This is a genomic window from Azoarcus sp. PA01, from assembly GCA_001274695.2.
GTDB lineage: Bacteria > Pseudomonadota > Gammaproteobacteria > Burkholderiales > Rhodocyclaceae > Aromatoleum.
The window spans coordinates 1,136,878-1,192,706 of sequence record LARU01000004.1 but is presented as its reverse complement, the minus strand read 5'-3'; the positions used below and the strand labels follow the sequence as shown (position 1 = coordinate 1,192,706).

Genomic DNA, 55,829 nt, shown 5'->3' with positions numbered 1-55,829 from the left:
GCATACGCTGGAGCCGCTCGCGCGGGCGCGGCAGCTGTCGTTCACGTCGCGCTGCGACTGCGGCGAGCTGACGCTGCTCGGCGATCGCAAGGCGCTCGGCGGGGCGCTGACGAACCTCATCGAGAACGCGATCCACGCGACCGGCGCCGGAGGTGCAGTGTCGCTTTGCGCAGTGCGCGACGGCGAATCCGTGAAGTTGTGCGTCGCCGACAGCGGGCGCGGCATCGAACCCGCGCGCCACGGCCGCGTGTTCGAGCCGTTCTTCACGACGCGCGCCGAAGGCACCGGACTGGGGTTGGCGATCGCGCGCGGCGTCGCGCGGGGCCACGGTGGCGACATCGCGTTCGAATCGACGCCGGGCAAGGGCTCGCTGTTCACGCTCAGCCTGCCGCTGCTGCGCGCGGACGACAGCAGCGCGCCGGCCTTGCAGGCAGCCGTGAAGGAAACGTCATGACCGAGCAGCTCCACATCCTCGTCGTCGAGGACGATGCCGCGCTGCGCGATGCCGTGTGTCTCACGCTCGAAATCGGCGGCCACCGCGTCACCGGCGTCGACGGCGGCGCCGGCGCGCTGCACGAGATTGGCCGGCAGGTGTTCCACCTCGTCGTCAGCGACCTGCGCATGCAGCCGATGGACGGCCTGCAGCTGCTCGCCGAACTGCGCGCCCGCCTGCCGCAGCTGCCGGTGCTGCTGATGACCGCGTACGGCGACGTCGACAAGGCGGTCGCCGCGATGCGCGGCGGCGCGTGCGATTTCCTGATGAAGCCGTTCGAGCCGGACGTGCTGCTGGCGCACGTGCGCCGCTACGCCGCGACGCCGCCGTCGGCCGACGACACGATCGCGGAGGACTGGCGCACCCGCAACCTGCTCGCGCTCGCCGCGCGCGTCGCCGACACCGACGCGACGGTGCTGCTGACCGGCGAATCCGGCACCGGCAAGGAGGTGTTCGCGCGCTACATCCACGCCCGTTCGGCGCGCCGCGACGGTCCGTTCGTCGCGATCAACTGCGCGGCGATTCCCGAGAACCTGCTCGAAGCGACGCTGTTCGGCTACGAAAAAGGCGCTTTCACCGGCGCACAGGCGGCGCAGCCGGGCAAGTTCGAGCAGGCGCAGGACGGCACGATCCTGCTCGACGAAATCTCCGAGATGCCGCTCGCGCTGCAGGCGAAGCTGCTGCGGGTGCTGCAGGAGCGCGAAGTCGAGCGCGTCGGCGGCAGGAAACCCGTCGGGCTCGACATCCGCGTGCTGGCGACGAGCAACCGCGACATCGCGGCGGAAGTCGCGGCGGGGCGCTTCAGGGAAGACCTGTATTACCGCCTCAACGTGTTCCCGCTCGCGATCCCCGGCCTGCGCGAACGGCCCGCCGACATCGTGCCGCTGGCCCGGCACTTCCTCGCGCGCCACGCCGCGCGGCTCGGGCGCAGCGCGCATCTGCTCGCCAACGCCGAATCCCTGCTCGCGCGCCACGCGTGGCCGGGCAACGTGCGAGAACTGGAAAATACGATGCAGCGTGCGCTGATCCTCGCCAGTCGCGACACGATCGGCGCCGACGTCGTGCATCTTTGCCTGCCGCACTGGACGGCCGCACGCAGCGCCGGGGAAAGCGGGCCGGACAGCGCGTCCTGCGTGTCCGCCTTCCTGCCGGCAGGGCTTTCCCCCGTCATCGGCAGCCTTGCGAGCACCGCTGCGCGAGTCCCGCTCGATCCGCCGCGGCCCGCAAACATGAAGGACCTCGAACGCGAGCACATCCTCGCGACGCTGCGCGAGCATGGCGGCTCGCGCAAGCGGGCGGTCGAGAAGCTTGGCATCTCGGAGCGGACCCTGCGCTACAAGCTGCAGCAATACCGCGACGGCGGGCACGAAGTGTGATGCGAGCCGGATTCTGTTTTATGGCATGACGATTGCTCTGCTAGACTGCGAGCAACAATCACTCGCTCTCCGGAATCGGGATCATGGATACGCGCGGAATTGAACAGATGATCGGCGAGCTGCGCTCCACGGCGCAGACCGCGGCCGGCAAACCCGCTGCACAAGGCGCGCAGGCGCCCGGCGGCGTCGACTTCGCCGAAGTGCTGCAAGGCGCGCTGAAGGACGTCAGTGCCGCGCAGCACGAAGCGCGCGGCATGGCGCAGGAATTTTCCACCGGTGACCCGAACGTTAATCTGCAGGACGTGATGGTGAACCTGCAGAAAGCGAGCCTGTCGTTCCAGCAGATGGTGCAGGTGCGCAACCGGCTTGTCACCGCGTATCAGGACATCATGAACATGCCGGTGTGATGGTGTTCGACGTAGCCGCTGGACGTCCAACGCCCGGCAGCAGCTAACTGAAAATGAACGTGTTTTGCGTCAGATTTCGGTGAGGGCGGATCGCAGGCCCAAGTGCTCGACGAACGGCTCGAAGTCCCTGTCGCTGTACAGCAAGTTCATGAGCTCGTCGTCAATCACAATGTTGGTGCGCATGATGTGTATCCTTTGAATTTATATACACATCGTAGTCTTTGGCGCGCCTTCTGTCATTCACATGGCGGTTCGAGCCTGTTCGCCGCTATCCAAAAAAATCCCTAAGGAAGCGCTGATTTATTCCGTTCGCCCTGAGCCCTTCGACTTCGCTCAGGACAGGCTTGTCGAAGGGCATTCCCTGCAACAACAGGGGCTTCGACAGGCTCAGCCCGAACGGTTTTGATTTAATCAGCGCTTCCCTAAGCGCCTTTGATCACTCCGCGTCCTGCGCGTGCCGCTCGCGCTCCAGCTTGAAGAGGTAGCGCTGCAGGCGCGCCATGACGCTGTTCGACAGGCCGACGAACTGACAGCCGGCGCGGCGCGCTCGGGTGCCGTTCGGCTGCTTGATGTCGAAGAGATTGCGCACCGTGAGCCGCACCGGCAGGGGTTCGCCTTCCGGCAGGACCAACGCGCAGTGGTCGAAATCCATGCCGGGTTCGAAATGCAGCGCTTGCGGAGGCACGAGGACCGCGAGCCCGCCGCCGCTGATGTCGAGTATCCGCACCGACACCACATGCGAGCGTCCGTCCGGCTGGACTTGCGTGATCGTGCATACCGGCGGCGCCGATCGCGGCGCGGCGAGGCGGAAAAACTCGCGGCGCTGCAGGCGAAGGAGGCTCGTCGGCAGGTTCGCGCGCAGCGCACCCCGGCCGTCGTGGCGGACCGCTTCGATCGCGGAGAGCGAAAACTGCACGCGGACGTTGTCGAGCCGGGTCATGCAGACGAGCTCCGCGCCGGCGGCGAGACGCTGGTTGATCGCGGCTTCGGGCGCCGCATCGAGGACGACGGCCGCGCTGCCCCCGTCCGATGCGAGCATCACCGTGATGAACGACGTCCGCTCGTCGAGATGGCCGGTGATCAGCGCGTGCTTTTCGGTCAGCGCCCCGAGCAGCTGGACGATTTCGCGCGGGTCGCGCACGGCGAAGCGCGAGAAGGCTTCGGGGTCCAGCGGGCGGGGGCGGGTCGCGCTTTCGGTCGGGTCGCTCATGCAGAATAAGTCGAATCGAAAGCGGTTCTTATAGCACGGCCGGGGGTCGCGCGGCTTCCCCCGGATATGCCGAGATGGTCGCGCGCTGCTCGATCCCGTACAGCCACGCCAGCAACTCGGCGATCGCGACGTAGAGTTCGGGCGGGATGCGCGCGTCGAGGTCGACCTGCATCAGCAGGCCGACGAGCTCGGGCGATTCGTGCACGATCACGCCCGCTTCGCGCGCCCGTTCGATGATCTCGCGCGCTATCAGGCCGCGCCCTTTCGCGACGACGCGCGGCGCGGCGTCACCGGCGCCGTAGGTCAGCGCGACCGCTTCCTGATGTGACGGGTGCGGTGACAAACACGTCGGCGGGTTTGTGGGCAGATCAGGCGGGGCGTGCGGCGAATCTTCAATCGTCATCGCGACGCTCCGCGGCAAAGCCGGTGAGCGGCAGGTTCGCCGCGGCCAGTGCGTCGTCGAGCCGGGCGCGCGCAGCGTCGAGCGCCGCGACCGTTGCGGGGTCGTCGGCGAGCAAGCGCAACGCGACCCCGGCCGGCGACACGACGAGATGCGCTTCAAGCCCGCCGAGCCGCGGCAGCGTCAGGCGCAGCGTCGTGTTCCAGTTTTCCGCCACGTCGCCGCCGTCGCTGTCGCCGCGGCGGTCGCGCTGCGGGTCGTCGATTTCCCATTCGACGTTCTGGCCCGGCCACACCTGGCCGTGCCAGACGTAGTGCTGTGTCGCCAGCGCGTCGAGCTGCTGGTGCACGACCGGCATCAGCCGCTCGGGGATCGCGGCGGCGCGAGCCGGGTTCGGATTCGGCGGGGCCGTCGCGTCGGAGAGCTTCGGCTGTTCCGCGCTCTTGGTGGCGGCACCGGTGGCACCGGTGGCACCAGCGGTAATTTCCGGCGCGTATCGGCCCTGCGGCTCGTGCCGCAGCGCCGCGGTGTCGATCCTGCCGCCGAGCCACTGCTGCTGGTGCGATTCGTAGAACAGGCCGCTTTGCGTCAAGGCCTGGCGCAGCGCGGGAGCGAGCGGAGCGGCGCCGTTCGCCGGCGGCGCATCGAGCAGCGGCTTGCCGCCGGCGAGCGTGGCCGGCGCGGACGCCGGCTGCCCGGTCAGCAGGAAGCCGATCAGCCGCCCGGTCGCGCTGAGCGTCGGGCGGGTTGCCGCGTCCGCGCCGGTTTGGGCGGACGCGGCGTGCACAAGCTGCGCGAACAGCGCTTTCGCGGTGTGTTGCGTCGCGACCAGTTCGAGCGTGTCGCCCGCTTTCGCCGCGTGGTTCAGCGCCAGCGTGTAGTGCTTGCCGGCGACGATCGCCTGGAACGTCCCGTCCGGCAGCGCGCGTTGCAAGGTCGCGGTGAATCGCTGGCCCGGCGCGAGTTCCGGCAGCCGCGCCTGGATTTCGCGCACTCGCGCCGGCCCGCTGACCGGCGGCTCGCTGTCGAAAAAACTCGCTTCGGTGAGCATGCGCAGCCGGGCGGCGAGATCGGACGGAATCATCGTGGTCGATCCTGGAGCGAGAGACCGTCCGGAGAAAGCGCCGCGGCCTTACGGGCCGGAGGCGCCGTAGGCGCTGCGCACCGCGCGGTCGCGCTGCGCGCCGGCGAGCAGCTTGCGCGTGCTGGCGAGCCACGGCTCGACGTGGCGGCGAATCTCCTCGTCATTGCGCAGCATCGCGGTGATCAGCGCCGCCTTGCGCGCCGCGTCCGCTTCGCTCTGCTCGGCAGGCTGGCGACCGTCCGCTTCAATGCGCATCAGCTCGACCCGGATCGCAGCCATCTCGTGCTCCAGCGCCACGAGCCGGTCCCAGTCGTTGGCCTGCGCGGCTTCGACCATGGCGGCCGACAAAATGCTCATCGATTCGAACCGCGCAAGCGTGCTCACGGTGCCGCTCAGGCCGCGACCGTGTTCGACGCCGCGTTCGACGCCGCGTTCGGCGCCATCACGTTCGCCTTCGCCGCCTCCGCACCGGGAGCGATGCCTTCCCACGCTTCGCGCAACGTGTGCAGCAGGCCGCTGACTTCGTCGAGCGCGGCGCGGCTGTTGTTCAGGTTCGCGTGGAGCAGGCGCTCGCCCATGTAGTCGTACAGCGCTGCGAGGCGGTCCGCGAGTTCGCCGCCGGCTTTCGCGTCGAGGCTGGCTTTCAGGCCGTTGAGGATGATGTCGATCGCCTTTGACACGGCCTGCCCTTTGCCGGGGATGTCCTTTTTCTCCATCGCGGCGGCGGCGGCGGCGATCGACAGGATTGCGCCGTCGAACAGCATCATAATCAGCTTGTGCGGATCGGCAGTCAGCACGCCGGTTTCGACGCCGACTCGTGCATAGGCGTTGGCGCCGCTTCTGGGTGACGTAAACATTGGGTTCTCCCTACGTGATTTTTGGCAGGTTGGCGAGTTGTTGGGCGAGGAAAGTGCTGGTCGTGGTCATGCTCGCGACTAGGGAATCGAGTGCTGCGAACTGGTCGCGATAGCGTTGTTCGACGCCGACGAGCCGCGTATTGATCGCGTCGCGGCGGGTGCCGAGGTTCTTGATCGACTCATTAATGTTGCCGGTGCGATTGGCGAGCGTGCCGACCGGGCTGAGGATCTTGCCGGCCACCACGTCGACCTGCCACGCATAGCCTTTGATGCCGCCGCTGCTGGAGAAGAGCTTGCCCAGGTCCTTTGCCGGGTCGGCAAGGGCCTTGCCGAACTTGGCTTCGTCGATCGCGAGCGAGCCGTCCTTCTGGAAGGTGATGCCCACATCCGACAGCATCGTCATGCCGGCAGGGGCGCCCGCCAGCGGCGTCGAAAACAGGCCGCGCAACTGGTCCTGGATCGAGCGCACCGTGCTGTCGCCGGCCAGCACCGCGGCTTTTCCCGCGGTCGCGTCGTACGCGGTGGCGTCCCGGATGGCCTTGTTGGTGTCGTTGTAGGCTTTGACGAAACCTTCGACGGCGGCTTTGACGTTGCTGGTGTCGCGCGTCAGCGTGATTTTCGTCGTCGTGCCTTCGGGCATCGTCTTCGACAGGTTCAGCGTTACGCCCTGGATCGCGTCGGTGATCGTGTTGCTTTGCTTCGTGATCGTGACGTTATCGACCTTGATGACGGCATCCTTGGCGACGACGTTTTCGGCCAGCCGCGTGGCGCCGGCATCGAGGGACGAAGGGTCGTAGTTCAACTGCGCCAGATCGCCGGTCGCGTCGGCGACGCTGATCCGCATCGCGTTGCGCGCGCCACTGTCGGTGGAAGTCAGCGACAGCCGAAAACCGGTCGTCGAGCCATCGTTGATGATCGACGCCGAAACGCCGGCATTCGCGGCATTGATCGCATCGCGTATGCCGGCCAGCGTGTTGTTGCCGGAACCGATGACAATGGTTTTGGTATTGGGCTTGTCGGAGTTCACGGTGAAGCCGGGCGTCGTTGCCGGAGCTTCGGGCGCGGTGTACGTGCCGAAGTCGATCGTGATCGTCCCGGTGCCCACGACCGTGTTCGTCGCCGCGTAGCCTTCGGTGCCGCCTCCCGCCGCCGCGGACATCATCAGCTTCTGCGACTGCGCGAGGCTTTTGACTTCGACTTCGTAACTTCCCGCGACCGCCGTCGCCCCGGCGCTGGCCGACAGCGTCGTCGCATCGGCGACGCTGGCTTTCATCGGCGAAAACTTCTCCGGCGTGCTGAGCGCCTTGGCGGCGGTCTGCAGCGACGCGAGCGAGCTTTTGAGGCTGCCGAACGAAGACAGCTTCGCCTGAAAGCTCGCTTCCTTCTTGTCGAGCAACGTGACCGGCGCGCGCTCGAACGCCATCAGCTGGCTCACCAGCGTCTTGACATCCAGACCCGAACCCACGCCGGGCGATGAGATTGACATGCGCTAACTCCAGGTTTGCTGCGGCAGGACGATGAAGGCGAATCCGTTGCGAGCCGGCTCGACTCCCGATATCAGACCTTGTTCCTGACCAGCAGGCCTTGCAGCTTGTCCAGCGCCTTCGAGATTTCCATCACTTCCTCGGTCGGTATCTGGCGCAGTACGGTCTGGGTTTCGGTATCGATGAGCTTCACGACGGTGATGCCGGTCTCGTCATCGATCGAAAAGCGCAAGTCCTGCGCCGCCGGCGAGACGACGTCTTCGATTTTCCGGACGGCGTCGCGCACGTCGTCGATCGCGGGGACGGGTTCGGCGGGCTGGACCGCCTTGATGCCGGTGAGGAGCGTGGCCTGGGATTCCACGACGGGTGCGGCGGGGGTGACGGGCGCGGCGGGGCGCGCGTTCACCGCTGTCGCGCCGCTCGCCGCGGCGCCGATCGGCTCTACTGCCATGACAGACTCCATGTGTGAAAAAGGCGCGGTGCTGGATCGCACCGCGCCGGAACTTCAGCTTATTTCACCTGGAATTAACCACGCAGCAGCGACAGCACGCCGTTTGGCAAGCCGTTCGCCTGCGCCAGCATCGCGGTGCCGGCCTGTTGCAGGATCTGGCCGCGCGTCAGGTTCGCGGTTTCCGTCGCAAAGTCCGCGTCGCGGATGCGGCTGCGCGAAGCGGTCAGGTTTTCGGAAGTCGTCTGCAGGTTCGACACGACGGCCGAGAAGCGGTTTTGCACCGCACCCATGCTCGAGCGCGCCGAGTTCACCGACTTCAGCGCGTTGTCGATCGACGTCAGCGCCTTGTTCGCGCCGTCGACGGTGGAGATGTCAAGCTTGTCGAGCGAGTCGCCGCTGCGGCCAGCGCCGTAGGTGCCGGCTTTCAGGTTGAGCGCGGTCGTGCCGGCGGTGGTCGTCCCGGTTTCGACCGTGAAGGCCTTGGTCGAGGACAGCGTGACGGTGCTGGTATAGGTGCGCGCATCGAGTTCCGCGGCGGTTGGGGTAGCGGCAGCGGCGGCAGTCATGGTGAAGCCAAGACCGGTATCGGCTGCATTCAAGTCGCCACCGGTAGCCTGCACGGCGGTGATGTTGCGTCCGTCCGCGGCGGTTAGAGTGACCCCTTTGGCATCGTCGTTCGTATCGGTAGCAACGACGCCCGTTTGTCCGCTGATCGCGTTGATCGCATCGACCACGGCTTTACGGTTTGCAGCTTCATCATCCGTCACCGTGATCGCCGAAGTGGTGACGCCATTGATGACCAGCGAACCACTGTGTCCGTCGGTAGAGCCGCCAGCCATTGATGCGCCTTGTACATCGGTCGCGTTAACCGTGGCCGTCACCCCAGTTTGCTCCGACAGCGCATTGATCGCGGCGGCCTTGGCGATGCCGCTGCTGGCTCTCGAGTCGGCGCTTGTGACGGCCGACGTATAGGAATACGACGCCGTGTCCGAGGACGCGGTCGACGCACCGATCAGCGCGCCGTTGATCTTGAAGTCGCCGGCCGCGATCGTTGTCAGGGAACCCGCGGTTGTCGCTGTCGTCGAGGCATATGCGGTTTGCGCGCTGTAGGTACCGACTGCCAAGCCCGCATCTTTGATCCCGCCCGTGCCGGCCGCGCCGGTCATGTTAGAGGTGATCGTGATCGCCTTATCGGAGTTGAGGGTGATGGAGCCGGAGTAGGTGTCTGCAACTCCATTAGCTGTCGAAGCAGTACTAGCCAGACCGGTCGTTGCTCCGGACAGAACACCGCCACCTGCAACTGCGTCATCGGTGAAGGTCAATTCGATGTTGCGGCCATCGGCGGCGACCAATTTGACGCCGCCGTTGTCCGATCCGCTATCGATGGCGGTCACGCCGGTTTGCTGCGACGAGGCGTTGATTGCCGAGATAACCGAGGCGCGAGTGGCGGCGGTATCGGCGGTCGTGCTAACGGCAATATCCACGCCGTTGAGCGTAATCGTGCCGCCGGAAACGGCCCCGGTCATCGCACTGCCGGCCACTTCCGTCGCATTGACGGTCGCCGTGACCCCGGTCTGGGCCGACTTCGCATTCACCGCGGCCGCCTTCGCGATCGAACTGCCCGAGGCGTTTGCGGTCGAGGCCGTGTCGGCCGACGCGAGCGACGGACCGATCATGACGCCGTTCAACGAGAATGCACCTTCCTTCAGCGCGGCCGTGCCCGCGTTCTGCGCAGTGGTGATCGCCGCCGCGTCGCTGCTGCCGAGCTTGCTGGTGCGCGCGCTGCCGACCGAGAAGGAAACCGTCTCGCCGACGTTGGCGCCAATCTGGAACTGCTGGTTGGTCAGCGAGCCGTCGAGCAGGGCACGGCCGTTGAACTTGGTCTGCGTCGCGACGCGGTCGATTTCGGCCAGCAGCTGGTCGGTTTCTTCCTGCATCGACGCACGGTCGATATCGGTGTTGCTGCCGTTGGCCGACTGCACGGCCAACTCGCGGATGCGCTGCAGGCTGTCGGAGATCGAGCTGAGCGCGCCTTCGACCGTCTGCGCCATCGAGATGCCGTCGTTGGAGTTGCGCGTCGCCTGGTTGAGGCCGCTGATCTGCGAACTCATCCGCTCGGAAATCGCCAGCCCCGCCGCGTCGTCCTTGGCGCTGTTGATGCGCAAGCCGGAAGACAGGCGCTGCAGCGACGTGGTCAGCGACGCCTGCGACTTGGTCAGGTTGTTCTGCGAGTTCAACGACGCAAGGTTGGTGTTGATCATCTGGGCCATGATGAGACTCCTAAGAAGAGGGCTTCGGTTATCCCGGCGTCGTGCCCTGATTGCATCTTGGTCGGGGCGATTCGTGTGCCGTTGAAGCCATTAACGGAGGTCTGCGATGGAACTTTAGGGGATTTGGCGACCCGTCCTGAACGGGGGAAGCTGGAAGGCGAAAAGCCGAACAGATCTTAAAGCGTTCGCGCGTCCCGGCTTTCCGCAGCAACTCCGTCCGTCTCATCCGCATCTCTTCGTGAGCCGACGATGTTGCGATTCATGCGCATGTAAGCCAACATTCGTACATCTCTCGTCAAGGAAAGGGCCATGAGAACGATCGCAACGAAGGGAACGGCACGCAAGGCCACCAACGTGACGCTCGGTGAGTCGCTGCTGGCCGAAGCGAAGTCGTTGAACATCAACATTTCGCAAGCGGCGGAAGCCGGAGTGGCCCGGGCCGTCGCAAAACGACGGGCGGAGCTGTGGTTGGCCGAGAATCGGGCGGCGCTGGAGAGTTCCAACGCGTATGTCGACGTGAACGGTCTGCCGCTCGCCCGTTACCGGGACTTCTGATGCCGCGGTTCGCCGTTTTCAGGAATCCGGACGGCCTCGGTTACCTGCTCGATGTCCAGGCCGATCTGCTCGACCACCTGAACACGCGGGTCGTGGTCCCGTTGCTGCCGCTGGACGTCGCACCCGTGGCCGCGAAAACGCTCAATCCGGTGTTCGAGGTGGAAGGGAAGGCCGTCGTGATGGTCACGCAGTTTCTTGCGGCGGTGCCCGCGCAAATGCTCAAGAACGCCGTAGGGAGCCTGGAGAGCCGGCGCGACGACGTCACGAACGCGCTCGATCTGCTGTTTCAGGGCTTTTGACAACAACGTTCGCCGGAAAAATTTGCCGGATGCGTCTTCTACCCGCGGAAATCAGTTCTCCACGAAGACATCGTCGAGCGTGCGCGCATCGAGCACGCGCTCGGCCCACACTTCGAGTTGCCCGGTCGTGGCACGGGCAAGGCGTTCGGTGACGGGTTTGGGCAGCGGCCCGAAGCGGCGCGCGAGCTGGCGACCGAGCAGCGCGCTTCCGCCCTCGGCACGGCCTTCCTCACGGCCTTCCTGGCGCCCCATTTGGCGCCCTTGCTCCAGACCTTCCTGCTTGCCCCGTTCAATGGCGAGGCGTTCGACGCTGGTGACGTATTTCACTTTGCGTTCTCCTTCAAGGGTTTCGATATCGTGCCACAGTTTGGTTTCGAGCTCTTTGGGCAGACGCATCATCCAGTCGAGCACGGCGAAGAATTCGAGGATGCGCTGCTGGTCCCAGTCGCGCTCGTAGAGCAGCCGGACGAGGCCACCCTTGGCCTGTAAGCGGTTTTCCGGGTCGTGGCGCGTGCGGCCCGTGTAGAGGTGGGCGGCGGTGACGAGGGCGAAAGGGTTCGGGTCGGCGAGGAGTGCTTCGGTGCGGGAATCGAAATCCGTGAGCTTGGCGACCGGGAAGTCGAGCGCGTGACGGCAGCCGAAAAGTTCGAAGCCGTAGTGCGCCGGACGCCAGTTCAGGTCGTCGTCAGCGAGCACGGCGAGGCTCGCGACCGGGCGGTCGTAGCGGTCGAAGATGCGGTAGTTGTAGACGAACATGCGCTTTTCGAACCCGCTGTCGCGGCGGCCCTGGATTTCGACCTGGATATAGACCCAGTCCTCGCGGCCGTCGTGACCGTGCACGCGCACGAGCTTGTCGACCTGGCGGCGGCCGAGTTCGGCGTCGCGCACGACCTGGCGCAGTTCCTTGCTCCCTCACCCCAGCGACGTATCCAGCACCATCATCAGCACGAAACCCAGCATGAGCCCGGTGGTGGCGAAAGCCTCGTGGCCTTGGCGGTGCGATTCCGGGATGATCTCGTGGCTGATCACGAACAGCATCGCGCCGGCGGCGGCGGCGAGGCCCCACGGCAGCAACTCGGCCGACACTCCGACGACCGCTGCGCCGAGCACGGCGAAAAGCGGCTCGACGAGGCCGGAGGCGATGCCGAGCATCGCGGAGAAAGCGCGCGTGCAGCCCACTCTGCGCAGCGCAAGCGCGACGACGAGGCCTTCCGGCACGTCCTGGATCGAAATGCCGGTCGCGAGCGCCTGCGCAGCGAGCGCATCGGGCCCGGCAAAGGCGACGCCGATTGCCAGGCCTTCGGGGAGGTTGTGCAATGAAATGGCCAGCACGAACAACCATGCACGCCTGAGGGCATGCACACGCGGCCCTTCGACGCCCTTGAGGAAATGTTCGTGAGGCGTCAGGCGGTCGATGACGAGCAGCAGCAGTCCACCCAGCAAGACGCCCGACGCCACCATCAGGCCGGCATCCAGGGCGCCGGCGCCTTGCGTGCGCGCCGCCTGCAGCGCCGGGATAACGAGCGAAAACGCGCAGGCGGCGAGCATGACGCCCGCCCCGAACCCGAGCATCGCGTCATTGGCCCGCTGGGAAAACTGCTGCGACAGCATGACCGGCAGCGTGCCGAGCGCCGTCGCGCCGGCGGCCATCAGCCCTCCCATCAGGGCGGCCGCAATGCGCGGGTCGTGGGCGGCGAGCTGGGCGTGAATATCGGCGACGAGCAGATACGCGCCGCCCAGAACGATCAGCAGCCCGATGCCGTGCCGCAGCGTCATTCGCAGCGGCACTCCGGCTTTCGCGACGTCCAGCACTGCGGGCTGCGGACCGGGGGTGTTCACGGCTTGGACTTCGATCCACGCCCGGATGAACCCGGCTTCGGAGCAGGGGACGAAGGCCTTGCCGCGTCGCCGCTGCCGCCTGCCGCCGGCTCCATGCCGAGCTCGGCGCCGGTGCACGGGTCGCTCTGCGGGTCGGAACGCGTTCGAACCGCGAGCTGATCGATCGCGGCCTTTTCGCTTTTCATCAACCCGACTTCGGCCATCCCCGAGCCGCCATCCACCGCCGGCTGGGCTTCGCGGTAGTCGAATCCGGGTTCGCTGTTCCACGGACCGCGCTCGTCGGCGTCGCCATCGGACATGTTGTAGTAAACGCTGGCGAACTCCTTCATTCCGGGCAGCTTGCCCGGCGGGAAGCTCGGCTGCATCGAGTACAGCGCTTTCTCGAACGAGCGCTGGTGCGAGATTTCACGCGTCATCAGGAAACCCAGCGCCTCTTTTACGCCCGGGTCGTCGGTGCAATTGATCAGCCGTTCGTAGATGATCTTTGCGCGGGCTTCAGCGGCGATGTTCGAGCGCAGGTCCGCGGCCGGATCCCCGATCGTGTCGATATAGGCGGCGCTCCACGGCACGCCGCCCGAATTGGTCAGCGGCGGGCCGCCGCCGTAGAGCAACTGGGTCACGTGGGAATCGTTTCCGGCGCCGCTGATGTTCTTATAGAGCTCCGCCTCGGCCTCCAGGGCTTCGGAGAGGCGTCCTTTCGCGCCTTTGTTCAGCATCGCGACGATCGTCCCGATGACTTCGAGGTGGCTCAGCTCCTCGGTCGCGATGTCGATCAGCATGTCCTTGCGGCCCGGATCGTCTTCGGCGAGATACTGCGTGAAATAGCGGCACGCTGCGGCGAGTTCGCCTTGCGGGCCACCGAATTGTTCGAGCATGAGGTTCGCGAGTCCCGAGTTGGTCTCCGATACCCGCACCGTGTACTGCAGTCGTTTGTTATGAGTAAACATGCCTGTTCCTTTGGAAATTGGGGGCCGAGGTCCGGCGCCCAGGCTCAGGCAAGGTGCATTCCCTGGCGGGGGCGCCCGAAGCGCGCTACTCGGGAGTTGCTGCAGGAAAGGAGTCGTGTATCGGGACGCGCTCGTTACCGCCCTCATGGCGGGAAAAACAGCGGCAAATTCCTGGCTGCGGCGCGCGAAGGGGCGTGGGCGCATGCGTGCAGACGACGGCTACGTGGGCCGAAACGCGCAGAACTCGGGCAAAGGCCAGCGCAAGGTTCGCCGTGTGCGCCGTCGCTGAATTTCGCGGGGAAACGAAAGACTTACCATCGCACCGAAAGACTTACATGCGACGGCAGTCGGGGCGCGGCGGGCTCCGCTTCCAATTCGGCCTCGCACGGCCGGGGCGGCCAGAGGGTGCGGCTTAGAGAGGGAGCGCTGTATTTGATACATATCAATTGAGAATGATTGACATTTCTGTACAGTGATTGCAACTTTTTGCAACCAACGGTCAGCCAGCAGGACGCCAGCCAGCACCGTTTCCCACCGGGTTCCTCGATGCCGACTTTCCGTCCGGGCGTACTGTACGCCGCGCTCGCCTGCGCTTTTTCTTCCTTTTCTTCCCACGCCGACGAAGCGGCGCGGCTCTCCGACGTGACCGTGACGGCGAAAGGCTACGCTTCAGCGAATGCCGAAACGCCGGCGTCGGTGACGGCAGTCGAGCGCGAGGAGTGGCTCGACCGCGGTGCGGACAATGTCGGCGAAGCCTTGCGCGGCCATCCGGGCCTCGCGGTCGCGAGCGACGGTGCGCAGGGGCAGAATCCGGTGATCCGCGGCCTGAAGAAGGAAAGCGTCGTCCTTCTCGTCGACGGCATGCGGCTCAATTCGGCGCAGCCCGCCGGCGCGATCGCGTCGTTCATGTCGCTCGGGCTGGCGGAGCGCATCGAAGTCGTGCGCGGACCGGCTTCGGTCCTGTACGGCACCGGCGCGCTCGGCGGCGCGATCAACGTCCTTCTGCCGCAGGCGCGCTTCGAGCCCGGCGTGCAGACGCGGCTCGGCGCCGAGTACGAAACCGCGAACGACGGCGTGCGCGGCACGGCGGTGATGAATGCGTCGGGCGGCGATCACGCGCTGATGCTCGGCGCGTCGCTCGCGCGGATCGGCGATTACCGCGCTCCGGACGGTGAGGTCGACGACACCGATTACGACTCGGACAGCTTCATCGCGCAGTACCGCTTTCGCCTCGATGCTTCCCAGCAGTTGCGACTGTCGCTGCAGCAGCACGAGGACAAGGACGTGTCGCACCCGGGTTCGATCAAGCCGCATCCGCATCCGCAGATCCGCAGCTCGATCATCCACTCGCCGTCGCAGACCCGCGAGCTCGCCGAAATCGGGTACAGCCGGCGCGGCTCGGGCGACACGCCGGTGAATGTCGACGTTCGCGTGTATCGGCAGGAGATGGAGCGCAACATCGCGGCGCGTGCGAAAGGGCCGCTCGGGCGCGACTTCTCCGACACCAACGTCACGTTCGTCACTGACGGACTCGATGCCCGCGCCGACTGGCTCGCGCATCCGGAGCATCTGCTGTCTTTCGGCGTCAATGCGTGGCAGATGGAAGCGTCGCCCGAACGTTTCATCAGCAGCCCGCCGACGTTCGCGAGAGGCCGTAACGATCCGTTCGACGACGGGCGCATCGAAGCGGTGGGCGTGTTCGTGCAGGACGACATGCGCTTCGGTCGCCTCAACGTGCTCGCCGGGCTGCGCCGCGACTGGGTCGAAGGCGAGGCCGATTCGGTGAACAACGGCGCGATCACGCGGGGCCTGGAGCGCAGCGACAGCGCGACGTCGGGCAGTCTCGGCGCGATCTACGAAGTGTCGAAGCTGCTGCGGCCGTATGCCAACGTTTCGCGGGCGTTCCGCGCCGGCGAGATGCGCGAGCGCTTCGAGTCGTCGCCGCGCAGCGACGGCTATTACTACGTCGGCAACCCGCAGATCGAGCCGGAGATCGCGACGCAGTTCGAAATCGGCCTGAAAGGCGCCGACGACGACGTCAGCTACGCGCTGTCCGCGTATCGCACGCGCATCACCGACTACATCACCGGGCGCAACGTCTCCGGCGCGCCCGGCACGAACCGCTGCCCGCCGGCCAACGCCAGCGCCTGCAAGGAAACGTTCAATCTCGGCCGCGCGACGCTTGTCGGCGTAGAAGCCGAGGCGCGCTGGCAGGCCGTGCGGGGGCAATGGCTGACGGCGTCGTACTCGCGCGTGCGCGGCGAGAACGAGGACCTCGACGAGCCGCTGTTCCAGATGCCGGCCGATGAAATGTCGCTCGGCTGGGAGGGCAGGGTGGCCGCGGCGTGGACCGCGGACGCGACGCTGCGCTTGGTGCGCAAGCAGGACCGCGTCGCGACCATGTTCGCGGCCGGAACGGAGAACGAGACGTCCGGCTTCGCGACCGCGGACTTCGGCGCGACCTGGCACGGTCAGCGCCAGCGCGTGCGCGTCGCCCTGAAGAACGCGTTCGACAAGCCGTACCACGAGCACCTCACCGAAGGCGTGTCCGGGATGGAGATCGACGCGCCGGGCCGCAGCCTGATGGTGTCGTGGCAGGGGCAGTTCTGATGGGCATCCGGCGCTTCTTCCGCGTCCTCGGCCTGCTCGCGGTGGTGCTGTCGCCGCTTGCCGCACACGCGGAGAAGCTGCCGCGCCTCGTCCTCGGCGGCCCCGGCGCGGTCGTGTCGGCGCCGCTGATCCACATCGTCGAGACCGGCGCGCTCGCCGATCTCGCCGACTCCGTGAGCTTCGTCCAGTGGCGCGACCCGGACCAGTTGCGCGCGATGGCGCTCGACGGCCAGGCCGACGTCCTGGCGATGCCGACCAACGTCGCCGCGAACCTGCACAACCGCGGCGCGCCGGTCACGCTGCTGAACGTGTCGACGTGGGGCGCGCTGTGGATGGTGTCGCGCTCGCCGGACAGGAAGACGCTCGCCGACTTCCGCGGCGAGGAGATCGCGATGCCGTTCCGCGGCGACATGCCGGACATCATGTTCCAGCTCCTCGCCGCGCGTCAGGGCCTCGATGCGCGCAAGGATTTCCGCCTGCGCTACGTCGCGACGCCGGTCGATGCGATGCAGCTGCTCGTGATGCGGCGCGTGGATCACGCGCTGCTGGCCGAGCCGGCGGTGTCGATGGCGTTGCGCAAGACGAAGTCCTTCCCGCTCGGCATCGTCGCGCCGGAACTGCACCGTAGCGTCGATTTCCAGCAGGAATGGGGACGCCTGTATGCGCGCAGCACCCGCATCCCGCAGGCCGGCATCGCCGCGGTCGGTGCGGTTCGCGCGCAGCCCGACGTCCTCGCGCGCATCGAGGCGGCCTACGCCGCGTCGCTTGCGTGGTGCCGGACGAACGCCCTCGAATGCGGCCAGATGGTCGCCAAGCACATCGACATCCTCAGCGCCAAAGCTGTTTCGGATGCGATCGGCGTGAGCCAGCTCGACGCCGTGCCGGCGACGCAGGCGCGCGATGCGCTCGCGTTCTTCTTCGAACAGCTCAAGGCGCGCAACCCCGCACTGATCGGCGGCAAGCTGCCGGGCGACGCGTTCTACGGCGGCAAATGCGCCGATTGCAAGCCGTGAGCGTGCAGTCATGATGCTGCTGCGAGCGTGGTTCGGCGGCTTGCCGGCCTACCTGTGGAGCGGATGGGGCGCGATCGCGAGCCTGCTGCTGTTGCTGGCGGCGTGGGAAGGCGGCAGCGCGATTTACGGGTCGCTGGTCCTGCCCGATCCTCTGACGACGTTCGCCACGCTCGCCGACCTCGTCACGACCGGAGCCGCGTGGCCGGAACTCGCCGTCACGGCGCGACGTGCGCTGATCGGGCTCGCGATCGCGGTCGCGATCGGCACTGCGCTGGGGCTCGCCGCCGGCGTGTCGGTGACCGCGTCGATGATGTCGCGCCCGCTCGTGACGGTCTTGCTCGGGACGCCGCCGATCGCCTGGCTGGTGCTCGCGATGCTGTGGTTCGGCGCGTCGGACGGCACCCCGGTGTTCACCGTCGTCGTCGCGTGTTTTCCGGTGATCTTCGTCGGCGCGCTGCAGGGCACGCGCACGCTCGACCATCATCTGAAAGACATGGCGCATGCGTTCCGGCTGTCGGCGCGGATGAAGTTTTTCGACCTCTATCTGCCGCACGTCGTCTCGTATCTTTTCCCGGCGTGGATCACCGCGCTCGGCACCGCGTGGAAAGTCGTCGTGATGGCCGAGCTGCTGTCGTCGAGCGACGGCGTCGGCGCCGCGCTGGCGGTGACCCGTTCGCACCTCGACACCGCCGGCACGCTGGCGTGGATCTGTGCGGTCGTCGGCAGCCTGCTGGCGGTCGAATACCTCGTGCTCGAACCGATCAAGCGCGAAGTCGAGCGCTGGCGGGAGAATTTCGTATGAATCCGCGCCTGGCAGTCGCCGGAGTCGCTCACGCGTATGCGCTGAAAACGGTGCTCGACGACATCGACCTCACGCTCGACGCAGGGCGGGTGATGGCCCTGGTCGGCCCTTCGGGCTGCGGCAAGACGACGCTGCTGCACCTGTGCGCCGGGCTCGTGCCGGTGCAGCGCGGCCAGGTCGAAAACAGCTTCGCGCGTCCGGCAGTGATGTTCCAGCAGCCTCGGCTGTTGCCGTGGAAAACGGCGCGGGACAACATCGCGCTCGGCCTGAAAGCCGCCGGCGTCCCGTCCGCGGAACGGATCCGCCGTAGCGAGGCCGTCGCCCGGGCGGTCGGCCTCGACGACCTCGCGCTGGATCAGTTTCCGCACGCGCTCTCCGGCGGGATGCAGAGCCGGGTCGCGCTGGCCCGCGCGCTGGTGCTCGCGCCCGACCTGCTGCTCATGGACGAGCCTTTCTCGGCGCTCGACATCGGCCTGAAAGGCCAGCTGCACCGCCTGCTTCTCGACCACCAGCGCGAGCACGGGCTCGCGGTGCTGATGATCACTCACGACCTGATGGAAGCGGTCCGGCTCGCCGACACGATTCTCGTCATGGCCCCCGAGCCCGGCCGCATCGTGTATCGCGTCGATCTGCCGACGGCCGCGAGCGACCGCGACGAAGCGCACACGTATCACCGCACGGCCGAACTGCTGCAGGTGCCGGCGGTGCGACAGAGTTTCGGTCTCGGGGCCGTGCCGACGGCGGCCGGCACAGCGTTTCATGTACGCGCTGTCGAGTCGGCCCGGCTTACCCCGGACTCCTTGCACGCAGCGCCGGCGTCGACCGCGAAGGCAAAGAGGGCGAGCTCATGTTGACGTTGCGGCGCCTGTGGTCCGTCGATCACCCTGTCTGGCTGTGCGGTTTCCGCTCCTTCTTCCTGTTCGCCGTGCTGTCGGCGCCGCTGCTCGTTCTGGGCTGGGGCGCTTTCCTCGCCGGGGGTGTGCCGCTGCCCGCCACGCCCGGCGGAGCTTTCATCTGGCACGCGCACGAACTGCTGTTCGGCTTCGGGCTCGCGGCGGTCGCCGGTTTCGCGCTCACCGCAGTGCCTGAATTCACGCGCAGCCCGGCGATCGGCCCGCGCGCGGTGCGTCTGCTCGCGGTGTCGTGGCTGACGGGTCGGGTGGCGTTCTGGTTGTCGGGAGCCGTCGGCGCCCCCGCGTTGATCGTCTCGGCGCTCGCCCATCTCGCGCTGCTCGCCGGGCTGATCTTCCTGCTCGCGCCGCGCCTGTGGCGTCACCCCGAGCGCCGCCACCTGTCTTTTCTCTGGGCGCTGATCGCGCTGACGGTGCTGGTCGCCGGCTTCTACGCTGACGCGTTGAGCGGCGCTTCGCCCGCGCGCTGGCTCCACGCGATGGTCGGCGTGCTGATGATCCTGATCGTCGTCGCGCTGAGCCGCATCTCGATGCGCATCGTCAATGCGTCGATCGACACGTGGCGCGAAAAAGGCGGCACGCTGCGGGACGAATATCGCGCCCGCCCGCCGCGGCGCAATCTCGCGATCGTCTGCATCGGCCTCTACACTGCTGTCGAGTTCGTCGCGCCGGGTGCCCGGCTCGGCGGCTGGCTCGCGCTCGCCGCGTCGGCGGCGCTCTTCAATCTGCTCAACGACTGGCACGTCGGCCGCCCGCTTTTCCGGCGCTGGCCCTTGATGCTGTATCTGGTGTATGTGCTGATGGGGGCGGGCTTCGGCCTGATCGGACTGGCGCTGATCACTGGCGACGGCGCCGTCGGCAGCGGCCGTCACCTATTGACCGTCGGGGCACTCGGCCTGAGCGTATTCGTCGTCGTCTGCATCGCCGGGCGCACGCATGGCGGCTATCCGCTCGACGAGCGCCGGTGGATTCCGCTCAGCGCCGCGCTGCTCGTCGCTGCCGCCGTCATGCGTGCGGTCGCGGCCGGAGCGGGCGGCGATGGTGCGGCGTGGATGAGCGCCGCAAGCGTCGCGTGGGTAGTGGCGTTCGCGCTGTGCTGCACTTACCTCGCGCCGCTGTTCGTCCGGGCGCGTGCGAACGGCGGCGTCGGCTGCGAAGGGCCGCCGGGCGATTGAAGCTACCGTCGAGGAACGATCGCAGGCCGCTCCCGCAGGAGGCGATCGGCGGCAAAGGCGGCGTGGGGCAAGACCAGGGGGAAATAAAAAAGGCCTTATCCATCAAGTCGCTGTTTCGACTCGGGAGTATGGCCTTTTCAAGTGTCTGGCGGAGAGGGCGGGATTCGAACCCGCGTTGGGATATTATCCCAAACACGCTTTCCAGGCGTGCGACTTAAACCACTCATCCACCTCTCCGTGGAAGGCGCGCATTGTAGCAGAAAGCGATGCGCCCGAAAGCCCCGCTTTTTGCACCCCGCTTTTTGCAATTCACACCGCGCTCCCGCACGGGCTCACGGTCCTTTCGGGGCCCCGCTTTGCGCGCCGCCCGAACCTTTTGGCGTCGGGCGGCGGCGCCTGCTGCCCGCCGCTCGCGGCCCGCATGCATACTTGCTAACGGGTGGCTCGAGTACACCGGGATATCTCGTGCGGGAGCGTTGGTTTAGGATGGCAGCAGGAAATGTCACGTTCGTGCGCTTCCGTTGCCTTACGCGGCGAGAATTCGTCGATCCTGAACCAAGACTGGAGGTATTCATGCACAAGTCCCTCACCGTCATTGCGCTAAGTCTGTCCGCGGCCGCGATGGTCGCGCCCGCTCATGCACAGTCAAGCGGCACGCTGCAGAAGATCAAGGATACGGGCACCATCACTGTCGGGCACCGCGAGTCGTCGGTGCCGTTTTCCTACCTCGATGCCAACCAGAAGCCGGTCGGCTATGCGATGGACCTGTGTGCAAAGGTCGTCGATGCCGTCAAGACCGAGCTGAAGATGCCGAACCTGCAGGTCAAATACCAGCCGGTGACGTCGCAGAACCGCATTCCGCTGATGCAGAACGGCACGATCGACCTCGAGTGCGGCTCGACGACGAACAGCGTCGCGCGCCAGCAGCAGGTGGGCTTCAGCGTCGCGTACTTCATCACCAGCGTGCGCATGGGGGTGCGCAAGGATTCCGGCATCGACGACATCGGCGACCTCGACGGCAAGCCGGTCGTGACGACGACGGGCACGACGTCGGACGAGCTGATCAAGCAGAACGAGAAAGGCAGGACGATCAACGTCAAGAACATCTACGGCAAGGACCACGCCGACTCGTTCCTGATGGTCGAGAGCGGGCGCGCGGCGGCGTTCGTCATGGACGACATCCTGCTCGCCGGCCTGATCGCGAGTTCGAAGAATCCGTCTGCGTTCGAGATCGTCGGACCGTCGCTGCGCGACGAGCCGTACGGCGTGATGATGCGCAAGGACGATGCGCCGTTCAAGGCGATCGTCGACAAGACGCTCGTCGGACTGATCAAGTCGAGCGACGCGGAGAAGCTCTACGACAAGTGGTTCATGAAGCCGATTCCGCCGCGCAACGTGAACTTGAACTTCCCGATGAGCCCCGCGCTGAAGGCCGCGTTCGAGAACCCGACCGACAAGGGCGTCGAATAAGCCGCCGGGCAGCCGGGCGGAGGCGTGCCCGGCTGTTTCCCTTTTCGTTTTCGCCGGGCCTGAGCGCCTGCCGTCGCGGCAAATCGGGGAGTTGCGATGGATTATCACTGGGACTGGCTGTTCTTCTTCCGCGAGACCGACGACGGTCTCAAGTACTACGACTGGATACTGTCCGGGCTGGGCTGGACGACGCTCGTGTCGCTCGCGTCGCTCGCGCTCGCGCTGGTGCTCGGCTCGGCCCTCGGGGTCATGCGCACGACGCCGAAGCGCTGGCTCGTCGCGATCGGCGACGCGTACGTCGACGTGTTCCGCAACATTCCGCTGATCGTCCAGCTTTTCATGTGGTTCTTCGTCGTCCCCGAGCTGGTGCCGGAAAAAATCGGCATGTGGATGAAGCAGGATCTGCCTTACATCGTCATCGCGGTCGTCGGCCTCGGTTTGTATACCGCCGCGCGCATCGCCGAGCAGGTCAAGGCGGGCATCAACTCGCTGTCGCGCGGGCAGCGCGACGCCGGGCTCGCGCTGGGGCTGACCGAATGGCAGACGTATCGCCACGTGCGCCTGCCGATGGCTTACCGCATCGTGTTGCCGGCGATGACGTCCGAAGCGATGAACATCTTCAAGAATTCCGCCGTCACCTACGCGGTCGGCATCCTCGAACTCTACTTCCAGTACAAGCAGATCATCGAGAAGACCTCGCAGGTGCTCGAGATCACGATTGTCGTGACGCTGGCGTATTTCGCGCTCGCGTTCCTGATGAACCGCTTCCTCGCGTTCATCGAGCGGCGCACCCGGGTGCCCGGCCTGATCGTCGGCAGCAAAGGGGGAGGCGCGGCGTGAGCGACTTCGACTTCTCGGTGATCATCGAGAACTGGGGTTTTCTCGCGCAAGGGCTGCGCTATACCGTGCAAGTCACCCTGACGGCGATGCTCGGCGGGATCCTGATCGGCACCGTCCTGGCGCTGATGCGCCTGTCGTCGATCATGCCGTTGCAGTGGTTCGCCGCCGGCTACGTGAACATCTTCCGCAGCCTGCCGCTGGTGCAGGTGATCCTCGCGTTCTATCTGATCCTGCCGATGGTGCTGCAGATGGTCACGGGAGAGCCGATGCCGATCGGCGCGGCGAATTCGGCGTACTTCACCTTCACCGTGTTCGAGGCCGCGTATTACTCCGAGATCATGCGTTCGGGCATCCAGTCGGTGCCGCGCGGGCAGGTCGCCGCAGGCTACGCGATGGGCTTCACGTACGGCCAGACGATGCGCCTGGTGGTGCTGCCGCAGGCTTTCCGCAACATGCTGCCGGTGCTGCTGACGCAGACGATCATCCTGTTCCAGGACGTGTCGCTCGTGTATGCGATCGGCGCGACCGATTTCTTCGGCGCGGCCGACAAGATCACGCAGCGCGACCTGCGCCCGGTCGAGATGTACACCACCGTCGCGGTGGTGTATTTCGTCATCTGCTTCGCGCTCTCGAGGCTCGTGAAGCGGCTGCAGTCGCGCATCGCCATCGTCCGCTGATTGTCCGGAGTTCCGACCGTGATCGAGATCAAGAACGTTTCAAAATGGTATGGCAGCTTCCAGGTGCTGACCGACTGCACGACGAACGTGAACAAGAGCGAAGTGGTCGTCGTGTGCGGTCCGTCGGGCTCGGGCAAATCGACGCTGATCAAGTGCGTGAATGCGCTCGAACCGTTCCAGAAAGGCAGCATCGTCGTCAATGGCGTCGCCGTCGAGGACCCGAAGACGAATCTGCCGAAGCTGCGCGCGCAGGTCGGTATGGTGTTCCAGAACTTCGAGCTGTTCCCGCACATGACGATCACCGACAACCTGACGATCGCGCAGATCAAGGTGCTCGGCCGCAGTCGTGACGAGGCTCTCGACAAGGGGCTGAAGCTGCTCGACCGCGTCGGCCTGAAGGCGCAGGCGGCGAAGTATCCCGGTCAGCTCTCGGGCGGTCAGCAGCAGCGCGTCGCGATCGCGCGGGCGCTCGCGATGGACCCGATCTGCATGCTGTTCGACGAGCCGACGTCGGCGCTCGACCCGGAGATGATCAACGAAGTGCTCGACGTGATGGTCCAGCTCGCGCACGAAGGCATGACGATGATGTGCGTGACGCACGAGATGGGCTTCGCGCGCAAGGTCGCGCACCGCGTGATCTTCATGGATCGCGGCGCGATCGTCGAGGACGCGGCCAAGGAGGAGTTCTTCGGCCAGCCGCGATCCGAGCGCGCGCAGACTTTCCTCGCGAAGATCCTGCACCACTGACCGTTCCCGGGCAGGGCGCGGTTCAGGCGGCCATCGCCAGATCGGTCTGCTCGGGCTCGTCGAGGCGTGTTCGGACGAGGGCGGCGACGAGGTCGGACTGCGTCAACACGCCGACGACGTTGCGGTGCTCATCGACCACCGGTACGTGATGCAGGCCGCCGTCGGAAAAGAGCTTGGTCAGTTCGAGGATCGGCTGGTCCGCGCGGGCCGTGACGACGTCGCGCGACATCAGTTCGCCGATGAACATCGTGCCGACCAGGTCGCGGCGAATGAAGAAATCGTGCAGCGAGACGATGCCGACCAAGAGCCGCCGCTCGCCCGCGACGACCGGGATCGCCTTGATCTTGTGCCTCGCGAGCAGCGCCCAGGTTTCGCCGATCGATGCCTGCGTCCCGACGGTGACGACGTCTTCGGACATGATGTCGCCGCAGCGGACTTCGCCGAAGCGGCGGCGAAAAGCCCGTGCTTCGGCGGCAGCGAGGATTTCGCCGAGATCCTTGCTGCTGATATCGAGCAGTTCGCCGCGCGCCTCGAGGGCTTCGTTCAAGTCCCCAAGGGTGACGCCGACCCGGGCGCTCGGCAGCGGGTCTGCCGTGAGGTGAGGGTTTGCCTGCTCCTGCGAGCGATGCGGGTAGCGGCGTCCGAGGGCGATGTTGAACGCGAGGGCGAACAGCACGAGGCACAACGAATCCACTGCGACCGGCCAGAACGCGAACTGGTAGCCCAGGTCCGCGACCGACGGGCCGCCGAGCACCGCGGTCAGCGCGACCGCGCCGCCGGGCGGGTGCAGGCAGCGCAACTGGAGCATGATGACCAGCGCCAGTCCGACGGCGACTGCCGCGCCGAGCCCGGAAGTCCCGATCAATTGGGCGCAGGTGATGCCGACGAGTGCCGAGATCACGTTTCCGCCGAGCACCGACCACGGCTGCGCGAGCGGACTCGACGGCATCGCGAACAGCAGCACTGCCGAGGCCCCCATCGGGCGATGAACCACGGGTTCGTCTCGCCGAGCACCTGTCGGCTGATCCACTCGGTGCATATCAGGCCGAGGAGGGCACCGATGCAGCCGAAGATCCTCTCGCGCCTGCTGACGTGATGCGCGTCGGGAATGAAGGCGCGCAGCCATGAGCGCAGCCGGCCCAGCTGCTTGAAACCGAAAGTCAAGATGTGTCCCCTTTTGTTTCCGCCCGTTCCGGGCTGTTTTTCGGCCGGCTGGCGCGGCTTCGTGCGACCTGCCCGGGAGCACCTGCCCACCTTGAGTGACTGGTGCGGCATTCATTATAGGGAAGAGCGGCTAAAGATGCATGTTTGTTGACTCTTTAAAACCAGCGCCTACTATTCCGTGTAACCGTGCGCATTTGCGCCGCATTTCCAAGGGCAACGGATGGAGGACTCGACGATGGACCAGTCTTTGTACCCGCAGTGGAATATCGAAGCCGCGCGCAAGCGCAAGGAACTCGCGCCCGGCCCTCTTGCTGCGTTCAAGGCGTTCAGCAACGCCGTTTTTGCCGACGGCGCCCTGCCGAAGAAGACGAAGGAGCTGATCGCGGTCGCGGTCGCGCATGTCACCCAGTGTCCATACTGCATCCATGGCCACACCTCGGAGGCACTCAAGAGCGGCGCGACCGAGGAAGAGATCATGGAGGCGATCTGGGTGGCCGCGGAAATGCGTGCCGGTGCTGCCTATGCACACTCGCTGCTCGCGATCGAAACGATGAAGCAGTCACAGGGCTGAGGGGCGTCATGCCGAACGCGATCGGCCGGCTGCAGGCCGAACATGCGAACCTCGAAGCGCTCGTGCGACTGCTCGTAAGCCGGCCGGCTGCGGGAGTCGAGCCGGGGACGGCCGACCTCGAACTGCTGGTCGATGCCCTCTATTACCTGACCAACTTTCCGGATGTGTCCCATCACCCGCTCGAAGACCGCATCGTCGAGCGGCTGCGGGAAAAGGACGCGTTGCCGCCGGGTTTCGGCGACGAGATCGAAGCGCAGCACGCGACGCTCGCACGACAGGGTGCGGACCTGATGCGTGACCTGGAGTCCGCTGCGCGCGGGGAAACGATGTCGTGGGAGCTGGTCGGCGCGAACGTCCGGCTTTACGCGGAGCGCCTGCGCCACAACATGGCGGTCGAGGAACTGGTGCTGTTTCCGACAGCTGTCCGTTTTCTGGACGATGACGACTGGCGGGTGGTCGACGGTGCGTCGAAGCGCACCCAGGATCCGTTGTTCCCCGCCCCTGCAGAGGACCGTTTCGTCCAGCTCCACCGCGTCATTGCCGCCGAGGCGAACTGCGGGTGCGAGGACGAGTCCACCTAGCGACCAGTGGAGGCGAACATGCGAGCACCGCCCGGAAGCGCCCCGAAGTTCCTGAACCTGTCGCAGATCCGTTTTCCGATCGGCGCGATCGTGTCGATCGGGCACCGCATCTCGGGCGTGCTGCTGCTCATCACGCTGCCGCTTCTCGCGCTCGCGCTCGACCGGTCGCTGCGCAGCGAAGCCGACTTCGAAGCGCTGCGCGATCTGGTGTCGGCGCCCGGACGCGCGTTGCTCGTCGTCGTCGTCGTGTGGGCCGCGTCGCATCACGTGCTCGCGGGGCTGCGCCACCTGCTGATGGATGTCGGCATCGGCAGCCGTCTCGCCCAGGCGCGGACCAGCGCGTGGGCCGCGATCGTCGCGGCGGTCGTGATCGCGCTCGCCGCCGGCGCGAGGGGGCTGTCATGAGGCTGTTCGTCGGGCAAAGGGCGTGGATGCTGCAGCGCGCGACGGCAGTCGTGCTGCTGATCTTTCTCGCAGCGGCTGCGGCGCTGCTGCTGGTCGGTCCGCCGCTCAGCTATGAACGCTGGCACGAGCTGGCGACGAGTCCGCACGGCGCGGTGCTGATCGTCGTGCTGTTCGCGGCGCTGGCCCTGCACGGCTGGATCGGCATCCGCGACATCGTGCTCGACTACATTCACTCGCCTGCCGTGCGTCTGCCGTTGCTGGGGCTGATCGCACTCGTCCTGATCGCGATCGTGATCCGCGTCGCGCTGACGATGGCCGCGCATTTCATCACCGCCGGCTGAGCGTCGGCGGCGAGGAGGAAGACATGCGAATCAGCATCTACCGCTTCAACCCCGACGCCGACGCGAAGCCGCGCATGCAGGACTACGACGTCACGCCGGAGGCGGGCGACAAGAAGCTGCTCGACGCGCTGATGCGGCTCAAGACGATCGACGACAGCCTGTCGTTCCGGCGTTCGTGCCGTGAAGGCGTGTGCGGTTCGGACGCGATGAACATCAACGGGCGCAACGGCCTGGCGTGCCTGACGGCGCTGGCCGGACTGAAGGAACCGGTGGTGCTGCGTCCGCTGCCCGGTTTTCCGGTGATTCGCGACCTGATCGTCGACATGACGCAGTTCTTCGCGCACTACCACGCGATCAAGCCCTACCTGATCAACGACGAACTGACGCCCGAGCGCGAGCGCCTGCAGACGCCCGAAGAGCGCGACCGCCTCAACGGCCTCTACGAATGCATCCTGTGCGCCTGCTGCAGCGCGTTCTGCCCGTCGTACTGGTGGAACCCGGACAAGTTCATCGGCCCCGCAGGGCTGCTGCAGGCTTACCGCTTCATCTCCGACAGCCGCGACACCGCGACCGCCGAGCGGCTGGCCTATCTGGATGACGTGTATCGCCTGTACCGCTGCCGCACGATCATGAATTGCACCGAGGTCTGCCCGAAAGGCCTCAGCCCGTCGCACGCGATCGAGCGCATCCGGCTCGCGCTGGTGCGCGAATCGTCCTGAACCGACGCCCGTTCGTCGCGATTTCGCAGGAACATGATGAGTCACGCACCGCCCCTTGCCACGCCGCAGCCGGCGGCCGTGCCGGCAGAGACCCGCACCGTGGCGGACCGGATGGCGGCGCTGGAGCTGTTCTCGACGCTGGAGCCCGGCGATCTCGCCCGCCTGGCCCGCGGCGCGCGCCATCGTCGCCTCGCGTCGGGCGAACCGCTGTGGCGCACCGGCGAGCGCGCGGCGCATTTCGTCGTCATCGAGGTGGGAATCGTCCAGATCCGGCAGACGACGCCGACCGGGGACGGCGTCGTCGTCGGCCTGTTCCGCACCGGCGAGGCGGTCGGGCTCGCCGCGGTGCTCGAACACGGCCTGTTTCCCGCCGATGCGATCGCGATCGGCGGCGCGGTCGAGGTCGTGTCGATCCGCGCCGACGCGCTGCAGGAAGCGCTCGAGACTTCGGTGACCGTCGGCCTCGCCGTCAACCGGGCGCTGCTCCAGCATACGGCCGCGCTGCGCGCGAAGATCGACATCGTCAGCGCGGGCTCGGTGCCGCGGCGCCTCGCGGCATTGATGATCTACCTGATCGAGCGCTTCGGCCGTCCTGCCGTTGCGCACGCGGTCGCAGTCGAAGTGAATCTGACGCGCGAGGAAATCAGCCAGCTCGTCAGCGCGCGAGCCGAAACCGTCATCCGCATCCTCAGCCGGTGGCAGAAAGCCGGCTGGCTGACGAACCGGCCCGGCGGGATGGAGATCACGCGCGCCGACATGCTGCGGCGGATCCTCGACACCTGACGGATCCTCGACACCCGACGGATCCTCGCCACCTATCAATGCTGCAACCAGAGACCGTTCGGGCTGAGCCCTTCGGCCTCGCTCAGGACAGGCTTGTCGAAGCCCAGCGACCGCCCTTCGACGAGCCCAGGGCGAACGGGTGGTATTCAGTTGCCGGTTCGAGAGCGGCACTCCGCCGCGCCGCGCCGCTCAGCGTTCCAGGAACTTGAGCTTGTCCTTCACCTTCGCCCACGTTCCGGCATCCGCCGGCGCGGGCTTGACTTCGACGATCGGTTTCCATTCCTTCGCCAGTTCTTCGTTCAGCGCGACGAACTGCCGCTGCTCGTGCGGCACGTCGTCTTCGGCATAGATCGCGTCCACCGGGCATTCGGCGACACACAGCGTGCAGTCGATGCATTCCTCCGGGTCGATGACGAGGAAATTGGGGCCTTCGCGGAAAGCGTCGGTCGGGCAGACGTCGACGCAATCGGTGTGTTTGCACTTGATGCACGCTTCGGTGACCACGTAAGTCATGATTTTTCTCCTCTCGCTGGGGGCGGGCCGGCCGTTTTGCCGGCTGCGGACCGAAAGATGCCGGAGTTCGGCGCAAGCGCAGAGTAGGGCAGGGCGGCACCGGGCTGAATGACAAAAGTCATTTCGGCGGCGCGCATGCGTGCTTAGCATGAAATCGTGCAGTGGTCCCGCCCCCGGCAGCAGGGCAGGCGGGATGTCGAAAACGAACATCGGAGACTGTCATGTGCGCACATATCAACAAGTGGAAAGCCGAGCACGCGAATTACCGCAAGCTGCTCGATCTGCTCGAAAGCCGGACCGAACTGTTCGCCCGCGGCGAGCAGCCGGATTACGAGCTCATGTCGGACGTCGTCTACTACCTCACGCAGTACCCCGACCGCTTCCATCACCCGCGCGAGGACGTCGCGTTCGGCATGCTCCTTGCGCACGATCCGTCGGCGCGCGACGTCGTTGACGAACTGGCCGGCCAGCACCGGCAGATCGAGGCAAGCGGCGCGACGCTGGCGGCGGATCTGGCTGCCGCCGCTGGCGGAGCGATGATGTCGCGCGCGACGATCATCGACGACGTGTGCCGCTACGTCGCGTTCCTGCGCGAGCACATGGACAAGGAGGAGCGCGAGATCTTCCCGCGGCTCGGCGCTTCGCTGCAAAAGAAGGACTGGTTCCTCGTCGATTCGGCAATCCATCTCGGCGCCGATCCGCTCTTCGGCGATGCCGTACAGGCGCGTTTCAGCGGCATCCAGCGGCAGATCGCTGCGCAGGCCGGCTGCGGGTGCGCCGAGCTCACCGAGAAAGCGTGCTGCCTCGAATGAATCTGCCACGCCGCCCGTCGGCAGGACGACGGGCGGAGGTCGTACTGTCGCGGCACGAAATGAACGAAATGAACAGCGTCTTTGTATAACAACATGCACCATAGTGCGCGTTCTGAATTATACTGCTGAGTAATCACTGGCAGGGGCGGTCTGACCGCCTGCTGCGCCTTCACGGCCGCGGCGACCGGCGAGAAGAAGGAACTCCCGCACTCCCGGCGGGTGTCCGCAATCTTTCGGACAGGAAGAAAAGACTTGAAACCGACCGACATCAGCGCGCCCGACTACCTGCACAAGGTGGTCGACTGCCAGTGGGCCTGTCCGGCCCATACCCCCGTCCCCGAATACATTCGCCAGATCGCGGCAGGCGATTTTGCCGCGGCGTACATGCTCAACTGGCGCTCGAACGTGTTCCCCGGCATTCTCGGGCGCGTCTGTGACCGCCCCTGTGAGCCGGCGTGCCGGCGCGGGCGCGTCGACAAGGAGCCGGTGGCGATCTGCCGGCTGAAGCGCGTCGCGGCCGACTTCAAGGAAGACATCCACGAGCGGCTGCCGAAAGCGCCGACCGTGAAGAACGGCAAGCGCATCGGCTGTATCGGTGCCGGCCCCGCGTCGCTGACGGTCGCGCGCGATCTGGCGGTGCAGGGCTATCAGGTGACCGTGTTCGACAGCGGCCAGTCGGCCGGCGGCATGATGCGTAGCCAGATCCCGAAGTTCCGCCTGCCCGACAGCGTCATCGACGAGGAGTGCGGCTATGTCGCCGGTCTCGACGTCGAGCTGCGCCAGGGCGAGTGGATCGGCAGCCTGCGTGAACTGCTCGCCGACAACTGGGATGCGGTGTTCGTCGGCACCGGCGCACCGCGCGGGCGCGACGCGGATCTCCCGGGGCGCAAGGAAGCGGCGGCGCACATCCACGTCGGCATCGACTGGCTCGCCAACGTCGCGTTCGGCCACGTCACAAGCATTGCCCGGCGCGTCATCGTGCTCGGCGGCGGCAACACCGCGATGGACTGCTGCCGCTCGGCGCGGCGCTTGGGCGGCGAAGAGGTGCAGGTCGTCGTCCGCAGCGGCTTCGACGAGATGAAAGCGTCGCCGTGGGAGAAGGAAGACGCGCTGCACGAAGGCATCCCGATCCACAATTACTTGGTGCAGAAGGCGTTCACGCACGACAACGGGCGCCTGACCGGCGTGCTGTTCGAGAAAGTGCAGGCCGAATACGACGCCGACGGGCGCCGTTCGCTGGTGCCGACCGGCGAGCCCGACGTGCATATGGAATGCGACGAAGTGCTGCTCGCGATCGGCCAGGAAAACGCTTTCACGTGGATCGAGCGCGACATCGGCGTCGAGTTCGACCGCTGGGGCATGCCGGTGCTCGACGAGCGGACGCTGCAATCGACGCTGCCGCGCGTGTTCTTCGGCGGCGACGCGGCGCTCGGACCGAAGAACATCATCACCGCGGTCGCGCAAGGGCACGAAGCGGCGATCTCGATCGATCTGTTCTGCCGCAATGAGCCGCTCACGAAGCGCCCCGGCCCGCTCGTCAATCTCGTCAGCCAGAAAATGGGCATCCACGAGTGGAGCTACGACAACCACGTGTCCGAGGAGGCGCGGCGCAAGGTGCCGGTGAAGACGCTCGAGGAGGCGCTGAAGGACATCAAGCTCGAATTCGAGCTCGGCTACGACCTCCAACTCGCGTGCGGCGAAACGGAACGCTGCCTCAACTGCGACGTCGCGACAGTGTTCACGCCGAAGCTGTGCATCGAGTGCGACGCCTGTGTCGACATCTGCCCGACCGAATGCATCACGTTCACCGCTAACGGCGAAGAGGACGAACTGCGCGCCCGGCTCAAGGTGCCGGCGAAGAACCCCGAGCAGGCGCTGTACCTGGCCGAAGGGCTCAAGACCGGGCGGGTGATGGTCAAGGACGAGAACGTCTGCCTGCACTGCGGCATGTGCGCCGAGCGCTGCCCGACCGGCGCGTGGGACATGCAGAAATTCACTATCGACATAGCACAAGCCGGAGCGGAGGCGCCCAGGTCATGAAAAGCGCACAATCGATCGCAAGCATCAACGACTTCGTCATCAAGTTCGCGAACGTCAACGGCTCGGGTTCGGCCTCGGCCAACGAACTGTTCGCGCGCGCGGTCATGCGCATGGGCGTGCCGGTCGCGCCGCGCAACATCTTCCCGTCGAACATCCAGGGGCTGCCGACGTGGTACGAAGTGCGCGTGTCCGAAGCGGGCTGGCTCGGCGCGCGCGGCGGCTGCGACATGATGATCGCGATGAACCCGCAGACCTGGGACCGCGACGTCGCGAGCCTCGATGCCGGCGGTTATCTCTTCTACGACTCGACGAAACCGATGCCGGCGTCGAAGTTCCGCGACGACATCACCGTGCTCGGCGTGCCGCTGACGGCGATGTGCAACCGCGAATACACCGATCCGCGCCAGCGCCAGCTGTTCAAGAACGTCATGTACGTGGGCGCCTTGATCGCGCTGCTCGACATGGAGTTCGGCGTCGCCGAAGCGCTGATCGTCGATCGCTACCGCGGCAAGGATCCGCTGATCCAGGCCAACGTGCATGCGCTGCGCCTCGGCTACGACTATGTGCGGGCGTATTTGCCGTGTCCGATCGGCCTGACGATCAGGCGCGCGGACGCCGTCGGCGACCGTATCTTCATCGACGGCAACAGCGCGTGCGGGCTCGGTGCGGTGTATGGCGGCGCGACGGTGACGGGCTGGTACCCGATCACGCCGTCGACGTCGGTCATCGAGTCCTTCACGAGCTACTGCCGCAAGTACCGCACCGACCCCGACAGCGGGCATGCGCGCTACGCCGCGGTGCAGGCCGAAGACGAGCTCGCGTCGATCGGCATGGTCATCGGCGCGGCGTGGAACGGCGCGCGCGCTTTCACCGCGACCTCCGGCCCCGGCATCTCGCTGATGCAGGAATTCTTCGGTCTGGCGTATTTCGCCGAGATTCCGGCGGTGATCTTCGACGTGCAGCGCGGCAGCCCGTCGACCGGCATGCCGACGAAGACGCAGCAGTCGGATCTCGTCGCCTGCGCGTACGCGTCGCACGGCGACACGCGCCACGTGCTGCTGTTCCCGGAAAACCCGTACGAATGCTTCACGTTCGGCGCGCTCGCGTTCGATCTCGCCGACCGCCTGCAAACGCCGGTGTTCGTGCTCTCCGACCTCGACATGGGCATGAACGAATCGCTGTGCAAGCCGTTCGACTGGGACGACAGCCGCCGCTACGACCGCGGCAAGCTGATGACCTACGAAGAGCTCGAAGCGGGCAAGGACTTCGGCCGCTACCTCGACGTCGACGGCGACGGCATCCCGTATCGCACGATCCCCGGCACGCATCCGACCAAAGGCGCGTACTTCACGCGCGGCACGACGCGCAACGCGTACGCGAAATACAGCGAGTCGGGCGCCGACTACGTCTACAACATGGAGCGGCTGCGCAGGAAATTCGATACCGCGAAAAACCTCGTGCCGGCGCCGGTGCTGCACGCGGCCTCGCAGCCGACACGGTTCGGCGCGATCCACTACGGTTCGACGAGTCCGGCGATGGCCGAAGCGAGCGCGCTGCTCGAAGCCGACGGCATCCACGTCGACACCTTGCGCGTGTGCGGCTTCCCGTTCTGCGACGAGATCCTGCAGTTCATCGCCGATCACGAGCAGGTGTTCGTCGTCGAGCAGAACGAGAGCGGGCAGCTGCGGTCGCTCCTGATCAACGAAGGCGAGATCGATCCGAAGAAGCTCGTGCGCGTGCTGCATTACGACGGCTCGCCGATCACCGCGCGCTTCATCAGCGGCCGAATCGCCGATGCCCTGTCCGACCGCAAAATCAGCCCGATCCGCAAGGTGGCCTCATGACCTATCTCGCCAAACCGAAACTCCTCAGCGCCGACGCGCCGCGTAACGCGCTCGGCTACACGCGCCGCGACTACGAAGGGGCGATCTCGACGCTGTGCGCGGGCTGCGGCCACGACTCGATCAGCGCGTCGATCGTGCAGGCGTGCTTCGACCTCGACATCGAGCCGCACAAAGTCGCCAAGCTCTCGGGCATCGGCTGCTCGTCGAAGACGCCGGATTACTTCCTCGGCAACTCGCACGGCTTCAACTCGGTGCACGGGCGCATGCCGTCGGTGCTCACCGGCGCGGCGCTCGCGAACCGCAACCTGCTGTATCTGGGCGTGTCCGGGGACGGGGATTCGGCCTCGATCGGCATCGGCCAGTTCGCGCACGCGATGCGGCGCGGCGTGAACATGACCTACATCGTCGAGAACAACGGCGTGTATGGGCTGACCAAAGGGCAGTTCTCGGCCACTGCCGACAAGGGCTCGAAGAGCAAGAAAGGTGTTCTCAACAGCGACAGCCCGATCGACCTCGCCGCGCTCGCGCTGCAGTTGGGTGCCACTTACGTCGCGCGCAGCTTCTCCGGCGACAAGGAGCAGCTCGTGCCGCTGATCAAGGGGGCGCTGCGCCACAACGGCCCGGCGCTGATCGACGTGTTGAGCCCGTGCGTGACGTTCAACAACCACAGCGGCTCGACGCGCAGCTACGACTACGTGCGCCAGCACAACGAAGCGGTCAACCGCGTCGAAGTGATCCTGCCGCGCGACCCGATCGAGACCTCGTATCCGCCGGGGTCGCTACGGCGCATCGTGCAGCACGACGGCTCGATCCTGCACCTGAGAAAGCTCGACGTCGACTACGACCCGTCGGATCGCATCGGCGCGATGAACCACCTGCAGGAACGCCAGGCGCTGGGCGAGATCGTCACCGGCCTGTTGTACGTCGACAGCAGCGCGCAGGACATGCACAGCCACCTGAACACGGTCGAAAAGCCGCTGAACCAGTTGGGCGACGCGTATCTGTGCCCGGGCAGCAAGGCGCTCGAGGCGCTGAACGCATTGCTCAGATAAGCTCCGGCCCGCAGCATGCTCTTCGGCGTGCTGCGCCGCCGCGCAACTTCTAATTCATCTCGATCCAGCGCCGGCCGCCGGTCACGAGCTCGTACAGGCGCCAGCCGCTGCTCCTATCGCCGCCCGCCGCACGGCCGCACAGGCCGTAGCGGAACGGCGTGTCGCCGCGCCCCGGAATCTCGAAGCGCAGGTCGCCAAAGCCGGCACAGCGGTTCACCGGGGCGATCTCGGCATGGTCGAACACCGGGAACATCGCGAACCAGCGGTAGAACGCGAACTCCTCGGCCGCCCACACTTCCCGCGCCAGCGCTTCGACGTCGCCGCCGCCGAACTTCGGCCGCGTCTCCCATTGCGCCAGCGCCACCGGCCGGTACGGTGCCGAGAGGCGGCGGATGAAGGTGTCATCGGGCCGCGCTTCGAGCACTTCGCTGCGCCGGGTGTTGAGATGGGCGTAGTGATAGCGCGTGCCGTCGAACATGATCGCCGTCCAGTTGAACGGCGAGGCCGGGCGGGGCGCCGCATCGACGACCACCGGCTCGATTCCGTGCTCGGCCGCATACGCACGCGCGGCCTCGATCGCTTCGCTACGACCGACCGCTCCGACACCCACCCAGCCGGTGACGAGCACCAGCGCGACTGCGGCGGGCACTTTGCTGCGGCGCCAGACTGCGCTCGCGACGAGGCCGGCAACGAGCAGTCCGGTCAGCACCAGGTCGATGATGAAAGTCGTGCCCAAGCCGAATCGGCGATCCGACAACGGCGCGAAAATCATCGTGCCGAACTGGGTGATCAGATCGCCGGCGATATGGATCAGGATCGCCGCGCAGGCGATGCTGTAAAACGTTCGCCAGCCCGGCCGGAGGGGTTGATGACGGCCGGCGAGGGCGGCGAACCCCCACGCGAGCAGCATTCCCCACAGCGGCAACAGCAGCAGCGAATGCGTGACTCCGCGGTGGCCGCGCAGGTACGCGATGTCCGACACGTAGCCAAGGACGAAATCGAGATCCGGGAATGCCGCGGCGGCAGCGCCGGCCGCGACCGCCTGCCATAGCCGCGGAGCGGGTGTCGCAGCCGGAGTCGATCCGGGAGAAGGGCGCGGCGCGAGCAGGCGCCCGGCCAGTGCGCCTGACAGAGCGTGGGTCAGCGTATCCATACGGATTCGAGAAAGCGGAGATGCGACGGTTCATTTTCGCACGGCTCCCGGTCGTCACTCCGGCGTGGTGCCGATTATCGATCGGGTTGACCTGTGTCAGCGTTCGCCGTCGGCGGGCTGTCTTCACCGTCCCTGTCGACTACATTTGAAGTGAACCTCGAGGAATTTCTGACAGTGCGGAGAGAATCATGACGAATCGTTGTCTTGACCTGATCGTGAAGGATCACAGCCCGGTAACGCTCGCTCCTGCCGATACGATACGGAGCGCTTGCGAGGCGATGCGGGAACGCAGCGTCGGGGCGGTACTCGTCGTCGAAGGAGGGCGGCTCGCCGGCATTCTGACCGGCCGTGACGTGGTCAGGGCGATCGCCGACGGCCGTGATCCGGGCACACCGCTTTCGATGGTGATGACGCCGGACCCGGACACGATCGCCGGCGAATGCACGGCGATCGACGCGCTGCGCATGATGAGCGACGGCGGCTATCGCCACCTGCCGATCGTCGATGACGGCACCATCGTCGGCGTCGTCTCGCGCGGGGACTTCAAAGGCCTGGAACTGGACCGGCTCGAAGAAGAAACCTGCCTGTGGGAGCGGATCTGCTGAAGGAACGCGCATCCCGGGAGGCGAAGGTCGCGGCGCCGATTGCCGGCCCGCACGTTGCCTCTTGGGATGCTGCGCTTGCGAAGTGCGGACGGAGCGGGTAAAAAGCCGCACGGTCGGCCGATGCATGCCGTTCCCGTTGCGGGCGGGCGACGGCGAATGGCGGCGCAGGTCGGGCGAAATCCTGTCCCCCGACCCTCCCTTCGCAAGTCCCCCTTCGCAAGTTAATGTCAATCTGGAAAGAGCGTCTTCGTCGCCTCGTCGGGCTGGTTCAGCGTTACCCGAGAATCCTCGCTCTGTTCGGATTCGTCTCCGGCATCGCCAGCTTCGTGCTCGTCGACCGGCAGGAGGAGTTTGCCCGCGTCATTCCGCTGCTGATGCTGCTGAGCTGGATGTGGCTGATGCTCGAGAATGTCCTGAGCCGCAGCCTGGCGCGCCGCTTCGGGCATGAACTGCCGGCGGGGGTGCTGCGCTACGCGACGCAGATGATCCACCAGGAGAGCCTGTTTTTCGTCCTGCCGTTCTTTTTCGTGACGACCGCGTGGAACAGCGGCCAGGCATTCTTTTCCGCGCTGCTGCTCGTCGCGGCGCTCGTCGCGATCGTCGATCCCGTCTATTACAAATGGCTTGCGCCGCGGCGGTGGAGCTATCTCGCGTACCACACGCTGACGCTGTTCGCCGTGCTGCTCACCGCGCTGCCGATCCTCTTTCACCTGACGACGCCCGAAAGCTACAAGCTGGCGATCGCCGTCGCGGTGGTGCTGTCATTGCCGAGCCTGTCGCGCAACGTGCCGTTCGACGGATGGGGACGGTGGGCGGCGCTCGGCGCGTTGTCGCTCGCGCTGGGCGCGACCGGCTGGCTGGCGCGCTCGTGGGTGCCTCCGGCCACGCTGTGGCTCACCGATGTCGCCGTCACCGCGAGCCTCGACGAGCGCACGCCGGCCGAGAGCCTCGGGACGGTCACGAGCGCGCAGCTGCGCTCGACCGGACTTTTCGCCTACACCGCGATCCGCGCGCCGCGCGGGCTGGACGAGCGGGTCTACCATGTGTGGCAGCACGACGGAAGCGAAGTCGATCGCATCGCGCTCGACATCACCGGCGGCCGGGAAAGAGGCTACCGATCCTGGACGCATAAAAGGAATTTTCCCGATAATGCGGTCGGGCGCTGGCAGGTCCGGGTAGTGACGGAGGCGGGCCAGATGATCGGCGCGCTGCGGTTTCGGGTCGTGGACTGAATCGGCCGCGAGGCTTTTCGCGGGCACAACAAACCATCAGGGAGATCGGCAATGCAACAGGGAAGCAGGCGCAGGAGCGGTTTTGTGATCGGCGTCGCATTGATCGCGACGTTCGCGGCGGGCGCGGCGCTTGCCGACAAGCCGGATTGGGCAGGCGGCGGCAAGCCGGACAAGCACCAGCAGAACGAGCGGCGCGGCGATGACCGTCCGCAGCGCGCTGGCGAGCCCGAGCGGCGCGGCGGCGATGACGACCGTGAGCGGCGCGGCGACGAGCGGGTCTCCCGCCAGCGCGACAGCGACCGGCCGGGCGTGAACATCCGTTTCGGCGACCGCGAACGCGTCGTCATCCGTGAATATTATTCCGAGCGGGTCCGTGCCGGCTCCTGCCCGCCCGGTCTGGCGAAGAAAGGCAACGGCTGCATGCCGCCCGGGCAGGCAAAAAAATGGTCGGTGGGCAGACCGCTGCCGCGGGACGTGATCTATTACGATCTCCCGCCGGCGATCGTCGTCGAACTCGGCGTGCCGCCGCGCGGCCACCGCTACGTGCGCGTCGCGGCCGACATCCTGCTGATCGCGATCGGCACGGGCATGGTCGTCGACGCGATCGAGGATCTGGGCCGGATGTAAAGGCCGGCCGACAATCGACGCAACGCCCCGAGAAACCGCACACTCCCGGATCGACATGACCAACAGGCCGACCAGAATGAAGGATTCCCCCCATCCCGGGTGGCACGACGAGACGCGCGTGCTGCACGGCGATGCGCATCTCTCCGATGACGCCGCGATCGTCGCGCCGATCTACTACACCGCGACGTTCAGGGCGTCCGACGCCCGCGACTTCGCCGAGCGCGCGAACACGCCGCGTCACCCGGGCTTCTACACGCGCTACGGCAACCCGACGCACCAGCGCGTCGAAGCCATCCTGGCCGAGCTCGAAGGCACCGAATCCGCGCTGCTGACCGCTTCGGGCATGGGCGCGATCAGCACGACGGTGCTGGCACTGGTTTCGGCCGGCGACCACGTGATCGCACAGCAGCGCCATTACATGAGCACCGCGAAGCTGTTCGACGAAGTGCTGCCGAAGTTCGGCGTCAGCGTCTCGTTCGTCGAGCAGAGCGATCTCGCGGCGATCGAAGCCGCGATCCGGCCGAACACCCGGCTGATGATGTTCGAAACCCCGGCGAACCCGACGCTCGTGGTGACCGATCTCGAAGCCGTCGCCGCCCTCGGGCGCAGCCGCGGCATCCTCACCATCGCGGACAACACTTTCGCGTCCCCGCTGAACCAGAAGCCGCACGAGCTCGGCATCGACATCGTCGTGCATAGCGCGACCAAATACCTCGGCGGGCATCACGACCTGATGGCGGGTGTCGTGTGCTGCTCGGAAGCGCTTGCCGAGCGCATCTGGCGCATGCATGTCACGCTCGGCGCGGTGCTGTCGCCGATGGATGCGTGGCTGCTGCTGCGCGGCCTGCGGACCCTGCCGGTGCGCATCGAGCGGATCAACGCGACGGCGCTCGCGTTTGCCGGCTGGCTTGAAGCGCAGCCGCAAGTCGAGCAGGTGTTCTACCCCGGCCTCGAGAGCCATCCGCAGCACGCGCTGGCGAAAAAGCAGATGAAAGGCTACGGCGCGGTGATCGCGTTCGCGGTCAGGGGCGGATTCGACGCGACCGAGCGCTTCGTCGCGTCGCTCGAACTCGCGACCCACGGCGTGAGCCTCGGCGGCGTCGAGTCGCTGGCCGTGCACACCGCGGCGATGTGGTCGGGCACGATGAACGAGGAGCAGATGAAAGCGGCCGGCATCGCCCCGAACTTCGTCCGGCTATCGATCGGCCTCGAGCATCTCGAAGACCTCAAGGCCGATTTCGCCCAGGCATTCACGCGGTCGTGAATCGCGTGTTCTTCGCTTTCGCCCGGACGACGCTGGCGCCGCCGGGCGTCCGCGCAAAGTCCGCCGGGCGGTGTCGATTTTCCGTTCCAGATGTCACGGGAACCTTGCTGGTCGGGTGGGCGTCTGCACTGTGTTTGCCGGGGAAGAGATCAAAGTGAACCTGCAGAAGATCTACACCTCATTGCTCACCGCAGACCTTTCGGCGGCCGAAAGCTGGTATACGAAGCTGCTCGGTCGTGGACCGGATAACCGGCCGATGGACACGCTGTTGCAGTGGGAACTCTTCGATCACGTCGGGATAGCGCTTTCAACAGACGACGAAATCGCCGGCAGGGGCGCGATGTTCCTTTACGTCGACGACCTCGGGGCCGAGCGCCTCAGGCTGCAGGGCCTGGGAATTGTGCTCGGGAACGACATTGAGGGCGACTACTCGACGTTGGCGCAAGTGCATGACCTTGATGGCAATCTGCTCACACTGGCGACGCCGCCTTCGCGACCCTTTCCTCCAGCGTGAATGGACCGGAATGACAGGTAGGGGTCGAACCCGGACCGACATACATGGAAAGAACTGCTTCTCGGGTTAATTTCGGAACGATCGGCAGCGCTCAGCATGAGACGATCGCGAAGTCCCGGCCCGCAGGAGCCGTTCGACGGACGTTCGTCGAGCGTCACTTTGGCGCATCATTTGATCCGCATGACAACCCAGTGACAGAATCCTTGTTGGATGCGGACACCTTGCGGTGTTTCAGCTCCCGCTTACAATTGGACGCCCGCTTGCGGGGACACCAAACATGCGTAGGGACGGGCGTTTCCGCCAAAATCGCGCCAGCCGCTTATGCAGCAGGCGCGAGCTTATCCGTCAATATTGACGTCCACACCACGTCAAACCCCGAAAGGAGACGCCGTGAACATCGAGCAGTTCATGAAAGCCTACAAGGCGGCATGGGAGGAGCGCGATGAATCCAGGTTCGCGGCGCTCTTCACCGCCGACGGCGAATACCACAATACGCCGTTCGCCGTCCAGCGCGGCCACGTGCAGCTCGCCGAATACTGGCGCCGCGTCAAGCTGCAAGAGGATGTGCAGGTCGCGTATGAAGTGCTGGCCACAACCCCTTCAGGGGGCATCGCGCATTGGCACGTGACGTACCAGGTGGCCTCCGAGGAGCTGTTTCAAATCTGGGCCAAGTCCACTGGCACCAATCTCGTGGCACGCAAGCCGGGTGACCCACTGCCCAGAATGGTTCTCGACGGTCTGCTGAAAGCCGAATTCGATGGCGAGCTTTGCAAGCGCTGCGAGCTGTGGTGGCACAGCATGCCGCAGGAATCATGAGGATGGCTTCGCCGTGGCCTAACCCCTTGTCGAGCGGACATGCCACGAGGCTTCGTCCGCCGCGTCATGCCGCTCATTTCAAACGCTGAGGCGGATCGGTCGCGCAAAGCTGACGCTTTTTCGGAAATAGCGGTTCGTCGCCTCTGCGTCGCTTGCCGATACACCGGATGACGTCGTTTTCGCGATCGCGGGAACGCGATGAACGCGCGCTCACGATCGAGTCCGACCTGCCCTATTCTAGCCGTCCGACGTTATTTTCTGCGACGCCCGCCGCCGCTCACCACGACGTCTCGCGCTCCGCGGTCGCCGAGATGCGGTGCAGCGACAGGTCGGCGCCGGCGAATTCCTGTTCGGGGTCGAGCCGCAGGCCCATCGTCGCCTTGATCGCGCCGTAGGTCACCGTACCGCCGGCGAGCGCGACGCCGATGCCGGCGAGCGTTCCGATCGCTTGCGCGGCGATGCTGACGCCGCCGAGGCCGCCGAGCGCCGTCGAGCCGAAAATTCCCGCCGCGACGCCGCCCCACGCGCCGCACAGGCCGTGCAGCGGCCACACGCCGAGCACGTCGTCGATCTTCCAGCGGTTCTGCGCGACCGTGAACAGGAACACGAACAGCGCGCCGGCGACCGCGCCGACCGCCAGCGCGCCGGCAGGGTGCATCAGGTCCGAGCCGGCGCACACTGCGACGAGTCCCGCGAGCGGGCCGTTATGCACGAAGCCCGGATCGTTGCGCCCGGCGGCGAGTGCGGCGAGCGTGCCGCCGACCATCGCCATCAGCGAGTTGATCGCGACGAGCCCGTTGACGGCGTCGAGCCGCTGCGCGCTCATGACGTTGAAGCCGAACCAGCCGACGGTGAGGATCCACGCGCCGAGCGCGAGGAACGGGATACTCGACGGCGGATGCGCCGAGATCGCGCCATCCTTGTGGTAGCGTCCGCGGCGCGCGCCGAGCAGCAGCACTGCGGGAAGCGCGATCCAGCCGCCGAACGCATGCACGACGACGCTGCCGGCGAAGTCGTGGAACTTCGCGCCGAACGCGGCTTCGAGCCAGTCCTGGAAGCCGAGATTGCCGTTCCAGACGACGCCTTCGAAGAACGGGTAGAGAAAGCCGACGATGACGAACGTCGCGATCAGCTGCGGGCCGAAGCGCGCGCGCTCGGCGATGCCGCCGGAGATGATCGCGGGAATCGCCGCGGCGAACGTGAGCAGGAAGAAGAACTTGACCAGCTCATAGCCCGAGCCGGCGACGAGGCGGTCTGCTCCGACGAAAAAATCGCTGCCGTAGGCGATCGAGTAACCGATGAGGAAATACGCGATCGAGGACATCGCGAAATCGCTGATGATCTTCACCAGCGCGTTGACCTGGTTTTTCTTGCGCACCGTGCCGACTTCGAGGAAGGCGAATCCCGCGTGCATCGCGAGCACCATGATGGCGCCGAGCAATACAAAGAGGACGTCGGCCGAGGTCTTGAACTGCTCCATGAACGGGCTCCACAGGCAAATCCGTCCGTAAAGCAAAAAACGAACCAAAAAAATTATACGTGCTCATTCAACAACTTGGAGTTGTCTTCCACGGCCTGCGCACTGCGGCAATCCCGGCCGTGGTGCATGCCGGCAGCCAGGATGCACGATGGCGGTGCGTACGCCTCGTCGCGGTGCCTCGAGGCGCGCTCACGGCGCGGCTGGCGCGTCGGGCACGTTCATGTGTTGACGGGCGCGCTGCTTCGCCGCGACGTAAGCGGCGTGAGGAATGTGGAGCAGGTCGCCGAGCTTGCGCATCAGGTGGTTTTCATGATGACTGATGTGGCCGTCGGCGAGCGCGACCTGCCACAGCAACTCGACGATCCGCAATTTCTGTTCGGCGCTGAAGCCCTTGTTGAGCTTCGATGTGAAATGATAGAAATCGGTCGCTTCGCGGGCATGCGTTTCGGCCAGCTCGAACAGGCGCTCGAGCTCGTCGTCGGCGAGGGCGAACTTGTCACGCAGCGCCGCGAGCACGGCGTGGCGTTCCTGCGCTCCGATCTTCGCGTCACTGCGCATCACCTCGACGAGCAGCACCGCAGTGGCCAGCTGCAGCGTGTGCTGGCTGGCCGGTTCGTCTGCGGCGGGAGGGGCGTCGAACAGCGAGCGGAACAGGTCGTTGAGGGTAGGAAGCATTCGCGAAGTTCTCCGGGGTGGACGGCGGCGGCGCGCGCGGGGACGGCCGGTTCCCGTAGGGACACCGCATCGAAGTGAAGGTGCCGCGGCGTCATCGCGGCGGGAGGGGAGCAACCAGCTCGCGACGGGAGCAGGGCGCAGGTTTCCGGCGCTTCGAAGACATCGAATGGCAGGCTCGCGACGGCGTTCCAACAGGGCAGACAATGAAAAAGAATCTCGAACTCAAGCTGGCGGCCGCAATCCTCGTGCTGCTGTCGCTGATCTGGGGCTACAACTGGGTCGTCATGAAGAACGTCATGCGCTATGCCGATCCGTTCGACTTCTCGGCGGTCCGCACGCTGTTCGGTGCGCTCGCGCTGTTCGCGGTGCTCGCGCTGCGGCGTCAGCCGCTGCGGCCGGTCGCTCTCGGCTCGACGCTGCTGCTCGGCTTGCTGCAGACGACCGCCTTCACGGCGCTGATCCAGTGGGCTCTCGTTAGCGGCGGTGCCGGCAAGACGGCAGTGCTCGTCTATGCGATGCCGTTCTGGCTGCTGCCGATGGCATGGGTGTTTCTCGGCGAACGGGTACGCGGCCTGCAGTGGGTCGCCGTCGCGCTGGCGCTGGTCGGGCTCGTCTTCATCCTCGACCCGTCCAAACCGCAGGGGGATCTCTTCAGCACGATGCTGGCGCTGCTCGGCAGCGTCGCGTGGGCCGCGAGCGCGATCGTGCTCAAGCGGCTGCGCGCCCGCACCCGGGTCGACTTGCTGTCGCTGACCGCGTGGCAGATGCTGCTGGGTTCGCTCGTGCTGTGCGTCATCGCGTGGTGGCTGCCGTCCGAGCCGCCGCGCCTGACGCCGTATTTCATCGCCGCGCTGATCTACAACGGCCTGCTGGCGACGGGGCTCGCGTGGCTGATGTGGGTGTTCATCCTCGACCGCCTGCCGGCCGGCCTCGCCGGCCTGTCGTCGCTCGCGATCCCGGCCGTCGGCGTGCTGAGCGGCTGGGTCGAACTCGGTGAGCGACCGAGCGGACCCGAATCCATCGGCATGCTGTGCATCGCTGTCGCGCTCGGCCTGATCAGCGCGATCGCGCTGCGCGGCAGGCAGCTGCAGGCCCGCGCCGCTAGCGCAGGTTCTCGGAGCTGAACAGCACCACCTGGTCGGCGACGAAGCTCACCTGCACGTGCCGCTTCTCGTCGCCCCACGTGCAGCTTTTCACCGTCATCACGTCGCTGCACCGGTTCGGCGCGCCGAGCAGCTGCTTGACTTCGTCGTACGTCATGCCGACCCTGATCTTGTCGTAGTTCTCGACGGTGACCTTGCTGCACGCGGTCACGGCCACGCAGAGTGCGGCAAGGCAGAGCAGGCGGGCGAGAGTTTGCATCGGCGAATCTCCGGGGGCGGGTACAGGTGGGGTGCGCTGCCGGCGGTGTAACACGGAGTGCAGCCGAGCGTCACGTATTTTGCATCCGTGCCGCGCCGCATCGGGAGCCGCTCGCCGAACTCCGGGGCGATCACGCGAGCTGCGCGTCCTCGCCGCCTCTCGTGCGGGGAGTCAGCCCTCCGGGCGCTGCGGTGAGCGCGTCGATCCAGCCGAGCCCGTCGAGGGTGCGCGCAGCGGGGCGGTATTCGCAACCGATCCAGCCGTCGTAACCGAGGCGGTCGATGTGGGCGAACAGCCACGCGAAATTGATTTCGCCCGTGCCTGGTTCGTTGCGCCCCGGAGTGTCGGCCACCTGCATGTGCGCGATCTTCGGCAGATGGCGCGCGATCGTGTTGCCGAGTTCGCCTTCCATGCGCTGCGCGTGGTAGATGTCGTACTGGATGAAAAGGTTGTCCGAGCCGACCGCGTCGATGAGGGCGGCCGCCTGCGCGGTGCGGTTCAGATAGAAGCCCGGAATGTCCCAGGTGTTGATCGGCTCGATCAGCAAGCGGATGCCGGCTTCGCCGAGCTTGCCTGCGGCGAAGCGCAGGTTCGCGACGAAAGTCTCTTGCAGCGTGTCCGCATCGGCTCCGGCCGGCGCGATGCCGGCGAGGCAGTTGAGCTGCGCGCAGCCGAGCGCCTGCGCGTACTCGATCGCGCATCCGACACCGTCCTGAAACTCGCCGACGCGCTCGGGCTGGCACGCGATGCCGCGCTCGCCGCGCTCCCAGTCGCCTGCGGGCAGGTTGTGCAACACCTGCACGAGCCCGGCGCGGTCGAGCCGCTCGGCGATCGCCTCCTTCGGCAGCGCATACGGGAACTGGAACTCGACGCCGCGGAAGCCGGCCTGCGCAGCGGCGTCGAAGCGCTCGAGGAAGTCGAGTTCGTTGAACAGCATCGTGAGGTTCGCGGCAAATCCGGGCATTGAGGTTTTCCTAGTCGTTTCAGTCCCGTTGCGAGCGGCAGCGGGTCAGCGCAGCGGCGATAAAGTGTATTCCCGCGCGCGCCCTTTCGCGATCACGGGTTATGATCCGCGCGGTTTCGCAGTTTCCGTCCCTTCCGGTGCGCACGAGCGCCCCGCACCCAGACGCTGAGCATGAAATTCTCCACGCACCCCGTATGGCTGGTCGGCTTCCGGCCTTTCTTCATCCTCGCCTGCCTGTCCGGCATCGTGTTTCCGCTGGCATGGGCGGCGATCTTCGTCGGCCACGCGGCGCTGCCGTCGCCGCGCTTTTCCGGCGTGCAATGGCACGCGCACGAGATGTTCTTCGGCTTCGGCTGGGCGGTCATCGGCGGCTTCCTGCTGACGGCGTCGAAGAACTGGGTGCAGATCCGCGGCCACCACGGACCGGCGCTGATGCTGCTGGTGGCGTTGTGGCTGGTCGAGCGGATCGGCATGCTTTTCGGCGGAAGCTGGCCGCCGGCGCTGTTCGCGCTGTCCAATGTGGCGTTCCTCGCCGCGATCGTCGCGATGCTGATGTGGACGCTCGTGCGCCACCGCGCGACGGACAGCTTTGGTCGCGACAACTACTTCTTCCTGCTGATCCTGCCGGCTTTCCTGCTCGCGAAGTACCTGATCCTGAGCCCTGAGCACTTCCGCGCCGGCTGGCTGATGGCGCTCGGACTGTTCCGCGTCGCGTTCCTCGTGATGATGGAGCGTACCTTGACGCAGTTCATGAAAGGCATCTTCCAGGTCGAGCTGTTGCGCCATCCGCTGCTCGACACCGCGATCAAGCTGCTCGCGGTGTCGCTCGCGCTCGCCGGCCTGATGCCGCCGTCGCTCGCGGCGACGCTCTCGTGCGCGCTGGCGCTGCTCCTGGCGATCCGCTTCGTGTTCTGGAAGCCGCAGCTCGGACTGCGCCGGCTCGATCTTGCGGTCATGTATCTCGGCTATCTCGCGATCATCGTGCAGCTGCTGCTCGCCGCGCTCGACATCTGGGCCCCGCCGGCCTGGACCGGGGCGCTGGCGCTGCATGTGTTCACTTTCGGCACGATGGGGCTGGTCATCCCGGCGATGCTGGTGCGTATTTCGAAAGGCCATACCGGACGCAAAGTGGTGTTCGAGCCGGCCGACAAGCTCGTGCTGTGGATCATGCTCGCGGGCTTCGTGCTGCGCATCGTGCTGACGCAGCTCGACCCCGCCCGCTACGTGCTGTGGATCGACCTCTCGGCGCTGTGCTGGGCGGCCGCTTTCGGCCTGCTCGCGTGGCGCTACACGCCTTTCCTGCTGCAGGCGCGGATCGACGGCAAGGTGCACTGAAAAGCCGCTGCGCGCGGTCGCTGAATACCGTTCGGGCTGAGCTTGTCGAAGCCTTGGCAGCACCCTTCGACACGCTCAGGGCGAACGGTTGTGGCAGCGCCCTTCGACAAGCCTGTCCTGAGCGAAGTCGAAGGGGGCAGGGCGAACGGTTACTGTTGCGGCGCCGGCGTGCAACGTTACCGGCCCGTTACGGTCGACGGGTTTTCCTTTTAGGCGAGGACTGCTCCATGACTCTGGTACGCGACAAGCTTTTCATCGACGGCCGCTGGGTCGCGCCGCAAGGCCGCGGCTTCATCGACGTCATCGACCCGAGCGACGCGTCGGTCTATGCGCGCATTCCCGAAGGCGTGGCGGCGGACGCCGAAGCGGCGATCGCCGCGGCGCGCGGCGCGTTCGACGCGTGGTCGCGCACGTCCCCCGCGGAACGCGCGCAATACCTCGAGCGCATCGCCGCCGGCGTCCAGGCGCGCAGCGACGAGCTCGCGCTGGCGATCGCGCACGAAGTCGGCATGCCGCTGAAAATGGCGTCGCGGATCCAGGTCGGCGGGCCGCTCGCGAGCTGGCAGCACTATGCGAAGCTCGCCCGCGAGTTCGAATGGGAAGCGCGCGTCGGCAGTTCGCTCGTCGTGCGCGAGCCGGTCGGCGTCGTCGGCGCGATCACGCCGTGGAACTTCCCGCTGAACCAAGTCACGCTGAAAGTCGCGCCGGCGCTCGCCGCGGGCTGCACGGTCGTGCTGAAGCCGTCCGAAGTCGCGCCGATCAACGCGTTCATTCTTGCCGAGATCATCGAAGCGGCCGGGCTGCCGCCCGGCGTCTTCAATCTCGTCACCGGCTACGGCCCGGTCGTCGGTGAAGTGCTCGCATCGGACCCGCGCGTCGACATGGTGTCTTTCACCGGTTCGACGCAGGCCGGGCGGCGCGTCGCCGAGCTTGCCGCGGCGACGGTGAAGAAAGTCGCGCTCGAACTCGGCGGCAAGTCGGCGGCGATCGTGCTCGACGACGCGGATCTCGCCGCGGCAGTGAAGGGCACGGTGTCGAACTGCCTGCTGAACTCCGGGCAGACCTGCTCGGCGCATACGCGCCTGCTCGTACCGCGCGCCAAGCTCGACGAAGCGGCGAAGCTCGCCGCCGCCACGGCGTCGTCGTTCATGGTCGGCCCGGCGCTCGCCGAAGGCAGCCGGCTCGGGCCGCTGGTGTCGCAGGCGCAGCGCGACCGCGTCGTCGGCTACATCCGTCGCGGCGTCGACGAAGGCGCGCGGCTCGCGTGCGGCGGCGTCGATGCGGCGCCTGCGGGCGAAGGTTTCTTCGTCGCACCGACGGTGCTCGTCGTCGAGGACCCGAAAGCGACCGTCGCGCAGGAGGAGATCTTCGGCCCGGTGCTCGTGATCCTGCCGCACGACGGCGACGAGGATGCGGTTCGCGTCGCGAACGATTCGATTTACGGGCTCGCCGGCAGCGTGTGGGCCGGCAGCGACGAACATGCGCTCGCGGTCGCGCGCCGCATCCGCACCGGCCAGGTCGATGTCAATGGCGCGCCGTGGAATCCGCTCGCGCCGTTCGGCGGCTACCGGCAGTCGGGACTCGGGCGCGAGAACGGCGTGTACGGGCTCGAGGAATTCCTCGAGTACAAGGCGATCCAGCTGCGGCCCGAGCGCTGAACCGTGTGCCGCTGCCTCGCTGCAGCACGTTTGCCGAGCTGATAATATATACAGCCCGTTCAGCTTCGCACGCGCTACGTCAGCCCGACGATGATCCCCGATTTCCTCCGCCCCGCTGGCCTCGCGTTCGTCGACATCGAAACCACCGGTGCGACGGCCTCGCACGACTCGATCACTGAAATCGCGATCATCGAAGTCGGCGAGGACGGGGTGCGCGAGTGGTCGAGCCTGGTGCGGCCCGCTGGCCGCATCCCGGATTACATCGAAAGAATGACCGGCATCTCGAACGGCATGGTTGCCGACGCGCCGACTTTCGCCGAACTTGCCGAAACGGTCTTCGACCGCCTGCACGAGCGGGTTTTCGTCGCGCACAACGCCCGCTTCGACCACGGCTTCATCCGCGCGGCGTTCCGGCGGCTCGGCGTCGAATTCCGGCCGAAAGTGCTGTGCACGGTGCGCCTGTCGCGCCGCCTTTATCCACAGGAGCGGCGCCACAACCTCGATGCGCTGATCGCGCGGCACGGGCTGGAAGTCGAAGCGCGGCATCGGGCGCTCGGCGATGCGCAGGCGCTGTGGCAATTCTGGCAGCGCGTGCATCGGCAGTTCGGCGCGGCGCACCTCGAGCCGGTGCTGCGCGAACTCCTCGGCCGCCCGGCGCTGCCGCCGCATCTCGACTTCGACGCGATCGACGCGATCCCCGACGCGCCGGGCGTCTATCTTTTCTACGGCGAAAACGACCTGCCGCTCTACATCGGCAAAAGCAAGCACCTGCGTACCCGCGTGCTGGCGCATTTCGGTGCCGATCACCGCAGCAGCCGCGAGATGACGCTTTCGCAGCAGGTACGCCGCATCGACTGGATCGTCACCGCGGGGGAGATCGGTGCGTTGCTGAAGGAAGCCGAACTGATCAAGTCGCTGCTGCCGACGATGAACCGCAAGCTGCGCCGCAGCCGCGAATTGTGCAGCTGGGAACTCCAGCCGCAACCCGACGGCGGCTGGCGGCCGGAGCTGGTCCATGCGAGCGATCTCGATTTCGGCCGCCAGGAACACCTCTACGGCCTGTTTCGCACGCGCCGCGCAGCGGTCGAGGCGCTGCGCACGATCGCGACCGAGCAGCAGCTGTGTCCGCCGCTGCTCGGTCTGGAGAAGCCCGCCGCGGGGGGACGCTGCTTCACGCACCAGCTGCACCGCTGCAAAGGCGCGTGCGCGGGGGAGGAGTCGCGGCGGCTGCATGGCGCCCGTCTGATGCTCGCGCTGCACGACCTGCGGCTCGAGCACTGGCCGTATCCGGGTCCGGTCGGCCTCCGCGAAGGCGACGCAATGCACGTCGTCGACAGCTGGTGCTACCTCGGGACTGCGTCGTCGGAAGTCGATCTACACGCGCTCCTCGAAGCGGGGCGGCCGAGTTTCGAACTGGATGCGTATCGCATCCTCGTGAAAGCGATGCGCGGCGCGAAAGTCGTCGATTTGCACGATCTCGCGACGTGCTGCAGCTCGACCCGCGCACCCTGGAACTGCTGGTTCAGCGACTGAGGCTCTGCCGGCCGCGACTGCTCGCCGAGAAGGTCGATACGCCCGAGCGGGCACGACGGTGTCTCGCGCTCGGCTTCGATCTCTACCAGGGCGTCTTCTTCGGTCGCCCGACGGCGCTCGCAAGGGTCTGAACCGCCGGGAGGGGCAGGTTCGCGGCGCCTGCGTCGGCGCAGCGCGGAGTATCGAGCCGGTCTTATCCGCGACGCCAAGGAGCATTGAGCGGCGCCTGTACGCGATCGGTAATCAATTGTTGCGGCGCCGTCGCATAGGGCTGGCAAGCCGGTAATGTACGACCCTTTCAGCTTCGCGCCGGCTGCCGCAGGCGGATCATGATCCCGGATTTCCTCCACAAAATCAGACACGGGAGCATGGAAAAGCGCAGCCCCGGCCCGTTATATGCGGAGCAGGTGAGGCTGCTCTATGAGAATGCGCCGCTCGCCTATATCGTAACCGTCATCAACGGCGCGATCCTCAGTTACGTCCAGCTCGCCTTTATCCCCATTGCGGTTGTGTTTGCCTGGTATGGCTGCCTGTTGTTCGTCACCGCGCTCCGGGTCCTGGTTACATGGCGCTATGGCAAAGTCAAACGCGGCGCGAATGAAGCCCGTTTCTGGAACATTGCCTATTCGATCGGCGCGGCGGTAGCCGGCGTTGTTTGGGGGACGGCGGGCTGGGTGCTGTTTCCACCCGATTCGATCGCGCATCAGGTATTCGTCGCTTTTGTTCTGGCCGGCATGGCCGCAGGCGGCGTCAGCGTACTGGCGCCACGAATGGAAGCCTGCCTGGCGTTCCTGTTGCCTGCCCTGTTGCCGCTTGCCATTCAATATTTGACACTGCAGACGCCGCTGCAAACGGCGATGGGCGTCATGACGCTGATTTTCCTCGCAGGCATGTTGTTTTCTGCCTGGAATTTCCACCGCGTGATTCGCACCTCGTTGCGTCTTCGGTTCGACAAACAGGAACTGGAAGCGGAAGTCACGCGACACCAGCGCGCCGAAGAACGGCTTTTCCAGGAAAAGGACAGGCTGCAGACGACCGTGAGTTCCATCGGCGAAGGCGTCGCCTTGATCGACGCCGATGGTCGCATCGAATACATCAATCCTGCTGCGGAACAACTTTTCGGCCAGCATTGCGAGCATGTCCTGCACCGTCCGCCGAATGAAGTGTTCGAATGCTTCGACGATCAAGGCGCGCGCATTGCCACCGCGCTCGAAGACAGCCTGCATTCAGCAACGCCGCAACGGAAGCAATACGTCTTGTATGGAAAGGACAAAGCGAAGTACTTCGTCGAAGAACTGGCTACGCCGCTACTTGACCGCCTTGGCAAACTGGTGGGCGCCGTCTCGGTGTTGCGTGACGTGACGGAGGTGCAGAAATTTACCGAACAGCTGATACACGCCGTCGATCACGACGTGCTTACCGGCCTGCCAAACCGCAACTTGTTAACGGACAGGACGAAGCAGGCGATCGCGCGGGCACACCGCAAACATGAAAGCTTTGCGCTGCTCTTCGTAGACCTGGACCAGTTCAAGGCGGTCAACGACACGATGGGACACGCGTGCGGCGATGCGCTGCTGATTGATGTTGCAAAGCGTCTTACCAACTGCGTGCGCGAGGAAGACATGGTCGCAAGGCTGGGCGGGGACGAGTTCGTGGTCCTGCTCGATGGCCCGACGCACCGCAGGCACGTTGAAGCCGTCGCCAACAAGATTCTGCGTACTTTGCGCGAGCCTTTCCGACTCGGAGCCGAGTCCGCAACGATCTCCGGCAGCATCGGCTGCAGCCTGTATCCCCACGACGGCCATGACGTGGAAAGCCTGCTCGGTCGCGCCGATGCGGCGATGTACCGCGCCAAGCAGATGGGGCGCAATCAGAAAGCTTAAAAGGGATCGTTAGAAAGGAGCCGTCCCGGAAAACGGCGCGGCGACGAGAGCCGCAACGACGCCGGGGTCGTTCACGGGGCCCCACTCGCGCCGGTTTTTCAGCTCGGCTGGTCGGCTCGCCGGGCCCGCTCACAAGCGCCAGGCATCGGCAGTTCGGCTACGGCGCCAAGCCGACCGAGCGCATCACGACGCGCAGTACCGCCGCGATGGCCATGACTGCGGCGACGCTCGCGGCCCAGATCAGCACGAGCCACGCGACGCGCCTGAGCCATCGATTGGCCGGCGTCGCGACCCGCCGTGCCTCGACGGGCTCGCGCATCAGTGGTAGCCCTGCGTTTCGTCCACCTTGCCGCGGAACACGTAATAGCCCCACGCGGTGTACATCAGGATCAGCGGGATGATCAGCAGCGCGCCGACGAGCGTGAACCCCATGCTCTGTGGCGGGGCGGCGGCTTCCCAGATCGTGATCCCGGGCGGAACGATGTTCGGCCACAGGCTGATGCCGAGCCCGCTGTAGCCGAGGAACACGAGAAACAGCGTCAGCACGAAAGGCGCGACGTCGGGCGCGCGGCGCAGCCGCTGCAGCAGCTGCCACGCCGTCAGCGCGACGAGGAGCGGCACCGGCGCGAACCACAGCAGGTTCGGCCACGTGAACCAGCGCTGCGCGATGTCCTCGCGGGCGAGCGGCGTCCACACGCTGATTGCGACGATCACGGCGAGCAGAATCCACGTCAGTGGCCGCGCGATCGCGATCATCCGCGCCTGCAGCGCCCCCTGCGTCTTGACGATCAGCCACGTGCTGCCGAGCAGCGCGTAGGTCACGACGAGGCCGGCGCCGACGAAGAGCGGGAATGGCGCGAGCCAGTCGAACGGTCCGCCGGCATATGCGCGATCGACGACTTCGATGCCCTGGATGTAACCGCCGAGCGTGACGCCCTGGAAGAAAGTCGCCGCGAGCGAGCCGCCGATGAACGCCTTGTCCCACAGGTGGCGGTGCGCGTCGTCCGCCTTGAAGCGGAACTCGAACGCGACGCCGCGAAAGATCAGGCCGAGCAGCATCAGGATCAGCGGCAGGTAGAACGCGCTCAGCACGACTGCGTACGCGAGCGGGAACGCGGCGAGCAGCCCGGCGCCGCCGAGCACGAGCCAGGTCTCGTTGCCGTCCCACACCGGCGCGACGGTGTTCATCATCACGTCGCGATCGGTGCGGTGAGGGAAGAACGGGTACAGCAGGCCGATGCCGAGATCGAAACCGTCCATGACGACGTACATCATCACGCCGAACAGGATGATCACGGCCCACACCAGCGGAAGATCGATGCCCATGTCGTTCAGCCTCCGCTGCGCGTGGCGGTGATGTCGTCGGCCGCTTCCGGGGCGGCCGACAGCGGTCGTGCCGGAGTGCGGGGCTGGCCCGGGCCGCCGGGCACGGGCGCCGTCCCTTCGTCTGTCACCGGCCCGTGCGCGATGAGGCGCAGCAGATAGACCGTGCCCGCGCCGAATACGACGAAATAGACGACAACGAAAAGCGCCAGCGTCGTCGTGAGCTGCCCTGCGCCGTGCGACGACACGCCGTCGGCGGTGCGCATCACGTTGTACACAAGCCACGGCTGCCGGCCGATTTCGGTCGTGAACCAGCCGGCGAGCATCGCGACGAGGCCGGTCGGCCCCATCCACAGCGTGAATCGCAGCAGCGCGCGCGAATGGAACAGCTCGCCGCGCCAGCGCGTCCACAGCGCCCATACGCCGAGCGCGATCATCAGGAATCCCAGCCCGACCATGATGCGGAACGACCAGAACACGATCGTCGAGTTCGGCCGGTCCTCGCGCGGGAACTCCTTCAGCCCGGGGAACTGGCCATCCCACGAATGCGTGAGGATCAGGCTGCCGAGCCGCGGCACCTCCACTGCGAAGCGCGTCTCCTCGCGTTCCATGTCGGGCCAGCCGAACAAGATCAGCGGCACGCCTTCGCCGGGTTTGTTCTCCCAGTGCCCTTCCATCGCGGCGAGTTTCGCCGGCTGGTGGTCGAGGGTGTTGAGCCCGTGAAAATCCCCGACCACCGCCTGCAGCGGCGCGACGAAGAGCAGCATCCACATCGCCATCGACAGCATCTTGCGGATCGCCGGCGTGTCACGGCCGCGCAGCAGATGCCAGGCGCCGGATGCGCCGACGATCAGCGCGGTCGCGAGGAACGCCGCGATGCCCATGTGGACGAGGCGATACGGAAACGACGGGTTCAGGATTACCGCGATCCAGTCGGTCGGCACGACGCGCCCGTCGACGATCTCGTAGCCCGCCGGCGTCTGCATCCAGCTGTTCGACGCGAGGATCCACGTCGCCGACAGCAGCGTGCCGGCCGCGACCATCACCGTCGACAAAAAATGCAGGCCGGGACCGACGCGCGTCCAGCCGAACAGCATGACGCCGAGAAAGCCGGCCTCGAGGAAGAACGCTGTCAGCACTTCGTAGGCGAGCAGCGGTCCGGTCACGCCCCCGGCGAAATCGGAAAAATAGCTCCAGTTCGTGCCGAACTGGTACGCCATGACGACGCCGGAAACGACGCCCATGCCGAAGTTGACGGCGAAGATCTTCGACCAGAAATGGTACAGGTCGCGGAACACCTCCCGCCCGGTGCGCAGCCACTGGCCTTCGAGCACGACCAGGTAGCTCGCGAGCCCGATCGTGATCGCCGGAAACACGATATGGAACGAGATCGTGAAGCCGAACTGGATCCGGGCGAGCAGCAGCGCGTCGATGTCCCACATGGTCGAGCCCCTTCAGCTTGCCGTCGATCGGAACGAGGACAGGCCGGACGTACCGTTCTAGGTCCGCCGCTGCCGCCACGCATCGATGCTGAACGCGCCGGGCCCCTGGACGCTCAGGACGAAGAAGCCGCCGGCGATCGCAAGATTCTTCATGAACGAGATGAACTGCATCTGGTTCGAGAAATCGGTGTGGAAGATCACTGCGGCGAGCAGGCAGAACACGCCCAGCCCGACCGCGGCGATTCGCGTCAGCAGGCCGAACGCGATCGCGAGGCCGCCGCCGAGTTCGGCGAAAATCACCAGCGGCAACAGCGCACCGCTCACGCCCATCGACTCCATGTACTCCTGGCTGCCGGCGTAGCCTTTGATCTTTCCCCAGCCGCTGACGATGAAAATCAGCGCGAGCAGCAGACGCCCGGCCAGAACGGTGAAATCCTTCATCACTTGTTCTCCTTCGTATCGTGGGTCGGGACCGTTCCTTATATTTAGACGACAAATCGGAGACTCACCGGCCCGAGTCGATTCGCCGGGCGGCGCACCGTGCCGAGACACGAGCGCGGGCAACAAGCTCTTCCCGGGTCACTGCGCGGCCGATTCGACTCAGAGGGCCGAGTGCAGATGCCCGCCAACCAGCGCGAACAGTTCGTTGCGGTGATGTATTCCGAGGCGCTCGAACGCCCGGTCTCGGTAGGTTTTCACGGTCGCCGGAGACAACTGCAAGTCGGCCGCGATGCCCTCATGAGTCCACCCTTTGAGCATGCGGTCACATACCTCTCGCTCGCGCCGGGTAAGCGCATTCAGCGGAAAATGGTCTGTCCCGGCCTTTACACACAGCGACAGGTGCCGGTTGACCGAAGCGAGGAGCGGACGTCCGAACTTCCGGATGGCGTCGATTTCATCGTCGGAAAACGCCTGCTGTCCTTCGTTGCGATAGAAATTGATCGACGTCAGCCCGGATTCGTCGTGTGCGGAAACGATCGACAGCCGCTCGCGCAGCCCGTGCCGAGAGTAGATCGCCTCGCGGTGCCGTGCCGAAAATTCCGTCGCATGCCAGTGCAGAAGGGCAGCGTCAGCCTCGCGCAGATGCTCCTTGGCCAAACAGAACGTTTCATCCCTTCGGTACAGCGACGCGCGGTAAACACGCCAGGATTCCCGGGTGCCGTCCGACACGCCGAAACTGCCGGAGGCGTGCAGCGTCGGGGGCTGATCGTCAAAGAGGCG

General features: G+C 66.2%; 59 protein-coding genes, 1 tRNA gene and 1 pseudogene (2 of these 61 only partly in view). 36 read left to right on the top strand and 25 right to left on the bottom strand.

Features of this window, described 5'->3' with window-relative positions:
* The 3 genes from PA01_17775 to fliE all read left to right on the top strand — a co-directional run.
* Positions 1-454 carry the final stretch of a HAMP domain-containing histidine kinase gene (locus tag PA01_17775; protein KON80241.1) on the top strand. The gene continues 719 nt to the left of window position 1, outside the view, so 454 of the gene's 1,173 nt are visible here — the last part of the coding sequence; its start codon lies beyond the left edge, outside the window; its stop codon occupies positions 452-454.
* Positions 451-1,869, top strand: coding sequence for a sigma-54 dependent transcriptional regulator (locus tag PA01_17770; GenBank protein KON80240.1), 1,419 nt, complete (start codon positions 451-453; stop codon positions 1,867-1,869). Before PA01_17775 ends, PA01_17770 begins: the two co-directional genes overlap by 4 nt.
* Before the next feature lie 83 nt (positions 1,870-1,952).
* Positions 1,953-2,276: a flagellar hook-basal body complex protein FliE gene (fliE, locus tag PA01_17765; GenBank protein KON80239.1), complete on the top strand. Its 324-nt coding sequence runs from the start codon at positions 1,953-1,955 to the stop codon at positions 2,274-2,276.
* Positions 2,277-2,712: 436 nt separating this feature from the next.
* Here fliE and PA01_17760 read toward each other — a convergent pair whose 3' ends face one another.
* From PA01_17760 to PA01_19195, 9 genes and pseudogenes are all read right to left on the bottom strand, one after another.
* Positions 2,713-3,486 (bottom strand): flagellar brake protein, encoded by a 774-nt coding sequence (locus PA01_17760; protein ID KON80238.1) that lies wholly within the window; start codon positions 3,484-3,486, stop codon positions 2,713-2,715.
* A 28-nt stretch (positions 3,487-3,514) separates the two neighbouring features.
* Positions 3,515-3,889 (bottom strand): EscU/YscU/HrcU family type III secretion system export apparatus switch protein, encoded by a 375-nt coding sequence (locus PA01_17755; GenBank protein KON80427.2) that lies wholly within the window; start codon positions 3,887-3,889, stop codon positions 3,515-3,517.
* Entirely contained in the window at positions 3,879-4,970 is a 1,092-nt protein-coding gene (locus PA01_17750; GenBank protein KON80237.1) for a flagellar hook-length control protein FliK, read from the bottom strand. The genes PA01_17755 and PA01_17750 overlap by 11 nt, the downstream gene beginning before the upstream one ends.
* A gap of 48 nt (positions 4,971-5,018) precedes the next feature.
* The gene (locus tag PA01_17745; protein ID KON80236.2) at positions 5,019-5,327 is read right to left on the bottom strand and encodes a flagellar protein FliT; all 309 of its coding nucleotides are present in this window, start codon (positions 5,325-5,327) and stop codon (positions 5,019-5,021) included.
* A 35-nt stretch (positions 5,328-5,362) separates the two neighbouring features.
* Positions 5,363-5,827 (bottom strand): flagellar export chaperone FliS, encoded by a 465-nt coding sequence (fliS, locus tag PA01_17740; GenBank protein KON80235.1) that lies wholly within the window; start codon positions 5,825-5,827, stop codon positions 5,363-5,365.
* Between the two features lie 10 nt (positions 5,828-5,837).
* Positions 5,838-7,313 (bottom strand): flagellar filament capping protein FliD, encoded by a 1,476-nt coding sequence (gene fliD, locus PA01_17735; protein KON80234.1) that lies wholly within the window; start codon positions 7,311-7,313, stop codon positions 5,838-5,840.
* Positions 7,314-7,384: 71 nt separating this feature from the next.
* Positions 7,385-7,762, bottom strand: a complete 378-nt coding sequence (locus tag PA01_17730) for a flagellar protein FlaG (protein ID KON80233.1) — start codon at positions 7,760-7,762, stop codon at positions 7,385-7,387.
* Positions 7,763-7,836: 74 nt separating this feature from the next.
* The gene (locus PA01_19200) at positions 7,837-8,328 is read right to left on the bottom strand and encodes a flagellin (protein ID KON80232.2); all 492 of its coding nucleotides are present in this window, start codon (positions 8,326-8,328) and stop codon (positions 7,837-7,839) included.
* A gap of 1,230 nt (positions 8,329-9,558) precedes the next feature.
* Positions 9,559-10,032: pseudogene (locus tag PA01_19195) on the bottom strand (flagellin).
* 309 nt (positions 10,033-10,341) lie between these two features.
* Here PA01_19195 and PA01_17720 point away from each other — a divergent pair.
* Positions 10,342-10,587, top strand: coding sequence for a type II toxin-antitoxin system CcdA family antitoxin (locus tag PA01_17720; GenBank protein KON80231.1), 246 nt, complete (start codon positions 10,342-10,344; stop codon positions 10,585-10,587).
* Entirely contained in the window at positions 10,587-10,886 is a 300-nt protein-coding gene (locus PA01_17715; protein ID KON80230.1) for a CcdB family protein, read from the top strand. The genes PA01_17720 and PA01_17715 overlap by 1 nt, the downstream gene beginning before the upstream one ends.
* Positions 10,887-10,937: 51 nt before the next feature.
* Here the strand turns inward: PA01_17715 and PA01_17710 are convergent, their stop codons facing one another.
* The 3 genes from PA01_17710 to PA01_17700 are packed head-to-tail and all read right to left on the bottom strand — an operon-like array spanning position 10,938 to position 13,672.
* Positions 10,938-11,774 carry a DUF4351 domain-containing protein gene (locus PA01_17710; GenBank protein KAI5912369.1) on the bottom strand — a complete coding sequence of 279 codons (837 nt, stop codon included), beginning with the start codon at positions 11,772-11,774 and terminating at the stop codon, positions 10,938-10,940.
* 24 nt (positions 11,775-11,798) lie between these two features.
* Positions 11,799-12,725 (bottom strand): ZIP family metal transporter, encoded by a 927-nt coding sequence (locus tag PA01_17705; protein ID KON80426.2) that lies wholly within the window; start codon positions 12,723-12,725, stop codon positions 11,799-11,801.
* The gene (locus PA01_17700; protein KON80229.1) at positions 12,722-13,672 is read right to left on the bottom strand and encodes a manganese catalase family protein; all 951 of its coding nucleotides are present in this window, start codon (positions 13,670-13,672) and stop codon (positions 12,722-12,724) included. Before PA01_17700 ends, PA01_17705 begins: the two co-directional genes overlap by 4 nt.
* A gap of 546 nt (positions 13,673-14,218) precedes the next feature.
* On the opposite strand from PA01_17700, the gene PA01_17695 reads away from it, so the two are divergent.
* From PA01_17695 to PA01_17675, 5 genes are read left to right on the top strand one after another with little or no spacing between them, the layout of a single operon-like run.
* Positions 14,219-16,282, top strand: coding sequence for a TonB-dependent receptor (locus PA01_17695; GenBank protein KON80228.1), 2,064 nt, complete (start codon positions 14,219-14,221; stop codon positions 16,280-16,282).
* Positions 16,282-17,295: a PhnD/SsuA/transferrin family substrate-binding protein gene (locus PA01_17690; protein KON80227.1), complete on the top strand. Its 1,014-nt coding sequence runs from the start codon at positions 16,282-16,284 to the stop codon at positions 17,293-17,295. Before PA01_17695 ends, PA01_17690 begins: the two co-directional genes overlap by 1 nt.
* A gap of 10 nt (positions 17,296-17,305) precedes the next feature.
* Positions 17,306-18,097, top strand: coding sequence for an ABC transporter permease subunit (locus PA01_17685; protein ID KON80226.1), 792 nt, complete (start codon positions 17,306-17,308; stop codon positions 18,095-18,097).
* Positions 18,094-18,951 carry an ABC transporter ATP-binding protein gene (locus tag PA01_17680; GenBank protein KON80225.1) on the top strand — a complete coding sequence of 286 codons (858 nt, stop codon included), beginning with the start codon at positions 18,094-18,096 and terminating at the stop codon, positions 18,949-18,951. Before PA01_17685 ends, PA01_17680 begins: the two co-directional genes overlap by 4 nt.
* The gene (locus tag PA01_17675; protein ID KON80224.1) at positions 18,945-20,183 is read left to right on the top strand and encodes an NnrS family protein; all 1,239 of its coding nucleotides are present in this window, start codon (positions 18,945-18,947) and stop codon (positions 20,181-20,183) included. Before PA01_17680 ends, PA01_17675 begins: the two co-directional genes overlap by 7 nt.
* 146 nt (positions 20,184-20,329) lie before the next feature.
* On the opposite strand, the gene PA01_17670 is transcribed toward PA01_17675, so the two are convergent.
* Positions 20,330-20,420: transfer RNA gene (locus tag PA01_17670), tRNA-Ser, on the bottom strand.
* 336 nt (positions 20,421-20,756) lie between these two features.
* On the opposite strand from PA01_17670, the gene PA01_17665 reads away from it, so the two are divergent.
* From PA01_17665 to PA01_17650, 4 genes are all read left to right on the top strand, one after another.
* Positions 20,757-21,653 (top strand): transporter substrate-binding domain-containing protein, encoded by an 897-nt coding sequence (locus PA01_17665; GenBank protein KON80223.1) that lies wholly within the window; start codon positions 20,757-20,759, stop codon positions 21,651-21,653.
* A gap of 96 nt (positions 21,654-21,749) precedes the next feature.
* Positions 21,750-22,493, top strand: a complete 744-nt coding sequence (locus PA01_17660; protein KON80222.1) for an amino acid ABC transporter permease — start codon at positions 21,750-21,752, stop codon at positions 22,491-22,493.
* A complete protein-coding gene (locus PA01_17655; GenBank protein KON80221.1) occupies positions 22,490-23,170 on the top strand; it encodes an ABC transporter permease subunit in 681 nt (226 codons plus the stop codon). Before PA01_17660 ends, PA01_17655 begins: the two co-directional genes overlap by 4 nt.
* Positions 23,171-23,188: 18 nt before the next feature.
* Positions 23,189-23,917: an amino acid ABC transporter ATP-binding protein gene (locus PA01_17650; GenBank protein KON80220.1), complete on the top strand. Its 729-nt coding sequence runs from the start codon at positions 23,189-23,191 to the stop codon at positions 23,915-23,917.
* A gap of 22 nt (positions 23,918-23,939) precedes the next feature.
* On the opposite strand, the gene PA01_17645 is transcribed toward PA01_17650, so the two are convergent.
* Positions 23,940-24,896 carry an HPP family protein gene (locus PA01_17645; GenBank protein ID KAI5912368.1) on the bottom strand — a complete coding sequence of 319 codons (957 nt, stop codon included), beginning with the start codon at positions 24,894-24,896 and terminating at the stop codon, positions 23,940-23,942.
* A 420-nt stretch (positions 24,897-25,316) separates the two neighbouring features.
* Here PA01_17645 and PA01_17640 point away from each other — a divergent pair, with 420 nt between their 5' ends.
* The 6 genes from PA01_17640 to PA01_17615 are packed head-to-tail and all read left to right on the top strand — an operon-like array spanning position 25,317 to position 28,481.
* The gene (locus tag PA01_17640) at positions 25,317-25,652 is read left to right on the top strand and encodes a carboxymuconolactone decarboxylase family protein (GenBank protein KON80219.1); all 336 of its coding nucleotides are present in this window, start codon (positions 25,317-25,319) and stop codon (positions 25,650-25,652) included.
* 8 nt (positions 25,653-25,660) lie between these two features.
* A complete protein-coding gene (locus tag PA01_17635) occupies positions 25,661-26,233 on the top strand; it encodes a hemerythrin domain-containing protein (protein ID KON80218.1) in 573 nt (190 codons plus the stop codon).
* Positions 26,234-26,251: 18 nt separating this feature from the next.
* Positions 26,252-26,638 (top strand): succinate dehydrogenase, cytochrome b556 subunit, encoded by a 387-nt coding sequence (gene sdhC / locus PA01_17630; GenBank protein KON80217.1) that lies wholly within the window; start codon positions 26,252-26,254, stop codon positions 26,636-26,638.
* The gene (gene sdhD / locus PA01_17625) at positions 26,635-26,979 is read left to right on the top strand and encodes a succinate dehydrogenase, hydrophobic membrane anchor protein (protein ID KON80216.1); all 345 of its coding nucleotides are present in this window, start codon (positions 26,635-26,637) and stop codon (positions 26,977-26,979) included. Before sdhC ends, sdhD begins: the two co-directional genes overlap by 4 nt.
* A 23-nt stretch (positions 26,980-27,002) precedes the next feature.
* Entirely contained in the window at positions 27,003-27,698 is a 696-nt protein-coding gene (locus tag PA01_17620) for a succinate dehydrogenase iron-sulfur subunit (protein KON80215.1), read from the top strand.
* A gap of 33 nt (positions 27,699-27,731) precedes the next feature.
* Complete coding sequence (locus PA01_17615; protein ID KON80425.2) at positions 27,732-28,481, top strand: Crp/Fnr family transcriptional regulator; 750 nt, start codon at positions 27,732-27,734, stop codon at positions 28,479-28,481.
* A 189-nt stretch (positions 28,482-28,670) separates the two neighbouring features.
* On the opposite strand, the gene PA01_17610 is transcribed toward PA01_17615, so the two are convergent.
* Positions 28,671-28,994, bottom strand: a complete 324-nt coding sequence (locus PA01_17610) for a ferredoxin family protein (GenBank protein KON80214.1) — start codon at positions 28,992-28,994, stop codon at positions 28,671-28,673.
* 221 nt (positions 28,995-29,215) lie between these two features.
* Between PA01_17610 and PA01_17605 the strand changes: the two genes are divergently transcribed.
* From PA01_17605 to PA01_17590, 4 genes are all read left to right on the top strand, one after another.
* Entirely contained in the window at positions 29,216-29,806 is a 591-nt protein-coding gene (locus PA01_17605) for a hemerythrin domain-containing protein (protein KON80213.1), read from the top strand.
* Between the two features lie 252 nt (positions 29,807-30,058).
* On the top strand, positions 30,059-31,846 hold the full coding sequence (locus PA01_17600) for an FAD-dependent oxidoreductase (protein KON80212.1): 1,788 nt from the start codon (positions 30,059-30,061) through the stop codon (positions 31,844-31,846).
* Entirely contained in the window at positions 31,843-33,690 is a 1,848-nt protein-coding gene (locus PA01_17595) for a 2-oxoacid:acceptor oxidoreductase subunit alpha (protein KON80211.1), read from the top strand. The genes PA01_17600 and PA01_17595 overlap by 4 nt, the downstream gene beginning before the upstream one ends.
* The gene (locus PA01_17590) at positions 33,687-34,742 is read left to right on the top strand and encodes a 2-oxoacid:ferredoxin oxidoreductase subunit beta (protein ID KON80210.1); all 1,056 of its coding nucleotides are present in this window, start codon (positions 33,687-33,689) and stop codon (positions 34,740-34,742) included. Before PA01_17595 ends, PA01_17590 begins: the two co-directional genes overlap by 4 nt.
* A gap of 49 nt (positions 34,743-34,791) precedes the next feature.
* On the opposite strand, the gene PA01_17585 is transcribed toward PA01_17590, so the two are convergent.
* Positions 34,792-35,895, bottom strand: coding sequence for a metal-dependent hydrolase (locus PA01_17585; protein ID KON80209.1), 1,104 nt, complete (start codon positions 35,893-35,895; stop codon positions 34,792-34,794).
* 188 nt (positions 35,896-36,083) lie between these two features.
* Between PA01_17585 and PA01_17580 the strand changes: the two genes are divergently transcribed.
* The 6 genes from PA01_17580 (at position 36,084) to PA01_17555 (ending at position 40,953) form a co-directional block, all read left to right on the top strand.
* Complete coding sequence (locus PA01_17580; GenBank protein KON80208.1) at positions 36,084-36,500, top strand: CBS domain-containing protein; 417 nt, start codon at positions 36,084-36,086, stop codon at positions 36,498-36,500.
* 224 nt (positions 36,501-36,724) lie between these two features.
* Positions 36,725-37,732, top strand: coding sequence for a DUF2914 domain-containing protein (locus PA01_17575; protein ID KON80207.1), 1,008 nt, complete (start codon positions 36,725-36,727; stop codon positions 37,730-37,732).
* 87 nt (positions 37,733-37,819) lie between these two features.
* Complete coding sequence (locus PA01_17570) at positions 37,820-38,359, top strand: RcnB family protein (protein ID KON80206.2); 540 nt, start codon at positions 37,820-37,822, stop codon at positions 38,357-38,359.
* Between the two features lie 76 nt (positions 38,360-38,435).
* Positions 38,436-39,623, top strand: coding sequence for an aminotransferase class I/II-fold pyridoxal phosphate-dependent enzyme (locus PA01_17565; GenBank protein KON80205.2), 1,188 nt, complete (start codon positions 38,436-38,438; stop codon positions 39,621-39,623).
* 154 nt (positions 39,624-39,777) lie between these two features.
* On the top strand, positions 39,778-40,137 hold the full coding sequence (locus PA01_17560) for a VOC family protein (GenBank protein ID KON80424.1): 360 nt from the start codon (positions 39,778-39,780) through the stop codon (positions 40,135-40,137).
* A 390-nt stretch (positions 40,138-40,527) separates the two neighbouring features.
* Positions 40,528-40,953: a nuclear transport factor 2 family protein gene (locus PA01_17555; protein KON80204.1), complete on the top strand. Its 426-nt coding sequence runs from the start codon at positions 40,528-40,530 to the stop codon at positions 40,951-40,953.
* Positions 40,954-41,230: 277 nt separating this feature from the next.
* Here PA01_17555 and PA01_17550 read toward each other — a convergent pair whose 3' ends face one another.
* Together PA01_17550 and PA01_17545 are read right to left on the bottom strand one after the other, a co-directional pair.
* Complete coding sequence (locus PA01_17550; GenBank protein KON80203.1) at positions 41,231-42,433, bottom strand: ammonium transporter; 1,203 nt, start codon at positions 42,431-42,433, stop codon at positions 41,231-41,233.
* 189 nt (positions 42,434-42,622) lie between these two features.
* Entirely contained in the window at positions 42,623-43,108 is a 486-nt protein-coding gene (locus PA01_17545; GenBank protein KON80202.1) for a TerB family tellurite resistance protein, read from the bottom strand.
* Positions 43,109-43,311: 203 nt separating this feature from the next.
* Here PA01_17545 and PA01_17540 point away from each other — a divergent pair, with 203 nt between their 5' ends.
* Complete coding sequence (locus tag PA01_17540; GenBank protein KON80201.1) at positions 43,312-44,232, top strand: EamA family transporter; 921 nt, start codon at positions 43,312-43,314, stop codon at positions 44,230-44,232.
* Here PA01_17540 and PA01_17535 read toward each other — a convergent pair.
* Together PA01_17535 and hyi are read right to left on the bottom strand one after the other, a co-directional pair.
* Complete coding sequence (locus PA01_17535) at positions 44,210-44,470, bottom strand: outer membrane protein assembly factor BamE (GenBank protein ID KON80200.1); 261 nt, start codon at positions 44,468-44,470, stop codon at positions 44,210-44,212. The genes PA01_17540 and PA01_17535 overlap by 23 nt on opposite strands.
* Before the next feature lie 130 nt (positions 44,471-44,600).
* Positions 44,601-45,434 (bottom strand): hydroxypyruvate isomerase, encoded by an 834-nt coding sequence (hyi, locus tag PA01_17530; GenBank protein KON80199.1) that lies wholly within the window; start codon positions 45,432-45,434, stop codon positions 44,601-44,603.
* A 171-nt stretch (positions 45,435-45,605) separates the two neighbouring features.
* On the opposite strand from hyi, the gene PA01_17525 reads away from it, so the two are divergent.
* From PA01_17525 to PA01_19190, 5 genes are all read left to right on the top strand, one after another.
* Positions 45,606-46,769, top strand: a complete 1,164-nt coding sequence (locus PA01_17525; GenBank protein ID KON80198.1) for an NnrS family protein — start codon at positions 45,606-45,608, stop codon at positions 46,767-46,769.
* A 227-nt stretch (positions 46,770-46,996) separates the two neighbouring features.
* The gene (locus PA01_17520; GenBank protein KON80197.1) at positions 46,997-48,427 is read left to right on the top strand and encodes an aldehyde dehydrogenase family protein; all 1,431 of its coding nucleotides are present in this window, start codon (positions 46,997-46,999) and stop codon (positions 48,425-48,427) included.
* A 90-nt stretch (positions 48,428-48,517) separates the two neighbouring features.
* Positions 48,518-49,960, top strand: a complete 1,443-nt coding sequence (locus PA01_17515; GenBank protein KON80196.1) for an exonuclease domain-containing protein — start codon at positions 48,518-48,520, stop codon at positions 49,958-49,960.
* Positions 49,912-50,091 carry an EAL domain-containing protein gene (locus PA01_17510; protein KON80195.1) on the top strand — a complete coding sequence of 60 codons (180 nt, stop codon included), beginning with the start codon at positions 49,912-49,914 and terminating at the stop codon, positions 50,089-50,091. The genes PA01_17515 and PA01_17510 overlap by 49 nt, the downstream gene beginning before the upstream one ends.
* A gap of 198 nt (positions 50,092-50,289) precedes the next feature.
* Positions 50,290-51,843 carry a diguanylate cyclase gene (locus PA01_19190; protein ID KAI5912367.1) on the top strand — a complete coding sequence of 518 codons (1,554 nt, stop codon included), beginning with the start codon at positions 50,290-50,292 and terminating at the stop codon, positions 51,841-51,843.
* Positions 51,844-52,000: 157 nt separating this feature from the next.
* Here PA01_19190 and PA01_19185 read toward each other — a convergent pair whose 3' ends face one another.
* The 5 genes from PA01_19185 to PA01_19180 all read right to left on the bottom strand — a co-directional run.
* Positions 52,001-52,162, bottom strand: coding sequence for a DUF2474 family protein (locus tag PA01_19185; GenBank protein KAI5912366.1), 162 nt, complete (start codon positions 52,160-52,162; stop codon positions 52,001-52,003).
* Complete coding sequence (cydB, locus tag PA01_17500) at positions 52,162-53,169, bottom strand: cytochrome d ubiquinol oxidase subunit II (GenBank protein KON80194.1); 1,008 nt, start codon at positions 53,167-53,169, stop codon at positions 52,162-52,164. The genes PA01_19185 and cydB overlap by 1 nt, the downstream gene beginning before the upstream one ends.
* A gap of 5 nt (positions 53,170-53,174) precedes the next feature.
* Positions 53,175-54,608: a cytochrome ubiquinol oxidase subunit I gene (locus tag PA01_17495; GenBank protein KON80193.1), complete on the bottom strand. Its 1,434-nt coding sequence runs from the start codon at positions 54,606-54,608 to the stop codon at positions 53,175-53,177.
* A 57-nt stretch (positions 54,609-54,665) separates the two neighbouring features.
* Positions 54,666-55,049, bottom strand: a complete 384-nt coding sequence (locus PA01_17490; GenBank protein ID KON80192.1) for a DoxX family protein — start codon at positions 55,047-55,049, stop codon at positions 54,666-54,668.
* A 159-nt stretch (positions 55,050-55,208) separates the two neighbouring features.
* Positions 55,209-55,829: the 3' portion of a LuxR C-terminal-related transcriptional regulator gene (locus PA01_19180; protein ID KAI5912365.1), read on the bottom strand. It continues 171 nt past the right edge of the window; 621 of the gene's 792 nt are visible here — the last part of the coding sequence; its start codon lies off the right edge, out of view; its stop codon occupies positions 55,209-55,211.

Coding starts and splice junctions, on each gene's coding strand:
- PA01_17770 (KON80240.1), top strand. CDS start 451: ATGACCGAGCAGCTCCACATCCTCGTCGTCGAGGACGATGCCGCGCTG.
- fliE (KON80239.1), top strand. CDS start 1,953: ATGGATACGCGCGGAATTGAACAGATGATCGGCGAGCTGCGCTCCACG.
- PA01_17760 (KON80238.1), bottom strand. CDS start 3,486: ATGAGCGACCCGACCGAAAGCGCGACCCGCCCCCGCCCGCTGGACCCC.
- PA01_17755 (KON80427.2), bottom strand. CDS start 3,889: ATGACGATTGAAGATTCGCCGCACGCCCCGCCTGATCTGCCCACAAAC.
- PA01_17750 (KON80237.1), bottom strand. CDS start 4,970: ATGATTCCGTCCGATCTCGCCGCCCGGCTGCGCATGCTCACCGAAGCG.
- PA01_17745 (KON80236.2), bottom strand. CDS start 5,327: ATGAGCATTTTGTCGGCCGCCATGGTCGAAGCCGCGCAGGCCAACGAC.
- fliS (KON80235.1), bottom strand. CDS start 5,827: ATGTTTACGTCACCCAGAAGCGGCGCCAACGCCTATGCACGAGTCGGC.
- fliD (KON80234.1), bottom strand. CDS start 7,313: ATGTCAATCTCATCGCCCGGCGTGGGTTCGGGTCTGGATGTCAAGACG.
- PA01_17730 (KON80233.1), bottom strand. CDS start 7,762: ATGGCAGTAGAGCCGATCGGCGCCGCGGCGAGCGGCGCGACAGCGGTG.
- PA01_19200 (KON80232.2), bottom strand. CDS start 8,328: ATGACTGCCGCCGCTGCCGCTACCCCAACCGCCGCGGAACTCGATGCG.
- PA01_17720 (KON80231.1), top strand. CDS start 10,342: ATGAGAACGATCGCAACGAAGGGAACGGCACGCAAGGCCACCAACGTG.
- PA01_17715 (KON80230.1), top strand. CDS start 10,587: ATGCCGCGGTTCGCCGTTTTCAGGAATCCGGACGGCCTCGGTTACCTG.
- PA01_17700 (KON80229.1), bottom strand. CDS start 13,672: ATGTTTACTCATAACAAACGACTGCAGTACACGGTGCGGGTATCGGAG.
- PA01_17695 (KON80228.1), top strand. CDS start 14,219: ATGCCGACTTTCCGTCCGGGCGTACTGTACGCCGCGCTCGCCTGCGCT.
- PA01_17690 (KON80227.1), top strand. CDS start 16,282: ATGGGCATCCGGCGCTTCTTCCGCGTCCTCGGCCTGCTCGCGGTGGTG.
- PA01_17685 (KON80226.1), top strand. CDS start 17,306: ATGATGCTGCTGCGAGCGTGGTTCGGCGGCTTGCCGGCCTACCTGTGG.
- PA01_17680 (KON80225.1), top strand. CDS start 18,094: ATGAATCCGCGCCTGGCAGTCGCCGGAGTCGCTCACGCGTATGCGCTG.
- PA01_17675 (KON80224.1), top strand. CDS start 18,945: ATGTTGACGTTGCGGCGCCTGTGGTCCGTCGATCACCCTGTCTGGCTG.
- PA01_17665 (KON80223.1), top strand. CDS start 20,757: ATGCACAAGTCCCTCACCGTCATTGCGCTAAGTCTGTCCGCGGCCGCG.
- PA01_17660 (KON80222.1), top strand. CDS start 21,750: ATGGATTATCACTGGGACTGGCTGTTCTTCTTCCGCGAGACCGACGAC.
- PA01_17645 (KAI5912368.1), bottom strand. CDS start 24,896: ATGGGGGCCTCGGCAGTGCTGCTGTTCGCGATGCCGTCGAGTCCGCTC.
- PA01_17640 (KON80219.1), top strand. CDS start 25,317: ATGGACCAGTCTTTGTACCCGCAGTGGAATATCGAAGCCGCGCGCAAG.
- PA01_17635 (KON80218.1), top strand. CDS start 25,661: ATGCCGAACGCGATCGGCCGGCTGCAGGCCGAACATGCGAACCTCGAA.
- sdhC (KON80217.1), top strand. CDS start 26,252: ATGCGAGCACCGCCCGGAAGCGCCCCGAAGTTCCTGAACCTGTCGCAG.
- sdhD (KON80216.1), top strand. CDS start 26,635: ATGAGGCTGTTCGTCGGGCAAAGGGCGTGGATGCTGCAGCGCGCGACG.
- PA01_17620 (KON80215.1), top strand. CDS start 27,003: ATGCGAATCAGCATCTACCGCTTCAACCCCGACGCCGACGCGAAGCCG.
- PA01_17615 (KON80425.2), top strand. CDS start 27,732: ATGATGAGTCACGCACCGCCCCTTGCCACGCCGCAGCCGGCGGCCGTG.
- PA01_17610 (KON80214.1), bottom strand. CDS start 28,994: ATGACTTACGTGGTCACCGAAGCGTGCATCAAGTGCAAACACACCGAT.
- PA01_17605 (KON80213.1), top strand. CDS start 29,216: ATGTGCGCACATATCAACAAGTGGAAAGCCGAGCACGCGAATTACCGC.
- PA01_17595 (KON80211.1), top strand. CDS start 31,843: ATGAAAAGCGCACAATCGATCGCAAGCATCAACGACTTCGTCATCAAG.
- PA01_17590 (KON80210.1), top strand. CDS start 33,687: ATGACCTATCTCGCCAAACCGAAACTCCTCAGCGCCGACGCGCCGCGT.
- PA01_17585 (KON80209.1), bottom strand. CDS start 35,895: ATGGATACGCTGACCCACGCTCTGTCAGGCGCACTGGCCGGGCGCCTG.
- PA01_17580 (KON80208.1), top strand. CDS start 36,084: ATGACGAATCGTTGTCTTGACCTGATCGTGAAGGATCACAGCCCGGTA.
- PA01_17575 (KON80207.1), top strand. CDS start 36,725: ATGTCAATCTGGAAAGAGCGTCTTCGTCGCCTCGTCGGGCTGGTTCAG.
- PA01_17565 (KON80205.2), top strand. CDS start 38,436: ATGAAGGATTCCCCCCATCCCGGGTGGCACGACGAGACGCGCGTGCTG.
- PA01_17550 (KON80203.1), bottom strand. CDS start 42,433: ATGGAGCAGTTCAAGACCTCGGCCGACGTCCTCTTTGTATTGCTCGGC.
- PA01_17545 (KON80202.1), bottom strand. CDS start 43,108: ATGCTTCCTACCCTCAACGACCTGTTCCGCTCGCTGTTCGACGCCCCT.
- PA01_17540 (KON80201.1), top strand. CDS start 43,312: ATGAAAAAGAATCTCGAACTCAAGCTGGCGGCCGCAATCCTCGTGCTG.
- PA01_17535 (KON80200.1), bottom strand. CDS start 44,470: ATGCAAACTCTCGCCCGCCTGCTCTGCCTTGCCGCACTCTGCGTGGCC.
- hyi (KON80199.1), bottom strand. CDS start 45,434: ATGCCCGGATTTGCCGCGAACCTCACGATGCTGTTCAACGAACTCGAC.
- PA01_17525 (KON80198.1), top strand. CDS start 45,606: ATGAAATTCTCCACGCACCCCGTATGGCTGGTCGGCTTCCGGCCTTTC.
- PA01_17520 (KON80197.1), top strand. CDS start 46,997: ATGACTCTGGTACGCGACAAGCTTTTCATCGACGGCCGCTGGGTCGCG.
- PA01_17515 (KON80196.1), top strand. CDS start 48,518: ATGATCCCCGATTTCCTCCGCCCCGCTGGCCTCGCGTTCGTCGACATC.
- PA01_19190 (KAI5912367.1), top strand. CDS start 50,290: ATGATCCCGGATTTCCTCCACAAAATCAGACACGGGAGCATGGAAAAG.
- PA01_19185 (KAI5912366.1), bottom strand. CDS start 52,162: ATGCGCGAGCCCGTCGAGGCACGGCGGGTCGCGACGCCGGCCAATCGA.
- cydB (KON80194.1), bottom strand. CDS start 53,169: ATGGGCATCGATCTTCCGCTGGTGTGGGCCGTGATCATCCTGTTCGGC.
- PA01_17495 (KON80193.1), bottom strand. CDS start 54,608: ATGTGGGACATCGACGCGCTGCTGCTCGCCCGGATCCAGTTCGGCTTC.
- PA01_17490 (KON80192.1), bottom strand. CDS start 55,049: ATGAAGGATTTCACCGTTCTGGCCGGGCGTCTGCTGCTCGCGCTGATT.